This window comes from Flavobacterium notoginsengisoli, assembly GCF_042686225.1.
GTDB lineage: Bacteria > Bacteroidota > Bacteroidia > Flavobacteriales > Flavobacteriaceae > Flavobacterium > Flavobacterium notoginsengisoli.
Genome location: NZ_JBHUOT010000006.1, coordinates 115,343 through 173,013 on the forward strand (window position 1 = coordinate 115,343; position 57,671 = coordinate 173,013).

The window sequence follows — 57,671 nt, forward strand, 5'->3', positions numbered from 1 at the left end:
GTTCCTGCTTCTCTTACCACTAACGGAGTGGCTGTCAACGAAATGAGCGATTTATCAATAACAGACATTATATCCATAAATAAATGGTACCCCTTTCCTGTTAGATCTGTTATAGAATCCGGAGAAAGAATAGATTTTGTTCCCTGGACACAAGCTATAAAATCTTCTAATGAATTGTTCGTTTTAGAGTTCGATTTTGGAATGCTCTCCATAAAAGATTTAGCCAATAATAGAATAATCTGGCAGGAAGGAAATTCAAGATACAGTAATCGATCTTCTTGTTATTTACAATTAGACGGGAATTTGGTTATCAAAGGTCATACTTCCGGTTTTACTGCGCCTGAACAAATAACCTGGACCTCTGATACTCCCGGATTTCCGGGTGCAACCTTACATCTGCAAGATGATGGAGATCTTCAATTGATTTACAATGGAGTTGTAAAATGGTCTTCTAAAAAAGGGAAAATATAATACTAAAATAATACCTTTTTATTCACAAATAAAGTTCAAATTCAAGTAAGATCAAAAAAAATCCCCAATCAGCTTTTAACTAATTGGGGATTGTTTTTATTTAAAAACTAAATTAGTAAGCAATTTCTAATTTGTATGAATCTTGTGCATCACCAGCAAATATCTCAGTAGCGTAATTACTATTGTTGTATTTATACTTAGTCTCTACAGTTGCAGTTTGAGTAACTGCACCATTACTGCTATAAGTTACTGTAACATTTTTTACTGTATTATTTGCTGAATAAAAGTCAAATCCAGTATTAAAATCTAAATCTAATAAAGCTTTTACTCCAGTAATGTTAATAAACGGGCTTTTTTTAGTATCAAAAGTACTTGTTATTTTTTCTACCAATACTCCATCAATCAGCTCAGAAGAAATTATATTTCCATTTGTAAGAGTGTAAAGAGTAGTTGTATCATATTTAATTTCTTGTCTGTCGATGATTTGAGATTGGTTCACATTAACTGTTCCGTTTGCGTTATAAACAAAAGTTAATTTATCCTGAATACTTTTATTAGCTTCTCTTGTAGTAATTTTAGAAACAAGCTTTTCACCATCATAAGCGTAAACTTCTGTAGCGTATAAAACTCCTGATCTAAACAATTCAACTTTAGTAATCTGATTCCCTGTATAAGTATAAGCAGATCTTGAAGCATCTGAAAGAGAGATTTCTTTCAATTTGTTTCCGTCATAAGACAAAGTGTAAGTAAGACTTCCAGATTGTCCATCTTCTACAGTTGTTTCAGTAATTTTTTTCGGTAATAATACTGCATCTGCAGATTCTGATGAAGAATCATCACTTGAACAAGATGTTAAAACTAGTGCTAAAGCACCAAAAAGGCATAAAATTTTTTTCATTTTGATTTGGTTAAATTTGTTTTTATTATTCGTGACAAACCTAACACAACCCCAAAGCAAAACCTTACGGGATTCCACATCAAATAGTATAATATAATTTACACATTTCTTAATGCTCTAATGGCTAGCAAAATAAAAAGAAAATTATTAATAATAAATTTTACTTTTTTTAGAAATATACCCTTATTTAAATTTTTTATTAAATAAAAACGCCAAATCAATTGTTGGTCAATCGGAATTTATAAATGACTTTCTAAAACATTTACTGTGCATTTAGTAGCTATATTCACTAATTTCACCAATACTGCCGTCTTTTAAAATAGTCGTTTTTTTAGATGGATATCCGTCGTCGTTATATTCATATTCTACTTTATAAAGACTCTTACCTGACACACCAAAATTATCTTTGAAGGTATAAGTATTCGTAATCAAATTGTTTGAAGTGTACTCTATATTCATTAATAAATCAAAACCCGTGACATTTTTAAAAGGATTATTGTGATCATCAAATTCATTTTCATAAACATTATTTAAGTCTATCAAATCCTCTAATTTGGCCAGATTACCATTTACAAAAGTCATTTTATAGCTTGTACGGATTTTTATGGTATATCCTTCCGGAATAGTCTCAGCTTTACTATTTTCTTCGCTTTTTACAGTTCCATCTGCATTATAGGTATAAACAGTCTCTCTTGTACTTTTATATCTATCGTTTTCTGTCTGCACAAATGATGAAATCATTTTTTTACCAGAATACTTATAAGTTGTCTCCACTATTTTTGTTGTTGTCGGCCCTGCTACAACATAAGATACTTCCTTTATAATCTTATCTCCGTCATATACGAATTTTGTCATTTTATTGTTTTCAGAAATACTCACCAGTTTTTTTCCTTGATAGGAATATGTCATTACTGAATTTTCTGAAGGGTTTTTAGGGTTTGTTATTTTGATACTTTTCGGTAAAATCGCATTGGTTTCCTCTAATGCATCTTCACTAGAACAGGAAGACATTAGAACTAGAATTAAAAATAAAGAACTAAGAAAGAATACTGTTTTTTTCACTTTTTGACTGGATTATAATGTAACACAAACATAGTCCAACTAAATTTTAAAATAGTATAAAAAATGATCTAATTTTAAACGAACCACTAAGATACCGCAACCTAAACTAATATAAATGATGAAAAAAGTAGCAAATCAATTTCTCGCCATTAAGTTTTTTATGCTGCGAAGTATTAATCCTAAAATTTACATTTTTAATAACAAAAATGAACTTCACAAACTAAAACAATTCCTTACTTTTGCATCTTCCATTTTTTTAAATCACTTATGAAATTATTATATACTTACATCATCAAACATAAAATGCTTCTGTTTTTTGCTTTGATAATGGCTACTATTAACATTTGTTTCAGTTTATCAGACTCCGTAATTACAGGAAAACTAATGCAGGACTGCGGTGTCGGAATTACAAAATACAAAGGAAACGAAATCGGATTTATTAAATCTTTAGCCTTTTGGCTTGGTCTTTCGCTTGGTGCTGCGATGATTTCCAGAATTACCAAAAACTTTCAGGATTATTTTACGAATGTTGTCATCCAGAGAACCGGTGCTCAAATGTACACCGATGGAATCAAAAAATCGCTTGATCTTCCTTATGCTGAATTTGAAGATCAACGAAGCGGTGAAACTTTAAGTAAGCTGACTAAAGTTAGAATCGACTCTGAAAAACTAATCACACTTTCTATTTCTTTAATTTTCCAAACTATTATAGGTTTCATTTTCGTTATTGTTTATGTTGCACGAATTGATCTTCGTATTTCAATAATCTTCCTAATTACAGCTCCAATTATCGCTTTGGTAAGTTTGTATTTAGGAAAAAAGATCAAAATTGTTTCCAGGAAAATTGTCAATCAAACCAACGCTCTTGCAGGTTCTACAACAGAAAGTTTACGAAATATCGAATTGGTAAAAAGCCTTGGTTTAACCTATCAGGAAGAAAAACGTTTAAATCTGAATACTTTTAAAATCCTTCAGTTGGAATTGGAAAAAATTCGTTTTATCAGAAGTTTGAGTTTTATTCAGGGAACAACCGTACATTTTTTAAGAACTTGTGTTGTTTTTGCTTTGTATTATTTCTTATTTGGAGGAAAAATTATCGTTGGAGATTTATTGACAATGGTCTTTTTTACTTTCTTTATTTTTGGTCCTTTACAGGAATTGGGAAATTTTATTATTGCTTTGAATGAGACAAAAGTTTCTATGGAGAATTTTAAACACTTATTAAATGCTCCAAAAGAGTTTCGTCCAACTAATCCAAAACATGTTGGTGCAATTCAGAAATTACTTTTCTCTAATGTAAGTTTTCAGCACAGAACTGCTAAATTTAAAGCGGTTGAAAACATCAATTTCGAAATAAAACAAGGACAAACCGTTGCTTTTGTTGGTCCGTCAGGTTCCGGTAAAACTACTTTGGTAAAATTGCTGGTTGGATTGTATACTCCAGCAGAAGGAGAAATTCTATATAACGACATCGATTCTACAGACATTGATTTATTAGACCTGAGAAAACAATTAGGTTTTGTTACTCAGGACGCACAATTATTCTCCGGAACGATCCGCGAAAACTTGTTATTTGTCAAACCAAATGCAACAGATGAAGATTTATACGACGCTTTAAAACGTGCAAGCTGCGATAAATTACTAAAACGTGCCGAAGACGGGCTAAACACCACAATCGGAGAAGGCGGAATCAAAGTTTCCGGTGGTGAAAAACAACGTTTGTCTATCGCCAGAGCAATTCTTAGAAATCCAAATTTATTGATTTTTGATGAAGCTACTTCTGCTTTGGATTCGATTACTGAAGAAGAAATTAATGCTACAATCAGAAATATTTCAGATAAAAACAGAATCACAGTTTTAATTGCACACCGTTTGTCTACTGTTATGCACGCTGACAGAATCTTTGTTTTGGAACAAGGTAAAATTATTGAGCAAGGCAAACACGAGGATTTAATTGTGGAGAAAGGATTGTACTATGCTATGTGGCGCCAGCAGATTGGTGAGCGAAAATAATTTTAAGACTCTAAGGTTCTAAGAGACTAAGATTCTGAGTTATCTATAAAATTGCCTCCAGCTTTAGCTTGGATGGATAATAATATAAAGTTGAAGGGCTTTAGCCAAACGTGATAGTTTGGCTAAAGCTCTTTTCTAATAATTCTTATCTTTTTCATCCAACTAAAGCTGGACGCAATTAAGTATAACTTAAAGATTGATTTTTTACTAAAATTACAATCCCTATAGAGTTTAAAAATGTTTTATTAAAAAATGATAAAAGTTTTTTTGGCTTCTTAATTTATTTATAGCTGTATTCTATAATTTTATTAGGTAAAATTAAATTAGAAGTCATTTTTACAGGATACCCCTGATTGTTATAAATATATTCTGTCTTGTAATTCCTAGTATTTAAAACACTTCCTTTAAATATATCTGTACTAGTTACTTCTACAATATTGTTGATAAAGATACTATAACTACCATGCATTAATAATTTATATCCCAAAACATTCTTAAAAGGATTACTTTTTGTATCATATTCAAATTTAAGCTCTCCCATACTATCCTGATTATGATTGTATGTAACTTTTATCAAATTTCCATTTACAAAAGTATATTCCTCCTTTTCTTCTCTTTCTTGTCCATTAGAATAAAATGAATTTATTTTAACGTCAACCGTACCATTATCATTATAAGTAAAAAGTCTAGTCTGTTTATGACTCCCTTCTATGTGAGTTTCTAAGAATAATTTATCATTCTTATAACTATAGGAATACTCATCATTTTTTACATCTTTTCCTTCCTTTTTAAAATATCTGGTTTGTTTAATTATAAAATCTCCTTCATATTCAAATTCAATTCTTCCTCCTTCACCAATTAAACTTTTTATTTTATTTCCATCATAAGAAACCTTTACTAAACTATCAGTAGAAGTTTTTATGTCAATATAATTTATTGTCTGAGGCAAAATTAAATCAGAATTCTTTTCTTCTGAAGAGCAAGAGCTCAATGTAATTAGTAAGGCTAATAAAAAATAAAACAAACTTTTTATCATAATCATTTAAGTTAAAAATTATTCGGTAAAAGAAAAGATATTCGTTTTGGTTTAATTACTTTAAAAGTTATTAAATCATCACTTTAAGACAATTTAGAATTATATATACAAAGCCCGACAGGTTTTAAAAACCTGTCGGGCTTACTTTTATAAAAACTTAGCCTCTTAGAAGCTTAGTGTCTTAGAATTTTATTTAACAAAATCCACTGCTTTAGCAAGAGCCTCAGCAATTCCATCAACATTTTTACCTCCTGCAGTTGCGAAGAAAGGCTGACCTCCACCTCCACCCTGGATGTATTTCCCTAATTCGCGAACCACTTGTCCTGCGTTTAGGTTTTTGGCTGCTACGATTTCTTTAGAGATGTAACAAGTTAGCATTGGTTTTCCTTCATGAGCAGTAGCAAAAACTACAAATAAGTTGTTATAAGAACCACCCAATTCATAAGCTAAATCTTTTGCTCCTTCCGGATTTAAATCTACTTGTTTTGCTAAGAACTGAACTCCGTTGATTTCTTGCAATTCTTTAGCTAAATCAGCTTTCATATTTTTAGCTTTATCTTTTAATAAAGCTTCTAATTGTTTTTTCAACTGTGCATTTTCATCTTGTAAAGCTAGAATAGATTTTACAGGATCCTGAGCATTTTTAAGTGCTTCTTTTATTTCAGCTAAAGAAACAGCTTGTGACTCAAAATATTCTTTTGCTGCTTCACTAGTGATTGCTTCTATCCTTCTAATTCCAGCTGCAACAGCTCCTTCAGAAACAATTTTGAAGTGCCAGATATCAGATGTATTCGCAACGTGGGTTCCTCCGCATAATTCGACAGAATCACCAAATTTAATGGTACGAACTAAATCTCCGTATTTCTCTCCAAATAAAGCAATTGCTCCATCTTCAAGCGCTTGCTCTTTCGGAATTGCTCTTTTTTCGATTAATGGCAAACTCTCACGGATTCTAGCGTTTACAAAGTTTTCTACTTCTAACAATTCTTCATCAGAAACTTTAGAGAAGTGAGAAAAGTCAAAACGTAATGAAGCATTACGAACCATCGATCCTTTTTGCTCAATGTGAGTTCCTAAAATTTTACGCAAACCTTGGTGCAATAAATGCGTAGCCGAGTGGTTTGACGAAGTTTTTGCTCTTTGATTTGCATCAACAACAGCATTAAATGTTGCTGTAATATTTTCTGGCAACGATTGTGTTAAATGAATCGTTTGATTGTTTTCTTTCTTTGTATCAATGATATAAATAATATCTCCGTTTTGAGATTCCAAATATCCTTTATCTCCTGTTTGCCCTCCGCTTTCTCCGTAAAATGGAGTTGCATTGAAAACCAATTGGAAAATTTCACCATCTTTTACACTTTCTACTCTACGGTATTTCGTGATTTTTACTTGCTGAGATAATCTGTCGTATCCAACAAATTCCTGAATATCATCTTCAACAATTACATTCCAGTCTCCAGCTGTTACTTTTGATGCTGCACGAGATCTTTCTTTTTGTAATTGTAATTGTTCCTGAAATCCTTTTTCGTCTAATTTCAATCCTTTTTCAGAAAGAATTAAAGCGGTTAAATCGATTGGAAAACCGTATGTATCATACAATTCGAAAGCTTTTTTACCGTCGATTGTGTCTCCTGCACTATTTAAAATTACAGCATCTAAGAGAATCAATCCCTGATCTAATGTTTTCAGGAATGAATTTTCTTCTTCACGAATTACGTTAGAACAAAGTGCTTTCTGCGTTCTGATTTCCGGGAAAGAATCTCCCATTTGTTCGCTTAAAGTTTCCACCAATTTAAAAATAAACGGTTCTTTTGTTCCTAAGAAAGTAAATCCGTAACGGATAGCACGACGCAAAATTCTACGAATTACATATCCTGCTCCCGTGTTAGATGGCAATTGTCCATCGGCAATCGCAAATGCTACAGCACGAATGTGATCTGCAACTACACGGATTGCAATATTCATTTTATTTTGTTCTTCACTAATGCCTGTTACATCATTAGTTGTATATTTTGCCCCTGTAATCGTTTCGATTTCTCTAATTAAAGGCATAAAAACATCAGTATCATAATTCGATGTTTTTCCTTGTAAAGCCATACACAAACGCTCAAATCCCATCCCGGTATCAACGTGCTGTGCTGGAAGTTTTTCCAAAGAACCATCCGCTTTACGATTGAATTCCATGAATACATTATTCCAGATTTCAACTACTTGCGGGTGATCATTGTTCACTAAACTTTTTCCGGAAACTAAAGCTTTTTCTTCTGCAGAACGTAAATCAACGTGAATTTCAGAACAAGGTCCGCATGGTCCCTGGTCTCCCATTTCCCAGAAATTATCTTTTTTGTTTCCAAGAATAATTCGGTCTTCATCGATTAATGTTTTCCAGATATCCCAAGCTTCTTGGTCAAACGGAACGTTATCTTCTTTACTTCCTTCAAAAACAGAAACATAAAGATTCTCTTTTGGAATTTTATACACTTCTGTCAATAATTCCCAAGCCCAGTTGATCGCTTCTTTTTTGAAGTAATCACCAAAAGACCAGTTTCCTAACATTTCAAACATAGTGTGGTGGTAGGTATCAATACCCACTTCTTCAAGATCATTATGTTTTCCTGAAACACGAAGACATTTTTGCGTATCGGCTATTCTTGGACTTTTTGGAGTTCCGTTTCCTAAGAAAAATTCTTTAAACTGGGCCATTCCCGAGTTATTGAACATTAAGGTTGGGTCGTCTTTAAGTACAATAGGAGCTGAAGGAACAATAGTGTGCCCTTTACTCTCAAAAAAATCTAAAAATTGTTTACGTACGTCTTGTGATTTCATATTTAAATTAGAAAAATGTGTCAATTTTAATGTGTCAATTTGAAAATTAGATCATTAGCAAACTTATTCATTTGATGATGCGTTAAGTTTTTTATAATGAATTCAAAAAACTTATATTATAAACAATAAATTGTCTATTTTGCGCATTATCTAATGATAAAATAGCCCCAATATCTAATCATTAATTCTTGTAAAAAAAGTGCCGAACTGCTGAAACATTTTACAGCTCTGTTCGTCTAACTTATTTTACAAGCTGCAAAAATAGCGTATTTTAAAATATGGCGAAAGTAAAATATTATTACGACTCAGAAAATCTGGCTTATACAAAAATTAAAACCAGAAAAAGAATAAAAATTGGTTACGCAATACTGTTTTTAGTAGCTTCGGCATTGTTTGGTTTTTTAGTTTTCGTTCTTTTAATTAATACGCCTTATTTTGAAACTCCGAAAGATCGTTTACAGGCACGTGAGATTGAAAATCTAAAACTTCAATATTCCATTTTAAATAAAAAATTAGATGAAATTGATGCGGTCGCAGATGCCTTGGAAGAACGAGACAATAATATTTACAGAATCTATTTTAATAAAGCTGAAATCCCGGATTCAATTAGAAAGGCTGGTTTTAGAAACCCGGAGAAATACAAAACTTTAGAAGGCTATAATAATTCACAACTGGTTTTAAATACAACAAAAAGAGTTGACAAAATTTCTAAACAACTGGCCATTCAGTCCAAATCTTTAGATGATATTTTAAAATTAGCAGGAGCTAAAGAAAGTTTATTATTAGCGATTCCTGCCATTCAGCCTGTTCAGAATGAAAACCTAAAACGAGTTGCTTCCGGTTTTGGATACAGAATCGATCCTTTCACAAAAGTAAGAAAAATGCACAACGGAATGGATTTTACTGCCAACACAGGAGCTCCAATTTATGCCACAGGCGATGGCGTGGTTGCTAGAGCAGATAATACTGCTTCCGGATATGGAAATCATGTCGTAATCAGGCACGGTTTTGGTTATGAGAGTTTATACGCCCATTTAAGCAAATACAATTGTAAACCCGGACAAAAAGTCAAAAGAGGCGATATCATTGGTTACGTAGGGAGCACAGGAAGATCTGAAGGACCGCACTGTCATTATGAAGTTCACAAAGATGGAAAAGTAGTAAACCCGCTTAATTTCTATTACGGAAATATTTCTGCTGTAGAATATGTGGCCATTTCACAAATGGCAAATCAAGAAAATCAATCATTAGATTAATATTGCGAAAAAATAGTATTTTTGAAGTAAAATAGTAAAAAACAAATCATGCATATTGAACTTTCTAAAGACAAAAGATATTACAGTATTGGCGAAGTAGCCAAAGCTTTTAATGTCAATGCCTCTTTGATACGATTTTGGGACAGCGAATTTGATATCCTGAAACCTAAAAAAAATGCAAAGGGAAACAGAATGTTCACACCCGAAGATATTACCAACCTGCAATTAATCTATCATCTTGTAAAAGAGAGAGGTTTCACACTTGAAGGCGCCAAAATACATTTAAAAGAAGGACAAAAGAAAACGTTAGATAAATTCGAAATAATACGTAAATTAGAGTCCATCAAAACACAGTTAAACGACATCAAAAACGAATTGTAATTAAAAATAGAAATAAACTTAAATCAAAACAAATATGAAAAAGTGGTTAATCCCTGTAGGAATTATTATAGCGCTTATTGCTATTATCGCATTTTGGTCGATTGGTATTAAAAATACTGCTTTGCAACACAGCCAGGCTGTAAACAAAGAATGGGGAAATGTTCAAACGGCTTACCAAAGACGTAATGATCTTATCGGGAATTTAGTAAACACTGTAAAAGGTGCTGCAGACTTTGAAAAAGGAACTTTGACAGCAGTAATCGAAGCACGTGCAAAAGCTACATCTGTAACAATTGACCCTAGCAATGTAACTCCAGAACAATTGGCAGCATTTAACCAGGCTCAAAGCGGTGTTTCTTCATCTTTATCAAGATTATTAGTTTCTGTTGAACAATATCCAACTTTGAAAGCTAACGAAAACTTCCTAAAATTACAGGATGAATTGGCAAGTACAGAAAACCAAATTTTGACTGCCAGAACTCGTTTCAACGAATCGGTACAAACGTACAACGGATATGTTTTAAAGATTCCTAACAACTGGTTCTTAAGCGAATACAAAGAAAAACCATACTTTGAAGCTTCTACAGGTGCAGACAAACCAGTTGAAGTAAAATTCTAAGAAGTTTTAGAAATAATCTAAAAGCAACAATCTTAACTCTAAAATCATTTCCATGTCAAAAGTAGAAGATTTTTTAACCAAAGAAGAAGAACACGAAATTGTTGAAGCTATTCGTATGGCTGAAAATAATACTTCTGGCGAAATTAGAGTACATATAGAAAAAACAACTTCTAAAGCTCATTACGATAGAGCTTTAGAAGTTTTTCATGAATTACGAATGGACGAAACTAAATTGCAGAATGGCGTATTACTCTATTTTGCGGTTGAAGATAAAAACTTTGTGATTTGTGGAGATAAAGGAATAAATGATTTAGTAGCAAATGACTTTTGGGATTGTACCAAAGACATTATGACCAATCATTTTAAATCTGGAAATTTTAAGCAGGGAATTGTTGATGGTATTTTGAATGCCGGAGAACAACTCAAAAAATATTTCCCATCTCAGGAAGATGATATCAATGAATTATCTAACGAAATCTCAAAAGGATAAATAATGAAAAATTCCAATAATAAAATCTTAAGTTCCAAAGGAATCTTTCAATTTACTCTTTTGTTTATCGCGTTTCTTTCCTGCAATACTATTTTTGCACAATTTGACATACCCAAAAAACCTGATTTTCAAACTTCTGTCTACGATTATGCTAATGTTTTAAGTGCTTCTGAAAAAACGCAATTAGAAGAAAAACTAGTTCGTTATTCCGATTCAACTTCTACCCAAATTGTAGTGATTACCATAGAGAGCTTAAAAGGAGAAGATATTGGAATTCTTACTCCAAAATGGGCCCAGGAATGGGGAATTGGACAAGCTAAAGAAGACAACGGAGTTTTGATTTTGTTAGCTAAACAGGAAAGACGAATCTGGATTTCTCCGGGTTATGGCTTAGAAGATCGTTTAACTGCTGGTATTGGTGGAGAAATTACAAGAAATATCATAATTCCGGAATTTAAAAAAGGAAGTTATTATAATGGTCTCGACAAAGGTGCAGATGCTCTTTTTGATGTTTTTAAAGGAAAATACAAAGGCGAGCGTAAAAAAGCCAAAGGACAAGATTTTCCTATTTTACCTTTTATTGTAATTGTTGTAATTGTATTAATTCTGCTTACCCGTAATAAAAAAGGTGGCGGAGGCAATTCTGGTAACAATGGCGGCGGCGGGCCCAGTCTTCTGGACGTAATCATTCTAAGTAATCTTGGAAGAAGTGGCGGCGGTGGATTTGGAGGCTTCGGAGGCGGATCATCCGGTGGTGGTTTCGGCGGAGGCGGAGGCTTCGGCGGTGGATTTGGAGGCGGAGGTTTCTCTGGAGGAGGTTCTGGTGGAAGCTGGTAATTTAGTTTGTTTCTAATTTTCTTTGTTTCAGGTTTCAAGTTTAGGTTTCAATCTTAAAATATCATACATTTACATTTTACAATTTATTAACAGATGTTATCACATAAAGCAAAATACGCCCTTAAGGCCTTACTTTATTTAGCAGAACAAGACGAAAATCACATTTCCAGAACAGTGGAGATTGCTGATGGCGCTAACATTCCTAAAAAGTTTTTAGAACAGATTCTTTTAGATCTAAAACGAGGACGTTTTGTGAGCAGTAAGCAGGGAAAATTTGGTGGATATTATCTAATTAAATCAAAAAATGACATCACTTTGGCAGAAATTCACCGATTATTTGACGGTGCAATTGCACTTTTGCCATGCGCTTCCTTAAATTTTTATGAGCCTTGCTCTGATTGTAAAACCGAGTCTGAATGCAGTCTGCGTCACGGTTTAATGCTGATTAGAGACAAAACTTTGAAGGCTATGGAAGGTATTACAATCGCTTCATTAGTAAATAAATAAAAAAATATTTTCTAATTCCTAGTAAATCGATAGAATTAATATTTATATTTGCACAAAATAATTAACTAACCATTTACAAAAGTTTTAACATGAAAGTACATTTTAGTCGATCAAGTGTATCCAAAATTTTGCAAAACAAGGAAGCAGGACTTTCTTCTTTAGTAATAAGAAATTCATCTATGATTTGTATGTGTTGATTTAAAAAAATTTTGTTTTAAATTCTACTAATCACATATACTTAATATAAAAATGAAAACATCTATAAAAAATATCTTCACTTTATTATTCTTTTTAATCTTCTCTATTTCATTTGGACAAAACATTGAAGGTGTAGTTACAACTAGCGAAAACACTCCTTTAGAAGCCGTAAACGTGGTAATCAAAGGAACCACTAACAGTGCTCTTACAGATAATAGCGGTAAATTTGTAATTGACTCTCAGGGAAGATTACCTTTGACTCTTTTAATTCAGTATGTAGGATATAAAACCACAGAAATTGAGTTGACTGCGATTCCTGCAAATCCAATTCAGGTTGCATTGAAAGAAGAAAATGAACTTGTTGAAGTTGTAGTTTCTTCAAGAAGAAGAATCGAAAAAGTTCAGGATGTGCCAATTGCTATTTCTGTTATTACAGGAAAACAAGCAGAACAAACCGGAGCATTTAACGTAAACCGCATTAAAGAATTGGTTCCTTCCGTTCAACTTTATTCTTCAAATCCAAGAAATACTGGTATCAATATTAGGAGTTTAGGTTCTCCATTCGGATTAACAAACGACGGAATTGACCCTGGTGTTGGATTCTATGTCGATGGCGTTTATTATGCACGTCCGGCCGCAACAACCCTTGATTTTATCGATGTAGAACAAATTGAGGTTTTACGTGGACCGCAAGGATCTTTATTTGGAAAGAATACTACTTCGGGAGCATTCAATATTACAACACGTAAACCAAGTTTTACTTCCGGAGCTGATTTTGAAGTGAGTTATGGAAACTATTCTTTCCTGCAAGCCAAAGCATCTGTTACAGGAGCTTTAGGAAATAAAGTTGCCGGTAGAATATCTTTTTCAGGTACATCACGCGATGGTTTAGTTGACAATGTCGCAACAGGAAGACCTACAAACACCTTAAACAATCAGGGAATCAGAGGACAATTACTTTGGACTCCAACTGTAAATACAAATGTTATTTTTGCTGCCGATATTACAACACAGCGTCCAGACGGATATGCGCAGGTTGTTGCCGGTGTTGCTCCAACGCAAAGAGCAGCTTACAGACAATTTAATGCTATTATTGCCGATTTAAATTATCAGCTTCCAAGCTTGAATGCTTTTGATCGTAAAATTGATCATGATACCCCTTGGCGTTCTAATCAGGACATGGGAGGTTTCTCTTTGAATGTAGATACTAAAATTGGAGGCGGAACACTTACTTCAACAACTGCATGGCGTTTCTGGAACTGGGATCCTTCAAATGACAGAGATTTTACAGGATTACAAGTATTAGCTAAATCTCAAAACCCAACAAGACAAACACAAATTACACAAGAGGTTCGTTACGCAGGTCAATTGACTTCTAAAATTAGTGGTGTTGCCGGAGTATTCTTTATCGATCAAACTTCTCAAACTGACGGAACTGAAGAATCTGGAAATGCGCAATGGAGATTTGCACAAAGCTCAACTAGTTCATTATGGAAAACTCCGGGACTTTTTGAAGGTTATGGAATCAAAACAGATGCAAGAATCAGAGCTTCCAGCGCTGCAGTATTTGGGCAAATTGACTGGGCTGTTACAGAACGTTTACACGTTTTACCTGGTTTAAGATATAACTTTGATAAAAAAGATGCACATTACAGTCGTACAACTTACGGAGGTCTTCAAACAACAGATCCTGCATTATTAGCTTTGAAAAAATCCGTTTACTCTGATCAGGCGTTTGACTCAGATACAGATAACACAGATTTTTCCGGAAATATAACGCTTACTTATAAAGCATCTGACAAGATTAACGTTTATGGTACATTCGCTAAAAGCTATAAACCTGTTGGAGTTAACGTAGCAGGACTTCCATCAAACTCTGCAGGACAACCAATGACTGAACTTGCAGTAATTAAACCTGAAAAAGTATATCACTATGAATTTGGTGTAAAAACTTCTCCATTTAAAAATTCAATATTCAACCTGACGTTCTTCAACACAGACATTAAAGATTTCCAAACCAATGTTCAGGCAGCTGAATTGGGTGTAAACCGTGGTTATCTGGCAAATGCTGATAAAGTACGTGTAAGAGGTGCAGAATTGGATGCAAGTTTTGTTTTCAGCAAACATTTAACAGTAAATGCAGCAGCTACTTACACTGATGGTAAATATGTTAAATTTACAAATGCACCACTTCCGTTAGAAGAAACAGGTCTAGTTGTGAATGGGGTTCAGGTAGCTTACAAAGATGTTTCAGGAACTGAATTGCCAGGTGCATCAAGATGGGCAGGATCTTTAGGAGGTGAACTTTCTGATAATGCAAGATTCTTTGGAAATGCAGGGAAAATTTTCCTAGCAGTTGATTCTTACGCTCGTTCAGAGTTTTCATCAAGCCCTTCTGCTTCAAAATATTTAGTAGTTCAGGGTTATGCTATTTTCAATGCTCGTTTAGGATTCCGTGCTTCACAAGGTTTATCTGTTTACTTCTGGGGACGTAACCTTTTAAATAAAGATTATTACGAGCAATTATTACCTGCTAGTGGTAACACAGGACAATATGCCGGAGTTTTGGGCGATCAGAGAACTTACGGGATTACATTGAAATACAATTTGTAAAATAAAATTTAAAAAGCTAAATCAGCGGGATACTTAATGTATCCCGCTTTTTTTTTAATAATAAAGCTGAAACTATCATTTTAAAAACTTATACCAGCCATCTATTTTGTTTTTAACAATGAAATTTACTGTCATTTTGAGTAAATGATTCTTCTTTTTACCTGAAGGTCTAAGTATTAATAAGAAAAAATCAAGTATTAAAATGCAGCACTATTATAATTTTACAGCATCAGAAACTCAGATTTCATATGACCCTTATTGGTATGAACAATCAAATATCATTTTAAATGCTACGATTGGCATTTTTATTTTGGTACTCGGATTCTCATTCTCAGATTTCAAAGAAGGAATTTTTATTTCCCTTATTCTGAGTGTCAGTATAATTTTTAATACTTATTACATCTCCAACATCAAAAATAAAACACGTTTTATTTTTGATAAAACGGAAGACGCTTTCTATAAAACTACCCCTTTTGGCAAAAAAAAAATCATTAAATTAAGTAACGCCACTGATATTTCTACAAAATCAGGATCAAACAGTTTTACTTATATTTTACACTTTAAAAAAAATACTATTATTCGAACGATTCGACTTACTGCCAGCATCAAAAACAAGAACCAGAGTAATCCGGAAGTTCGTTTTTTAGAAATGGAAATAATTCCGCAACTTGAATCTTTTTTAAATTTAAATAAAAAAAAACTGCTCTTTTTTGATTCCGAAACTTGTTCTTCTATTTAATACAAAACAAAAGAATCACAAAATCAAACCAAAAACACAATAAAAAATAAATCCGATCTCAGTTCCTGTATTCTTGTTTACCTATATTCGCAGCCTGAATTTATCAGTTTGATGAAATTTTTTAGACTACTATTTATTTTCGGCCTTATCAGCCCTGTTTTATCGGCACAAAATATAAAGAAAACAGATCAGCAAACGTTGACATGGATTCGCTATTATAATATCTTTCCTTTAAGTGAGAAATGGGCAATTCATTCTGAATTTGACAACCGAAGTTTTGTTAATCCTGTTCATGAAAATCTTTTTGTTATAAGAATGCAGGGACGTTATCGGGCCACCAACCTAATGGATTTCGGGGGTGGATTTGCTTATTTTAATGTCAATACTCAAAACCCAAATGTAGATCCTGATTATTCTGTTCCGGAATATCGGGCGCAACAAGACATAACACTTATTAATGATATAGCAAAAATTACCTTTCATAATCGTTTTCAACTAGAAGAACGTTTTATTCAAAAAGCAGATAAAAACGGACTTTTGAATGAGTTTTCATTTGCTTACCGATTTAGATATCGTTTACAATCCATGTTTACCATTTGGGAAAAAGAAAAACAAAGCATTAAAGCAACTATTTCCGATGAAGTTTTATTTAATTACGGAAAAGACAATCGAAAAAATACTTTTGACCAAAATCGATTGTATGTTGCATTACGTTATCATTTTACACCAAATCTTGGCTTAGAGTTAGGCTATCTTAAAAACTTCCAAAGACGTGCCAGCGGAGTAGATTTTTATGATCGGGATATTATCAGATTTACTGTTTATCACAGAATCAATCGGAAATTTTAGATTCTAATAAAAAACGGCAAATCAAAATTTGATTTGCCGTTTTTTATTATTCCCTGAGTCTGTGTCTCTTTGATTATCAAACCTTAAAAGTCTCTCTGTCTCCCTTTTCCTCCTTTTTTACTTTCTGCAAAATTACCAATTTTGTAAGCCAGTGAAAACATTACATAACGCTTTAAAACTGTATTTTCTTCATCACGAATCGAAGTTGCTGAAATGGTTCTCGTTGCACTTTGATTTTGGTTTAACAAATCGTAAACTTTTACTTTTGCATAAAGTTTTTTATCCAGAAACCCATAAGACAAACTGGTGTTCCAAAGAAAGAAATCTTTTTTAAATCCATCCGAAATGTTTGAATTATATGTATATCCAAAATCATTTCCAAAAACTAAATTCGCTGGCCAGTATGATGTTGTCTGCAAATTAATTCTGTGTACCACATTTGAAGTCTGCCCCAGTAAATAATTTTCATATTTGGACTGGCTGTATGATAAATTATACGATGGTGCAATTGTTAATACTTCTCCATAATCATAAGACATATATACTTTTGGAGTAATTCCGACCGATTTTGAATTATATAAAATATCATTGGTATATCCTTTATCAAAAGAATAGTTTCCACTTAAACCTACACCATATCTAAGTGTATGTGCATCTTTTTTGACTTGCTGATTCCAGTTTGCTCCCAAAGAAAGATTATAAACTCCTGAAATATTTGTATAAGTAGTTTCTTTCTGTCCACTCGCATTAAAGGTAGAAATAGAAACAATATCATTATTATAATAATCTCCTTTTAAATTAAAACTATAACCTGAACGAGATCTAAAATCATAATTTCTAAACTGGAAATTAACACTGTTTTTTTCAACTGGTTTTAAATCAGGATTTCCTGTAATTGTATTTAAAGGATTATTTAAATTCACAATCGGCATTAACTGATTTGCTGAAGGTAATGCATTTGAATAATCATATTTGAATGATAAATTTTTAGAACGATTAAATTTGTATCGCAATAAAGCAGTTGCAAAAGGTAATGCATATTTTTTACTTAAATCTGTTGCTTCATTTTGATAAAGCGAATAATTTTCAAAATTTACAATTGAAGTTCTGCTGTCCAGATTTACAGTAAACTTATTTTTTTGCAAAGTAATTCCGATTTTTGGCGTAACCGAATTTTGAATTGAACTTGTATAATTACTAAATTTTGAATCATAATCTGTATATTCCTGAGTATCTTCATTGAAGTTATACGTTTTTTGATCGTTGCTGGTACTTCTCCAATCTAAATCGGCACCAATTCTAATTCTTAACGAATCGGTTATGGGTTCTGTATATTCAATATCTGCAGAATAAGCATCACTTACAGCTCTCTTTTTTACATTCTGATTCCTTAAATCATTTGGGTTATCCCCTACAAAATAAATAGTCTCAGACATATTCAAAGCGTCAGAATCGCTGTCTGTATTATTGTTCGTAAAAACAAAACTTAAATTACGAGCTTTTCTATCAAAAGCTTTATTAAAGTTTATCGTGTTAGAGAAGTTTAAGTTAGTACCATCAGAAATTGAGCTTCCGTCACTTTTATTTAATTCATTTCCGTTTTCATCTTCAGTAGAACTCGAAGAGGACGAAATACCATTTGTTCTTGATTGACTTACTTTTGGCGCTACAACTATTCGCGTTTTAGGATCTAATCTATACTCCAGTTCAAAATTGGCGTTATTACCTGTGTTTTCATTTCTGGATTTAGATTCACTTTCTGTTATGTTATTTCCCGTTGGCTGAAAAACAACTTCATTTGACTTACTATCATTTTTATTGACTGTATTCGAAAAATTATAACTTCCCATAGCCAGCAATTTTTCAGTCCAGTCATCTGAATAATTTACCCCCACTAAATTGGATTGCGTAATTCCTCTTCCGCCTCCACCTGAACTTGTATTTCCGCCTCTTCCACTACTATTACGACCACCGCCCATATTATCAAAAACATCATCCATAGAAAAACCGGTTGAATTGATATTATTAGAAGATGCCAACAAGCTTATTTTTTGCTTATTATTAAAATAGTTAAGGTTTACATTGGCTTCATAACGATCATCAGTACCATAACCGCCCATGATTTTACCAAAATAACCTTTATTTTTCTTTTCGTCAATTGTAATATTGATACTCGAAAAATCTGACGTGGATTCTTGTTTTGAAAGCTCCTCTTTTTTAGTTTTAAAATCCGAAACCTGAACTTTTTTAATAATATCTGCAGGAAGATTTTTAATTGCAATAGCTCCGTCTTTGTCAAAAAACGTTTTTCCGTTTACCAATACCTGATTGACTTCTCTTCCATTTACTGTAATTTTTCCGTCATTATCGACATCAAAACCGGGAAGTTGTTTCAGCAATGTTTCGACATTAGAATCCGGACGGACTTTATAGGAAGCAGCATTAAATTCTAAAGTATCTTTTTTGATGGTTATGGGAGGCGCTTCCGTTTTGATAACAACATCGTTAAGAGCATTTACATTTTCTATTAAGTAAATTTTGCCAAAATCCTTACTTTCGGTAAGTCCTTTGTATTCTTCGTAATAAGTCTGATATCCCATGTAATTCACTTTTAAGAATACAGGTTTATCAAATTTTTTGATGTTCATTCTAAAAGCACCGTTTTTGTCTGTGGTAGCATATTCAATTACGGTAGAATCTTTTACAGTGGTAAAATAAACTGTCGCAAGTTCCAGTGGTAATTGCGTATTGACATCGAGGACTGTTCCTTTAACAGTAATATCGTTTTGAGCATTAGCTGCAGAAACGAAAAGAAATAAAAACAATAAAAATGAAATTAATCTGGTCATAAAATTAGGTTAGTTTGATCAGTAAGACTTAAAAAAATGCAAAAGGTTTAATTGTATTTTTCACATTTATTCAAATATAATGCCAATAAAAAATTGATCTTCTAATTTTGTAGACACCAAACATAAAAAAGTCCCCTATTTACGGGGACTTTCTTTTTTATTTTTCTCTAATATAAATATCAATTGGAACTCCTGCAAAATCCCAATTCTCTCTAATTTTATTTTCCAAATATCGTTTATAAGGCTCTTTAACGTATTGCGGCATATTAGCAAAAAAGACAAACTGAGGCGTTTGAGTTGGTAACTGCATGCAATATTTAATCTTTACATACTTTCCTTTTGTTGCCGGCGGTGGATATGCTTCAATTACTTTCAACATGTATTCATTGAATTTTGAAGTTGAAATTCTTTGTTTTCTATTTTCAAAAACCTGAACTGTTGCTTCTAATGCTTTTAACAAACGCTGTTTAGTTAATGCCGAAACGAATAAAATCGGCACATCTGTAAATGGCATTAGTTCTTTTTTGATTTTCTCTTCGTAATCACGAGTAGACATAGTATCTTTTTCTACCAAGTCCCATTTGTTTACTAAGATTACAACTCCTTTACGGTTTTTCTCAGCCAACCAGAAAATACTCTGATCCTGACCTTCGAATCCACGGGTTGCATCGATCACCAAAATACAAATATCGGCATGTTCGATTGCACGCACAGAACGCATTACAGAATAAAACTCTAAGTCTTCTTTTACTTTTGCTTTACGACGGATTCCCGCAGTATCAACCAAATTAAATTCGAAACCAAAACGGTCAAATTTAGTATCGATTGCATCACGGGTTGTTCCTGCAATATCAGTTACAATATAACGGTCTTTACCAATCAAAGCATTGATAAAACTGGATTTTCCAGCGTTTGGACGTCCTACAACTGCAAAACGAGGTAAATCTTCTTTAACCTCAACTTCTGGTTTCTCTGGAAATGCATCGATTAAAGCATCTAATAAATCTCCTGTTCCGCTTCCCGAGATACTTGCAAAAGTAAAATAATCTCCTAATCCAAGATTATAAAACTCAATCGCATCTTTTTCACGCATAGCGTTATCCACCTTATTTACAGCCAATAAAACCGGTTTTGTTACTTTACGCAACAATTTAGCAACGGTTTCGTCCATTGGCGTAATTCCTTCTTCAACATCAACCACAAAAATAATAACATCGGCTTCGTCGATAGCAAGCTCTACTTGTTTACGAATTTCACCTTCAAATACGTCATCAGATCCGCGAACGTATCCACCGGTATCAATTACAGAAAACTCTTTTCCGTTCCACTCGCTTTTACCATAGTTTCTATCACGGGTAACCCCAGATACTGAATCTACAATAGCTTCTCTTCTTTGTATCAGCCTATTAAAAAGGGTCGATTTCCCTACATTAGGTCTTCCTACTATCGCAACAATGTTATTATTCATTTTTTTGAATTTTAGATTTTAGACTTTAGATTTTAGACTCTGTTCCTGACAAAATCGTATAAACCTTTAATCCAAAATACTGTGTTTTAATTTTTTGCAAAGGTAGTTAAAAAAAGCTCCTAAGCTAATAAGTTTCTAAGTACCTAAGTTTTTTATTGTTATTCCTGTTATTTTCAGGAGCTAATCCAGCTATCCGCTATATCTTTTCCTGGCTAAAGGAGCCAGAAAAAGGATGTCGCTCCTATCTGGGCTAGGATTTAAGGTTTAAAGAACGTTTAATTATTTCTCTTTTCTTAGCCAACCCAAAAGTCTTTCATTTTTTATTTTATAATTTCCTTTTTCCTTTTCTAATTCAAATTTTTCTCTTGAATCACTAAATGGCCCTGGATTTTGCTGAATAATTTCGATTTCATTTTCAGAAACTTTAGATAGTATCGCAACATGTCCAAATCTATTTAATATTGATCCTGAAAAAACAACTAAATCTCCAACTTCAGGTTTCTCTTTACTTGGATTTGTATATTGAGTTAAATTTCGGTTCAAATTCAGCTCTCCATCTTTTACTCTTGGATCAAAAAAATCCTTTGCATGTCCGTAAGCATCAGGCATTTTATGCTTGTAATATTCGTAATAATATCGTTTTACAAATTCAACGCACTGATATTTAAGCCCTAAATTGTAATTATCTTTTGTAACGTTTCTCCCTGAGATATGATCTACGCCTCCGTTATAATAAACTTTTACTTCATTTAAGCTATCCAGCGCCTGACCTATTTTATAATGAGAGTTTAAGTTTATTTTCTTTACAACTTTTATTCCTGTATAGCCTAAAACTAAAACCGAAAATATGATGAGAGCAGTCTTTTTACCTTTCATTTATTTTCTTTATAAATCAATAGTTCTTTTGAGTTTTGTTTGCGTGAGGGATTGAGGCGATATCCTTTTGTGAAGTGAAACGGAGCAAAAGATAAAGCCGAAAGCCCGACCCGGAGGGACACGCCCAAAACATCTTATTGATTATAACCAAATCGTTTCAGCATATTGGCGTTGCTTCTCCAGTTTTTGTTCACTTTTACATACAGTTCGATATGAATTTGTTTTCCGAAGAATTTCTCTAAATCGGCACGGGCATCTGTTCCTACTTTCTTTAAAGCGGCACCTTTATGTCCGATAATAATTCCTTTCTGTGTATCGCGCTCCACCATAATTACAGAACGGATTCTGATAATTTTTTCGTCCTCAAAAAATTCTTCTGTTACGATTTCAACTGCATATGGGATTTCTTTAGCGTAATTCAGTAAGATTTTCTCACGGATGGTTTCGTTAACAAAGAAACGTTCCGGTTTATCTGTCAATTGATCTTTTGGATAATATGCCGGAGATTCTGGCAATAATTCTACAATTCTCCCGAAGACTTCCGGAACGTTAAAGTTCTGTAAAGCTGAAATTGGGAAAATTTCTGCATTTGGTACTTTTTCTTTCCAGAAAGAAACTTGTTGCTCTAATTGTTCCTGATTGGAATTATCGATTTTATTTAACAGCAATAAAACAGGAATTTTAGCGTGAATGATTTTCTTAAAGAAATCTTCGTCTTTTAAATCCTGCTCACCTATTTCGACCATGTAAATTAAAATATCAGCATCTTCAAAAGCCGATTTTACAAAGTTCATCATCGATTCCTGCATTTCATACGCAGGCTTGATGATTCCCGGAGTATCAGACAATACCAATTGGAAGTCTTCTCCGTTTACGATTCCAAGAATTCTATGACGTGTTGTTTGTGCTTTTGATGTAATAATTGATAATCGTTCTCCAACGAAAGCGTTCATCAATGTTGATTTTCCAACATTTGGATTTCCGATAATGTTTACAAAACCTGCTTTATGTGACATTTGCTTACTATTTTAAGGTGCAAAGGTAGTCATATCAACTCAATACAGAAAATAAAACATTTTTTAAAGTTTTCGTTGGATTTCTAAAAAATCGGCGTATCTTTGCACCCGAAACATCGCGGGATAGAGCAGTAGGCAGCTCGTCGGGCTCATAACCCGAAGGTCACAGGTTCGAGTCCTGTTCCCGCTACTAAGTAAAACACCACTTGAAAAAGCTGGTGTTTTTTTATTTTTAAAAGTTTTCGACCAGCTCGTCGGGCTCATATCCGCCACGGCGGACACAGGTTCGAGTCCTGTTCCCGCTACAGAGACAAAAGCTTCAGAGAAATCTGAAGCTTTTTTTGTTTTAACTATCTTTGTTAATATCATCGTTGCGTTCACTAGCGAGACGCTCGCGCCAGCAGGGGGATCAAAAATAAATTTAATTGATGATTGTGCACTAGAAGTCACAGATGTTCAAAATGAATGGTCAGAAATCCAACCTGTTGATTATATGGTTGGAAGTGAAAAATACAAAGGCATTAAGGGATGAATAAAATGGTGTGATAAGAACACTATTAAAGTTAGAATAATTGTGAAAATTATTGACTAAAAGTCTACAAAAAGCAGGTTTCGAATATTTAAAAGTAATTCATGAAAAAAATTATATATCTATTTTTCTTTCATCTAGCTATTCTGTCGTTTGCGCAGGACACAGGAACAAAAACCAAATTAATCAGAGGATTCGTTTTTGATAATTCCGAGTATGCAAGCATTCCTTTACCAGCTGCTGAGGTTCCAATTGAAATAATAGCAACGGAAAGAAAGACAAAAACAGACGATAATGGCAAATTTGAAATTAAAGCAAAAGAAGGTGATGTGTTAATTATTCAAGGAGACTTTATTAAAACCAAAAAAATTTTAATTACAGATAAAAACTGCTATGAAATTAATCTAGGTACAGTGACCGGTACTGGATTGATCTATTTTCAAAGTAAAAAGGCAGCTAGACAAAACAGTAGATTCTATCGTAAATTAGTAAAAAAGTTGATAAAAAAGATTGATAGTGGCTTTTATGACTGCATTGATTAAAGCGACAAAACTCATTGTTTCAACAATATAAAATGTAACTCATGAAAACAATATTTTTTATATTCTTAAGCGTTTTTTCAATCGCAAATGGTCAAAATAAAAAGACTAATAACGCAGTAAAAGATATTACTATAAAAATTCCTGAAGGCTATACCAAACGTATTTGGGTAGAGTCATATGCAATTTGCGGTACTGATGATTACATATATATTCCAAATGCCGAAAATTACGCTTCTGGCTTTTATAAAAAGAAAAATCAAATTTATTGCCAAGGCGTATTAACAAATATTGATGGCAGTAACTTTGAGAGAGTTGGGCCTAATTATTTTAAAAATAATACCAATGTTTATTATTATACGTGGAAATCGGGTTTGCAGAAAATTGAAGGCATTGATGTAGCTTCAACAAATTATTATAATTGGTTTATTGCCGACAAAAACTACTTATACATTAAAACTTCAAAAGTAATTAAGAGTACAGATCTAAAACTAATATCCGATTATGCAATTTACAGAGAAGGTTTATCTATAATAAATAATGAAAAGAATTGGCTTGAAGAGCATTATTACTTATTTAAAAATAATGAGGGATATTGGATCGTTAAATCTTCTGATATTGTGTCCTACAATTTTTTAGGAAAAACTTATAATCCCAAATGGGATATTGTTTATATGAAAGAAAGTCAATTAGATGACACAAATATATACAACACTGCAAGCATAGATGTTCTACCTAAATTTCCTGGTGGAATGAGTAAATTTTACAACTTTTTAGATAAAAAATTTAAAATCACCGAAAAAGACATAAGTGGAAAAATTTATGCGACTTTTATAATTGAAAAAAATGGAAGTCTATCTGACATAAAAATCCTAAAAGATCTCGGATATGGAACCGGAAAAGAGCTTATTCGAGTTTTAAAGCTTTCTCCTAAATGGAACCCAGGAACTAAAAATGAAAAAAAAGCAAGATGTTTATATTCGATACCTTATAGAGTAAATACATCACTTGATTGAAAATACATTTATCCTTTTCAAATCCTCATGAAAACGGTTCGAGAATTGTCCCGTTAGGGCTCGCATTAGCATTTTTTCTATTTATAACATTTTTTGATAATCAAGGAAATACAACCAACAGAAATATTTTTTTTTCTATCTTCCCAAAATAAAATTTTCTAAAATGAACCATTTGCTTTCAATAAAAAAATCATTTTTATTCAGTTTCATTGTACTAACAAGCTACTTTCTGGTTTCTTTCGACTTAAAAAAGACAGAACAAACCCCAGCTTATAAAACCAAAAAAGTGCTGATTTTTTCTAAAACTAACGGTTTTAGACACACAAGCATTCCTGCCGGAATTGCAGCGATAAAAAAACTGGGACAGGAAAATCATTTTATGGTTGATGCTACTGAAGATTCTCTGGTAATTAATTCAAAAAACTTAAAGCAATATCAAGCCGTTATATTTTTAAGTACCACAGGCAATGTTCTAGGTGAAAATCAAAAATTGGCTTTACAAAAATTCATCCAAAATGGAAATGGTTTTGTTGGCATTCATTCGGCTACAAACTGCGAACCAGACTGGTCCTGGTATACACAAATGATTGGTGGGATTTTTGAAGGACATCCTGAACCACAAAATGCTAAACTTATAATTGTAAATAAGGAACATCCTTCTACAAAACATCTTCCCCAAATTTGGGAACGAAAAGACGAGTGGTACAATTTTAAATATTTAAATTCAAATGTCAATGTGCTTATAAAAATTGATGAATCTTCATATAAAGGCGGTAAACATGGTGATAATCATCCTCTGGCTTGGTATCATCAATATGATGGAGGACGAACATTTTACACTGCTCTGGGACACAGTTCTGAAAGTTACAATGATCCTCTTTTTGTACAGCATTTACTTGGAGGAATTACTTATGCAATAGGCAGATAACCCCTTCCCTTTGGTTTTCAAATGTTTTATAAAAATTCTATTCTGTTAAACGGATAAAATATTCCGGATTTAGATATAATATCTGACAAAAGATATTGTTCTGTATATTTTTCTATCTTTGAAATTCAGTCTTTTTAATCAAAATGGTTTTATCTTTGAACCTTTAGAAAATCAATACTCATTATGGAACAGAAAATACATCAGGGAAGAAATGTAAAACGTTTTAGAGAAATGCTTAACATAAAACAGGAAGCACTTGCTTATGATCTGGGAGAAGACTGGAGCCAAAAAAAAATTTCTTTACTGGAGCAGAAAGATGTAATTGAAGACACTATACTTAAACAAATCTCTGCTGTATTGAAAATTCCTGTTGAAGCTTTTCAGAATTTTGATGAGGAACAGGCTGTAAATATTATTTCTAATACGTTTAATATTGAAAAAGATGCTTATATAGGAAACGCTAAGCCTGTATTCAATATCAATCCACTGGACGAATTAAAAAAACTTCACGAAGAAAAAATTGCCTTATATGAGCGTATGCTAAAAGAGAAAGATGAAATGATGACAAGGCTTGAAAAATTAATTAATAAATAATTTCAATATCATTTAAAATCATATTGCAAAGCAAAATGTCTCGCTGCTCAATACCGAAAGCTTTCGGTATTGAGCAGTTTTCTTTTAAGAAGATCGTTATTAAAACATCAAAAAAATCCAGTTTCTTTTGTCTTTTGTTGATTTGATAATTCTCTAGCTATTTCGATTAAAGATATTTCTTATATTCGTCATTCATAAATTTCAATTACAGATCAAATTGTTTGTTATTTAAAAACTCTTTTTAATTGTTTTTTACATAAGTCCAAAAATCAAATTAATATGGAAAAAAGGAGAATCCGTTTAGCTTTATTACTTTTTGTTTGTTTTGCCTCTTCAACATCATTTGCTCAATTATCGTCTGCAAAAATCGACTCTTTAATGCTAAATGGTCTGAAAAGATTCAAAATTGCCGGAGCATCAATTGCAGTAGTAAAAGACGGAAAAATAATTCACTCAAAAGGATATGGAGTTAGCTCTTTTGAAACAAAAAAAGCGGTAGACGAATACACCAATTTTCAAATTGCATCCAATACTAAAGCTTTTACAACCGCAGCTTTGTCAATTTTAGAAGACGAAGGCAAATTGAAATGGACAGATAAGGTTAAAGATTATTTGCCCGAATTTAAAATGTATAACGATTATGTTACCGAGAGTTTTAATATTCAAGATTTAGTAACGCATCGCAGTGGACTTGGATTAGGTGTTGGAGATTTGATGTTTTTTCCTGACGGATCTAACTTTACAATCCAAGATGTGACAAAAAGTTTTCAGCATTTCAAAGCTGTTTCTGCCTTCAGAACCAAGTTTGACTATGATAATTTACTTTATATCGTTGCCGGAGAAATAATCGCAAAAGTCAGCGGTATCCCTTATGAACAATTTGTGCAACAAAGAATTATAACTCCTCTGCAGATGAATCATACCTTTGTTGGAGGTTTACTAAATAACAAAACGAATCTTGCCCTGCCACATTCTTCAACCTCCGGAGCCATCAAAATAATTGAAGCTTATGATATAGGAATAGCAAGTGCGGCAGGAGGTATTTACTCCAACGTTGCTGACATGGCAAAATGGATGATTGTACGATTAAATAAGGGCAAATATGGAGAAGATCTAAAATCATCTCTTTTTTCTTTAAAAAATCATGACGAAATGTGGCGTCTGCATACCATTATGCCTGTAGACTCTGATCCAAGATACAATTCTCATTTTAATGGTTATGGTTTAGGATGGTTTTTATCAGATGCAAAAGGAAATCTTAAAGTAGAACACACAGGCGGTCTGCCGGGAATGTTATCAAAAGTAACGCTGTTTCCTGATCTGAACTTAGGAATTGTTATTTTGACGAATACTGAAAATGGCGGTGGCGGTCTTTTTACGGCAGTATCAAATACTATAGAAGACAGTTATTTAGGCATGGATGATTTTAGCTGGACAGATAAAGTTGACCAATGGATGAATAAAGATAAAAATGAAAGTGATTTGGTGACCAAAAATGTATGGAAAAAAGTAGCTTCTGCAAAAAATACTAAAATACAAAATGAAGATTATATAGGTATCTATGAAGACAGCTGGTTTGGCAAAGCAGAAGTTTTTTTGAAAAATAAACAATTATGGATCAAATGTCTTCGTTCACCAAAATTAAATGGACCACTGGCTTTTTATAATGCCAATACATTTGCAGTAAAATGGGAATACCAGGCGATGAATTGTGATGCTCTTGTTCTGTTTTCTCTCAACGAAACGGGTAAAGCACAGGGTATTAAAATGAAAGGTATTTCTCCAAACATGGATTTTAGTTTTGATTTTCAGGATTTAGACTTCAAAAGAATAGAGAAATAAGAACTTCTTTTTTATCACTCTTAAAATTCAGTTTGAGAGAAAGCCTCAACTTTTTTATCTTTTTTCTTATCTCAAACTAATTTCAATTTTTGATATATAATCTGCATTTACATCCAGCACATGTTCTTTTAATTTTAAAACATCTTCTAAAAAAGCTTCCGTCCTATTAAGATAGAATTCAACGACAGTGTCGATTTGTTTATTGGCTACTAATTTTAAAGGATCAATTGTTAAAACTTTTTTTCTGAAACTTCCTGAAACAATTTCTCTTTCATACAAAGATTTACTCAAAACCTTATCCAAATTCAATTGTTCGAAATCATTTGAGCGAAAGAAAAATGGTTTCGACACTTCATTTCTATTGTTATAGTTTACGTTACTAAAAAAATCAGATTCTACTTTCGCAATCGCAATTTTCTTATTGTGAACGTTAAATTTTGAAATCAAAGTCAAATTAACATCTGTAAAAATATGCTCCAAATCTAAAATCAGAACTGCATACAAGTTAAAAGTATCAAATGTTTTGAAAAAGGATGTTATGTAATCTGTATCAAATATTTCAATAAAGACATTGTATTCTTTGTTGCTGTTATTGTTGGTTTTGATAAAAGGAATATCCTTATATCCTGCAACAATCTTCTGGGATATTATGTTGTATTTCAATCTTTTCATGTGATTTATTTTTTTTAAAATTCAAAATAGTACACAAACATCAAATTTAAATTAAACAGAGTATTTAATATGTTATCATACTTATAAAACATTGAAACAAAACTTAACATTGTTTTCTTACGAACTCGCTTTATATTGGTAAATGTTTTTTATAAATTTGCAATCCTGTAATGAAACCTGTTATTTTCAGCACAAAATTGTGACTTTCACATCAATACCACAAAAACACTATATAATTTTTTAAAAACAAATCATATTATAATTACTAATTCAACACAATGCTTAAAAAAAACAAACCCCAAGTTCTATTTTTTATTCTCTTCAATCTATTTTTTACCTTCAATTCATTTGCTCAAAAAAGCATTTATGCCGGAATTGAAATTGGAAGAAGAGCAATCAAAGTTTCTGTTATTGATGTAAATAATATCAAGAAAGCCGATTATAAAATACTTTCTTTCTGGACAGAAAGAATCCCGTTTGCTGATCATATTGGTACTAATGGGCAACTTACAACCGAAGACATTAATAAAACCAGTGTTACGGTTGTTGATCAATTAAAAAAAATCAGAACAGAGTACAAAATGCTTGATGAAAATATCTTTATCGTTGCTGCTCCGGTTTTTGCCTCTGCACGCAACGTTGATGTTTTAAAGACTAAAATTTCTTCTCTTACCGGTAAAGAACTTGAAATACTTGAGGTTAACGAAGAAGCAAAAACTTTAGTTAAAGGAGCTATTCCTCCTGTTGATTATGCTAATGCATTTCTTCTTGATATTGGTGCTCAAACTACTAAAGGTGGTTACATCGATGAACTTAAAGACAATAAATTAGAATTTATTCCATTAGAACTTAGTTTCGGTACAATGACACTTACAGATGCTGTAGAAAAAACAGTAGTAAACAAAAGTCAGGCAAATGATATGTCTGCCTATCAGGAAAAATCATTTGACTATAATACTATCTTACGTAAAAAAACACAAGAATTATTTGATGCCAACCCACTTTTGATGAAGAAAGATAAATTGTATTTATCAGGTGGAGCAGTTTGGGCTTTTTCTACTCTTTTTTATGATGAAAATGTTAAAGATCACTACATTTCTTTGACACTTCAAGACGCTATTGATTATGACGCTATCTTAAAAAATAATTTCGGAAAGTTTACCAACCTTGCTAAAACTAATAAAGAAGCAGCAAGGGTTTTAAGCACATATGACCAAAAATATCTTATTTCGGCAAATAACATTTTAGTGGCATGTCTGGAAAGTATTCCAAACTTATCGAGCAAGAAAGTCTATTTCGTAAAAGAAGGACAGGTAACATGGCTGATTTCTTATATCGCAGAACGTTCTAAAAAAATTAATACTAATTTCTAAAAAAGTTTTTTTACAAATTATTAAAGCTTCAGAGAAATCTGGAGCTTTTTTTATAGACCAAAATCCACAAAGCTTTTCATTTTTGAAATTTTTTTGATTTATAAAGTCATATATTAGCGATTGTAATCGATTACATAAAACTAAAATCCATCAAATTATGAGAATTCAATTGTTTACAATCAGCTTACTTGGTCTTTTCTTAACTTCTGTTTACAGTCAAAAGCCAGTGCCAGTAAAACCAAGAATCCTTATCAGTACTGATATTGGAGGAACAGATCCAGACGACAATCAGTCCATGACCCATTTGTTAATGTACAGCGACAAATTTGAAATTGAAGGATTAATTTCGTCTCCTTCTTATGGAAATGGAAGCAAGCAGGAAATAATTCGAATGATTGATTTGTATGAAAAAGATCTTCCGAAACTTCAAAAACACCAATCCGGATTTGCATCTCCTGATTATCTTCGTTCCATAACCAAACAAGGATACCACGGAAATGTTTCGTTTATTGGTTATTCTAAAGCAACTGAAGGCTCTAACTGGATTGTAAAATCGGCTCAAAAAAAAAGCTCTCAACCCTTATGGATATTATGTTGGGGAGGTTTAGAAGACTTGGCGCAAGCTTTACACGATGCTCCCGATATTCAAAACAAAATTAAAGTGTATTGGATCGGTGGGCCAAATAAAAAATGGAGCGCTAATAGTTACGCTTATATTGTTGCCAATTTTCCAAATTTATGGTTTATCGAAAACAATTCATCTTATTATGGTTTATTCTCTAAAAGTGATGAGCCGGATAGCGTAGTGATTTCAAATTATTATACAAATCATATTAAAGACAAAAGTTTTTTAGGAAAAGATTTTATCAATTATTACAAAGGAGAAGTCAAAATGGGAGATACGCCTTCCCTGCTCTACATGATGGACGGCGATCCCAATGATCCAACACGCGAAAGCTGGGGATGCAGTTTCGAAAAATTCAATTACAGTCCGCGAACTGTACTCGATCGTACGACAACTATTAACGACACGATTGCCTATTGTTCGATTATGGAAATGCGATTTACTGTACCTAAAACAAAAGCTAAAAAAGAATCTATTGGCTTTTGGATGGAAGTCCCTTATGGAAAAACAATTCAGAAATGGCCGGGTTATTATATAGGAAATGACATTTATGCCATACGATATATTCCGAAGAAAGCAGAGGTTTTAAATTATAAATTGTCTTCGGATATTCCGGAAGTTAATGGCAAAACCGGTGCATTGGTGGCGACGAACTTATGGCCTGGAAAAAAGAGCCAGACGGATTATCAATTAGGCAGTAATTGGTTTACTGATAAATCAGACAAAGAACTTTATTTTGGTAAAATTCAGGGAGGAAAAACCATTTCAAAATGGAGAGATGAAATATTATTGGACTGGAGCAAAAGATGGGAATGGCTTAATGAATAAACTACTTCTATAAAAGAGCTATTCAATTTTGATTTTCAAGAATAAAAATGGTTGCAACTTATAATTTGCAACCATTTTTGCTATGTAAAAAAGTAAAAATTTTCTTTTAAAATCTAATTTTAAATCTGGAAATAATCTCATGTGAAATCAAAATACCTGAATTATGAAAAATTTTACTGCTTTTTTATTCGTGTGCTTTTTAGCGTTAACCGCTTGCAAAAAAGATCAATCAAAAGAGAAACAAGACATCTCAGACAAAACCCCATCTGCCGATTCAATAACTGCAATAGCCAAAGAGGCATGGATTTATGGATATCCTATATTTTATAACTACAAAACCATTTATGCCAATGCACTAGATAAAAAACATGCCGCTTATGCCGGTTTTAATAAATTTAAAAGTTTTGCATCAAGTGCAACACCTGCAGACACTTTGGTTATAACCATAAATAATGATACTCCATACTCGATGGCGGCTCTTGATGTTTCGAGCGAACCTGTTGTTTTGGAAGTTCCTAAAATTGAAAACGACAGATATTATGTAATGCAGTTTGTTGACCTTTACACCTTTAATTACGAATATATTGGAACTCGTGCCACTGGAAATAATCCTGGTAAATATCTTATTGCTGGCCCGGACTGGAAGGGCGAAACCCCGCAAGGAATCAATAAAGTTTTACATTCTGAAACCAATTTAATATTTCTCGTTGGCCGCACGCAGCTTCGCGATCCTTCAGATGTGGCTAATCTCAAAAAAATACAGGCACAATATAAAATAATTCCTTTACACGAATTTACAAAACAGGCCGCTCCACCAGTTAAAAAATACAATCTGCCACTTCCTGTCTGGAAAGAAAGCGATTATAGTTCGCCTGAATTTATTAATGTATTAAATTCTCTGTTGCAATATGCAAACGAGGACAGCAGTGAAAAAGAACTGAGAGCACGTTTTGCGAAAATTGGAATCGTACCTGGCGTTGCTTTTGACAGCTCTAAATATCCTCCGGAAACTATTAAGGCAATTGAAAAAGGAATTGAAGAAGGAAAACAAGAGTTGGAATCTAATTTAGCTTCTCTAAAAGACTTCGGAAATCTTTTTGGTACCCGAGCCGAACTTAAAAATAATTACCTCAACCGTGCCGTTGCCGCCGCTGCCGGAATTTACGGAAATACAACAATAGAAGCCGTTTACACAGGAAGCACCAATGATAAAGACAAACAGCCGCTTTTAGGAAACAATAAGTATATTTTAAAATTCAGCAAAAAAGACTTACCCGAAGCAAAATATTTTTGGAGTATTACCATGTACAACCTGCCGAAACGTTTTCTTGTTCCGAATCCAATAAACAGATATTCTATTGGAAATAAAACTAAGGGTTTAAAATTTGAGCCAAACGGAGACTTGAATATTTATTTGCAAAGCACTTCGCCTGGAAAAGACAAAGAAAGCAACTGGCTGCCTACTCCTAGAGAAGGAAACTTCATGTTTGTTACCAGAATTTACGGCCCACAACCAGATGTAATTAATAATGTCTGGAAAATGCCTTTACCGGAAATTATAAAATGATAATGTATTAATTCACAAAAGCTTCAGAGAAATCTGGAGCTTTTTTATGCCGAAACAGCACATTTTTATTAAAAGATTAACCTTCCAAAAAAACTTAATTAATTTTATGGAATAGAAACTTTTATATTGAAAGAGTTTTTAGAATCTAGTTCAACAAGCGTATTGGTTTGTTTCTCTTTTTTATAAATAACTAAACAGTCTTTAAGTTCTTCTTTATCAATATTATCTTTACCATCTGATCCTGTTTTTGCAAAAATATTTAAGAAAACAACTTCCGAAGTTCTTTTATCTGCTATTAAAAGCATTCTAAAGCCCGAACTTTTACCTTTACCTTGTTCTGAATTTGCTATCCTTACTTTCAAAATTTTTACAACACCGGAATCTTTTAAAACATATTTTTTTGAGAATATTTCTTCAAAAGATAAATCTGTAAATTCTTGTGTTATATCTAACTTAATGGTTTTATAGTTAGTGGAAAGCTTCTTTAATGATTCTTGAAATGTGGAAGTAGATTGAAACTTTAACATATCAAAAATTATTCTTCATTAAAAAAATCATCAGAAATAAACTCATCGTCATTTAACACAAAATTGTTTATATCATTAATGTATTCTACAATTTGAGAAATTTCAGTTTCTAATTGCGTAATTGATTCTTTATATGAATTATTCGAAGCTTTTATTTTGCTCAAAAACAAATCTAAAGAGCTGTGAAGAGAGTGTAATGCCAGTTTTATATCTTCGGCTTCTTCTTTATTGGACGGAAAATTCTTTTCTACAAGATCATTTACCAAAGATAATATCCCTATCAGCCGATTAAAAATCTTTGTATTCTTAGAAACCAAATCCAAATGTTCATCTGTTCCAAGTGCAATTTTGCTCTTAGACTCTTTATTGAACTTTTCACTCAAATCATAAGCATACTTTACATTTTCGCTTAAGCTTCTTTGATCAAGTTTTATCATGACTGTATAATTTTAAAAAACAAATGTAACTCAAAAATACAACTTCTAAATAAATTAGACTTTTAATTAACACTAATCATAACTCTATCAGCACTAATAGAGTACCTGATTAAATCTAAAAAGTAATCCTCTCAAAACAAAACTTTTAGTTACTGTTTTCATACGATTCTTGAACCAACATTTCCTGAACCAAATCCAGCAATTCCATTTCATCTGTTGGATATAAATGAAGCGCTTGTTCCAAAATTAATCCAACATCAATCGCTTGGTTTTTACCATTATCCTGTTCCAATGCTAAAATACAAAGCTTTAGCATGTTGGTAATAACACAGCCAAGCTCTGAATAGTTCAATATTTTGATTTCGGCACTAGAAGACTTTCCCTCTTTTGGCTTTAGTGTATTTAAATATTGAATTGCTATTTTTTTGATGTATTCTAAGTTTTTCAATTGCTCCGTTTCCATGATCTTAATCTGATTAATTCTCCATTAACCAAATTTCCATAATCGTTTTCATAAAACGGTTATCTTATATGATAACTCAGAATAAAGTGCTAAAAATGCAATTTAGTAGACTGCTTAATATAACTCATTACAAAAGAACTCTGCACTTTGCTAATATTCGGAATGTTGGATAGTTTTCGAATAAAATCATTAAAAGCTTCGGGATCTTTTACTACGACTTTCAAAACATAATCAAAGATTCCGCCCGTTACATAACCTTCCACTACCTCATCGAGTGCTGAGACTTGCCTTGAAAATTCTTCAACCAACTCTAAACGCTGGCTTGTTAGGGAAAGATTTATAATTACAGTGAAATTCAATCCTACTTTTTTCGGGTCAATTATCGCGACGTAATCTTTGATGTAACCTTCGTTTTCCAGTTTTTTTATTCGGTCGTAAACAGAAGTTCGCGACATGTTCAATCTTTCGGTTAAGTCCGTAATATCAAATCTGGCATTTTGCTGAAGGATTCGAAGTAGCTCTATTTCTTGTTTGCTTAATTCTTGCATCGGATTTTTTCCAGTTAAAGTATGAAAAACAATTTAATTTCGGACAAAAATCATAAAATTTTCTGATTTAAAGAATTAAATACATATTTAATTCAAAAATTTCGTTCATAATTCTACAATAAATACTTTTGAGGGTACAAAACATATTTTAAGAATATAAAATGAACAAATATATTATTATTGTTGCATTAGGCGCTTTGAGTTTCGGAATGCTGTCTTCATTCGCTAAAATCGCTTACGGAGAAGGTTACAGTCCAGCTGAAATTACGTTGACGCAAGCCCTTGTGGGAACTTTGATTTTATGGTCGATCGCTCTTTTCAAGAAATTTAAAAATGGTAATAAATTAGTTTTAGACTGGAAATTACTTTTGGCAGGAACTACAATGGGTTCTTCTGCTTATACTTATTATTTATCTGTTGCTTATATTCCAGCTTCACTAGCAATTGTTTTGTTAATGCAAATTACATGGCTCAGTATTTTGGTCGAATGGATCGTTTTTAAGAAAAAGCCAAGTGCCGTTGAAATCGGTTCTTCCCTATTTATCATTTTAGGAACTGTATTGGCTGGCAATCTTTTAGATTTAAATAATGCTACTATTTCTTTTACAGGAATTCTTTTAAGTTTATTATCAGCAATACTTTACACTTTGTATATCGTTTTTACGAGCAAAATCGGGAAAGAAACCCCAATGTTCGAAAAAAGCGCTTTAATGACCAGCGGTTCTGCTATGATAATATTTTTAATCAACTGCGAGGCTATCACATCAAGCACACATTTGGATTTTGGTTTACTGCAGTGGGGAACTTTTTTAGCGATTTTTGGAACTGTGATTCCACCAATTTGTTTTACTGTGGGAATGCCTAAAATTGGTGCTGGATTAAGTTCGGTTCTGCTGACTTTAGAATTGCCTGCAGCAGTTTTCTGTGCTCATATCATTTTGGGAGAAAAAGTAACTTTACTACAGCTATTAGGAATTGCCATAATGCTTGGCTCCATTATCTATCTTAATATTTCGAAAGCCAAAAAAGAAAAAGTAATTCAAAACGAAACAGCGGTATGTTAATCAATTGCAATGGAAATAATCTCTATGCTGAATATCACAATGTTTTTGAAAATAGACCAACCATAGTTTTTCTGCACGATTCTTTAGGCTGTGTTGAGCTTTGGAGAGATTTCCCTAAAAGAATTGCTATTGCCTGCCAATGTAATTTATTGGTTTACGATCGTTTAGGTTATGGAAAATCGGTTCCGATGAAAACCTTTGTAAGACCGGTAAATTATTTAGAATTGGAAGCTGAGGTTCTAGATGATATTTTAGAAAAACTAAACATAGAAAACGCTATTCTCTACGGTCATAGTGATGGCGGTTCTATTGCCTTAATTGCAGCTGCAAAACATCAAAACCGAATTAAATTGGTTATTGCCGAAGCGGCACATATTTTTGTAGAGAAAATTACGCTCGAAGGAATTCGCAAAGCGGTTCAGGCTTACGAAACAACGAATCTTCCTTTAAAACTACAGAAATATCATGCCGAAAAAACAGAAACCGTTTTTAAAGCATGGACAGAAACGTGGCTTCGAGACAATTTCAGAAATTGGAATATTGAAGATTTACTTCCAAAAATTAAGTCTCCGCTCCTTTTCATTCAAGGCGAAAATGACGAATATGGCACTTTAGCACAAGTTGAAAAAACAGTAAACTTAGTAAATGGAAAATCCGAAAAGTATATAATTGCAAAAACGGGGCACACACCTCACAAAGAAATGCCTGAAGTAGTTTTAGAAAAAGTTATAGCCTTTATAAATTGTCATTTTTAGGCAGCTTTCTTTTCCCGTCGTTTTTTCTTCTCTAATAATTGTAGATGATTCTCGGCACACAGGATATTTTCTGTTGTACCATTTTTTTGAATTTCAATCAAATAATGAAAATCTCTTTGGTTTGAAGTAGATTTTATTATCAGCCCTTTTTTGAAATCCATTTTTCTTTCTATCACTTTTGCCTCATAAGACCTCCCACTCAATGCCGTGTAGGAGACATCTTGTCCTTTTACAAATTTCATCGTTTTAGCTATTCGGTTTATAAAATATTCGCTAATACTAGTAAGTCTTTCTAAAGACAAAAATCAATTGTTAAGGGGGATAACGGATTTTTTTCTTACTGAGTCGCAATATAAAAAGTTTGCAAAACCTGAAACCCCGTATTTATACCTGTTTTTAAATCTGGAAAAGTTAATTTTTTGAGTCTCTATTTTGAACTAAATCAAATTTGATACAATTTAGAACAGTCGTTTTCAGATCATTTTTGGCTCAATTGAGTAGTTTTGAAGGAATGAATTTTCATTTCCAAAACAAAAATTAAGATCAAAATGGTACACGAAAGAGTAATGGAGAAATTGGCGATCTTAGCTGATGCAGCCAAATATGATGTTTCTTGTTCTTCCAGTCAAAGCACCCGAAAGAACCAAAACAAAGGATTGGGCGATACCGGAAACGGAATTTGTCACGCTTATACCGAAGACGGACGCTGTGTTTCTCTCCTAAAAATTTTACTGACCAACCATTGCATTTTTGACTGTGCTTATTGTGTGAGCCGAAAAAGCAACGACATTAAACGTGCTGCTTTTACAGTTCAGGAAGTTGTCGATCTTACCATAGGTTTTTATAGAAGAAATTATATAGAAGGATTATTTTTAAGTTCCGGCATTTTTGATAATGCCGATTTTACTATGGAACGTCTGGTTCGAATTGTCAAGAAATTACGATTAGAAGAAAACTTCAATGGTTATATTCATTTAAAAGCCATTCCAGGCGCGAGTGAAGAACTTTTAAAAGAGGCAGGATTATATGCCGACCGTTTGAGTGTTAATGTCGAAATGCCGACAGAAAAAAGTCTAAAACTGCTTGCACCGGACAAAAATCACAAAGACGTGATTCAACCAATGGAATATCTTAAAAATGAAATTGTCGGTTACAAAGAAGAAAAGAAATCCAACTACAAAGCACCGCTATTTGCTCCAGCAGGACAAAGTACGCAAATGGTTATTGGCGCCACTCAGGAAAATGATCTTGAAATTCTGGGAATGGCCAATTATTTCTACGACACCATGCAGATGAAACGCGTTTATTATTCGGGTTATGTACCAATAAGTTACGACAACAGATTGCCTGCAATTGGAACTCCGGTTCCCATGATTCGGGAAAATCGTTTGTATCAGGCCGATTGGTTAATTCGTTTTTACGGATTTAATGTCAACGAAATTGTCGGTTTTGACCAACCGAATCTGGATTTAGATATTGACCCTAAATTAGGATGGGCATTACGAAATCTGCATCAATTTCCGGTTGATATCAATACTGCCGATTTAGAACTGATTTTGCGAATTCCGGGAATCGGAGTTTTGAGTGCCAAAAAAATTGTTGCGGCCAGAAAGTTTAAAAAATTACAGGCAGAGGATTTACAAAAATTAGGAATTGCTTACAGCAGATCCAAATATTTTCTGGCTTTTGCTTCTCCTTTTCAGTTGCAAAAAGATCTGACTTCGGCTCAGATAAAAGAGTATATTTTGAATTTTCAAAAAAGCAAATATCAAAATAATTTCTCCAATCAGCTGGCTTTATTTTAATCAAAATGACACAAATAATTTACGACGGAAGTTATGAAGGCTGGCTTACGGCTGTTTTTGAAATCTATGAATACAAATTCAAAGATGTTGCTTTCGAGAAAGACGAAAATTCAAATGCTTTGCTTTTTGCCAATACACATTTTGTAGCTACAGATAATGCAAAAGCAGACCGGGTTTTGAATGGCCTTCAAAAACGTCTTTCCAACAGCGGATTTTCGAATTTGTATTATGCTTTTTTATCTGAAATGAATCAGATTGAAGAAATTCTGCTTCAATATGTACAATATATTTTAGCAAGTCCAATCAATATCGAACAGGATTTCAGCAATAATAATGTTTTAAATGTGCAAAAAGCAACGCATTTAACAGGCAGAGAAAGCCACAGAATGAAAGCTTTTGTTCGTTTCAAACTCACTAAAGACAACTTATATTATGCCATTGTAGAACCAGATTGCAACGTGCTTCCGTTGATAGAAAATCATTTTAAAAACCGTTACGCCGACCAGCGCTGGCTGATTTATGATGCCAAACGCAAATACGGAATTTATTATGATCTCGAAAATGTATCAACAGTCGAAATACAGTTTGATGCTAATTCTTCTTCCTCCAAATTTCTGGCAGAAATAAGCGATGATAACGAAGAGTTTTTTCAGAATTTATGGCGTAATTATTTTAAAAGTGTCAATATTGAATCCCGTAAAAACACAAAACTCCACATCCAGCACATGCCCAAAAGATATTGGAAGAATCTGACTGAAAAAATTCCTGATTTAAAAAACAGAAAATGATTATTTCTTTTTAAACAATTTTTTCAGATTGATCTTAGCAAAAATCCATCTAATCAGACGCGGATGATACAGATTCGCTAACGCGAAGACGCGGATTAAAATGGATTTTTTATTAATCTGTCTAAAATTTAATAAATAAAAAATCTGTTTTAATCCGCGTTTTTACGAAGTAAATCCGTTTTATCCGCGTTACCAATATGCTTTATACTGAATTATTAATTTGTTCAGCGGATAGTCCTATTATTTTAAACACATAGAGACATAGTTTTTTAGAGATTAAAAAAAAGGCGTTTCACTAATTTAAATGCACATAGTTTAGCTATGCGTGGAAACTTGTTTCTTCTAATTTCTTTTTCAACACAATCCTAATCTATGTTTCTATGTGTTTAAATATTTTTTTGAAATTTGCCCCAGCTAATTGCTATTTACTTTTTCGAAGCGCATCCAACAATTCGGCTAAATCAACTACCCCATAAGTCGAGCAATAATCCGAAACAGCATAAGGCAGAATTAGACTTTTATTATGGATAATTGCACCACAGGAATACACTACGTTTGGTACATAACCTTCGCGTTCATCTTCCAATGGAGCAAGCAAAGGTTCTGTAAGTCTTCCGATTTCTTTAGAAGGATCTTCCAAATCAAATAAAGAAGCTCCAATGCAGTAACGTCTCATTGTCCCCACTCCATGTGTAATAACAAGCCAGCCTTCTTCTGTCCAAAGCGGTGAACCACAATTCCCAATCTGTGTTAATTCCCATGTAAAGCGAGGTTCCTGCAGCAGAATCGGCGTATTCCATTGTGTTGCTCTGTCAGAATACATAATGTAGTTATTCACGCCGTCTATTCGGGCTAACATGGCATATTTCCCTTTAATTTTTCGTGGAAACAAAGCCAGATTTTTGTTCTGTGCTCCCTCTCCATGAAGCGGCATTACCCTGAAACTATAAAAATCTTCCGTTGAAATAAGTTTTGGTAATATGGTATGTCCGTTGTAAGCCGTATAAGTAGCCATTACACGAACTGATTCATCATCGTCTACAAAACGCACAAAACGCGCATCTTCGATTCCACGACTTTCAGAATCAGAAATTGGAAAAATGACACGTTCTGTAATATCCGAATCGTGTTTGAATTGCAAATCGTAAAATGAATTGGCCAGCCACAAAATTTCCTGCAATGCCGTTTTTCTCTCTTCCCGGATAGACGGATCACGCAAAGCATCTGTCAACAAATTTTTAAGAACTGCAAATTCAAATTCATCGGGAAGATCATGCATAATTTGTTCGATATATTTATCTGTAGTATGCATTTCTGCCAATTTCGTTAGAAATCGTTCTTTATTAAATAAAGTCTTATGTTCGATTTCGGCTTTATCAATATGATTTCCAATTTTCATGATATGCAGGTTATTGTCTCTGTCCAGAATCCCTCTTCTGAAAACAATCGACGAAATATGTCCTTCACCAGTTGCCCTAAAAGAAATTACAACGCGTTTTTCTCCCGCTTCCAATCCTGTCTGATCAAAATCCTCTACAATCGACGGATTAAAAATCGCAGCCGATTCGATTGCATATTCCATTGTACAGTAGGAACCAATAAGCATTTTACGGTCAAGAGACATGTTTTCATAATCAATCTGCATTTCTTCGATTATGGGTCTTATTCTTTCGCAGTGCCTAAAAAAAACTGCCGAAATATTTCGATGACGTCTGGCAAATTCGCGAAGTGTCTGCTCCAAAGTTTGTAGTACTTGTTTTTCGTCCAGCATCATAATCCGAAGTACCATTTGTTGGGTTCGTTCATTCCCATTCATAAAATATCGGGCAACAACTCTTCTGGAATCTGGTGTAAATTTTATGTTTTTTCGAACTACTGATACGCGCATAGTGGTATTTTTTAGGATATTTAGTATCTGTGAATCATTTATTCTACAACAAGTTAATCATTTTGTTAAAGAAAAAGGCTTAATTTTTATTAAACTTTAACTTTTGAGATGCTATTTATAAAGATTGTATTCTGTTAAATATACCCTGAAGAGTACTTAAAATAGTTTCACGCAGATTTAAAAAGATTTGAGCAGATAAAAGCAGATTATCGTAAACCTAATGGGTTTAATTAATAGAAAATTAAACACATAGAAACATAGTTATTTGTTTCCCTAAAAAGGCGAAAAAAAGAAACTAGTTTCTAACACACATATTTTACTATGTGTATTGATGCAATGAAATGACTTTCAGCTATTGCATAACTATATTTCTATGTGTTTAAAATAATTAAGCCCAACATTAAATCTGCCTAAATCTGTAAAATCTTCGTGAAATAATTTAAGAACAAACGATAAAAAACTTTTTTATATTTTCGTCTTCAAACTGTCAATCCTAAAACATGAAGAATAACGTAAAAATTTTGAGAGAAACCCAAAATATGACTCAAAATGAACTCGCCGAAAAATCCGGACTTTCGTTAAGAACAATTCAGAGAATTGAAGCTGGTAGTATGCTAAAAGGATTTACACTTAAAACTCTTGCGCAATCTCTGGAAACTGAACCGGAAAACCTGACCATTGGCAAGAATGAAAAAAGCGAAGTTGAAAGAGCCAAAATCATTAATCTTTCTGCTTTATCGGGACTTATCATTCCGTTTGGGAGCATCGTTTTTCCTTTAATTTTAACTTATAAAACCAAAGATTATAAAAATCGTGAATTAGGAAAACAAATCATTACCATTCAAATTTTCCTAAGTCTTATCCTTTCCTTTTTATTAATTTTAAATCCGTTTGTTCAAAACGCTTTTTTGATAAAATTCCCTCTTTTTCTTATTCCATTACTTACAATTTTGTGTTTAAAATTGGTAATCGTTATTCTTAACGGCATTAGTTTGAATCAAAATCAAAACTTATCTATCAAATTAAAACACAACTTCTTATAACCCAATTCATAAAACTGACGTAAAAATGTCGCATTGTTTTTGCACGAAAATCGGAAATGAAATCCGAACGTTGCAAAAAAATCAGTCATGAAATTATTTAAGAAAGTTGCCCTTACTATTTTAACGATTATCCTTTTATCCTTATTGGGAGGTTATTTTTATTTCCAAAAGAAATTCACACCACCACAGAATTATCTGAATGTTTCTGGAAGAGCAGAAAATATCCCAATAAAATGGATTTCGGATAATGAAAATCAGCATGAAGCTTTACTTATTCCCATACAAATTAATGGAATCGATAAAACCTTTTATATGCAATTTGATTCAGGTTCGCCGATTACTGTTTTTTATAAAAAATCATTAGAATCAATCTCTGAAAAACTTTCCAATCAAATAAATATTGATTCCGAAAAAAATCAGATTTCGACAGGTTTTTCTATTGGGAATATGAAAGTCTATTCGAGTTTTTTTGAAATTTTAAATTATGGCAGTGTAATCGATTTTGACAATCCAGATGCAGCAAACATCATTGGTACCATTGGAACCGATTTACTGGAAAAACGAATAATTATGTTAGATTTTAAAAACAGTAAATGTTCCTTTCTTGAACAAATACACGAAAAGGATTTTACCACTTTTGAATTCAAAAAACGCAAAATATTAATTCCTTCAAAAATTGAAAATGAAAATTTGAAATTGCTCTACGATTCCGGAACAAGTGGTTACGAATTGATTATACAGAAAGAAATCTGGGGAAAATATAAAGTCAAAAATAGTCCGATAAAAGTCGAAAAAGGAAATTCCTGGGGAAATACACTCGATGTTTATTCCGCTTCCGCAAAAAAGAAAATACAATTTGGAAATACAGTCTTAAACCTTTCTGAAGTTACTTATATCGAAGGCACTTCGGAACTTCAAAAGTTTTTAATGAAACGTTCCGGAATGCAGGGAATGATTGGGAATAAACTATTTCTCCAACATAAACTGATTCTGGATTGTAAAAACGAAAAATATAAACTGGAATAAAGGTAGTTTTCTTTCTATAGAGTAACCATTTAAGAATTGATATCAATAATGCTCTTGACATTTTGTATAAAAGTTTCGGTGTCTTTGATTTCCTTTTTGATAGACAAATGATGATCTTCCAAATTATATTGATCCAGCATGTCTTTTTTCAAATATTTAATCATCGATTCGAGACTTCGGGTATCATTTTCACCTTGTCTATTCAGTTCACGCTGTTTACTTTGCAAATAATCTAAAGTCTCTTTTAATCTTTGAACGTTTAATTTTCCTGTCATTTATTCTTCTTAATATTCATAAAAAATAGTAGCCAGAAATGCGGTAAGATTCAGTATGTTCCAAAAACTAATTATCATTCGAATTTACCTCATTCCTAACCACTATCTTCCCACACTTACGTTTAAATTGATTATTTGGTTTAAGGTGAACCTACTTTTTTTTATTTTTTTCAAATCATTAAAAACAAAGTATTGGCTTACAATTATTTAGGCAAAAAAAATATTTTCACTTTTCATCATTTTAAAAGAATGACAAAGATTACAAAGCTTTTATTAGTGATAAAAACACAACTTTCAGAATCTCAAAACGTTACAAAAAACAATCTTAAATTGTGAATATCTATTTCAATATTTAACTGTTTTTTTTGCTGTAAAATTTATCTTTGGCATCCTTAAAAATTAAAAGAGATGAGCGCAGTTTGGTACGAATGCAAAGTAAAATATAGAAAAACAGATGAAACAGGCGGACAAAAAGTTTTAACCGAACCGTATTTGGTTGACGCTTTGTCCTATACAGAAGCTGAAAAAAGAATAAACGAAGAAATGGCCGCTTATATTAGTGAAGAATTTAAAATCACGAATATCAAAGTGGCGAATTATGCCGAAATTCACCCGTTTGAAAATGCTGACAGATGGTTTAAATCTAAAATTTCTTTAATCGCCTATGATGAAGAAAGCGGAAAAGAAAGAAAAACAGGTATGTATATGCTGGTTCAGGCAAATGATGTTCGCGAAGCTTATGATAACACACTTCATATCATGAAAAATACAATGGGCGAATATTCAATTCCTGCTATTGCAGAATCGCCTATCATGGATGTTTTCCCTTATTTCAGTGGAGAAGAGGGCGAAACTGAAATGCTGGAAAGATTCAACGCTTTAAAAGCTTCAAAACCGGACAAACCGGAAGTTGAAATTATCGACCACATGGAATTTGAAACTGCAACAGAGGAATAAAAATTCAGCAAAAGCTTCGGAGAAATCTGAAGCTTTTTTATTTCAACAACTGCTGGTTTCAATTATTTTAAACTCATAGAGACATAGATATTACAATACTTTAAAAGGCGTTTCACTTCCATAAATACACATAGTATATATGTTAAATATTTTTCTGAACTAAACCTACGGATTTTCAAATAACAAACTTAGATTCTGCCTTTCAATCAAAATAAATTTTATATTCGTTATACTTTTAACTGAAACCAAACCATTTACGCTTAAACCAAAACTTCATGAACAAAAAAACACTGATTTTAATTGGGTTTATTCTTCTAAAATTTGTTTTACAGTACGTTTTAATTAGTCCCGAATACGATTTGCAGCGAGACGAATACCTGCATCTGGATCAGGCGCATCATTTGGCTTGGGGCTATTTATCGGTTCCGCCGGTTACTTCTTGGTTTTCCTGTCTTATTTTATTACTCGGAAATTCTGTTTTTTGGATCAGGTTCTTCCCTGCCCTGTTTGGCGCCATGACTCTTTTGATTGTTTGGAAGACGATAGAACTATTAAAAGGAAATCTCTACGCTTTGATTCTGGGGTCACTTGGCATTTTATTTTCCTGCTTATTGCGTCTTAATATGCTTTACCAACCCAATTCGCTTGATGTTTTGTGTTGGACTGCCTTTTATTATATTCTGATTCAATACATCGTTACAGAAAAAAATAATCTGCTTTATCTGGGAGCATTTGTTTTCGCATTCGGTTTTCTTAATAAATATAATATTTTGTTTTTACTACTCGGATTAATTCCGGCTATTTTACTTTCGAATCAAAGAAAAATACTGGCCAAAAAAGAGCTTTATTTTGCCCTGGTTATGGGATTCCTATTTATACTTCCTAATCTGGTATGGCAATACAGAAATCATTTTCCGATTGTACACCATATGAAAGAACTGGCAGAAACACAATTGGTAAATGTGGACCGAATTGGATTTTTAAAAGAACAAATCCTCTTTTTTATAGGTTCCTTTTTCGTAATTCTGAGCGCTCTTTATGCTTTTTTATTTTACAAACCTTTTAAAAAATATCAGTTCTTTTTTACCACATTTATTTTCACTCTTTTAATTTTTATCTATTTCAAAGCAAAAGCATATTATGCAATAGGTTTGTATCCAATTTATATTGGATTTGGAGCGGTTTATCTTTCCGAAATTTTAAATAGCGGATGGAAACGTTTTCTTAAACCTGTTTTTATTCTCATTCCTTTATTATTTTTTATTCCCATGTACAATATTGCTTTTCCAAATAAAAGCCCGGAATATATAGTAGCAAATCCTGAGAAATACAAAAAATTGGGAATGCTTCGCTGGGAAGACGGAAAAGAGCACCAATTACCCCAGGATTATGCGGATATGCTGGGCTGGAAAGTACTTGCCCATAAAACGGATTCAATTTATGCCTTATTTCCGAAATCAGAAAACACCTTGATCCTTTGTGACAATTATGGTCAGGCCGGAGCTATAAACTATTACACTAAAAAAGGAATTAGAGCTGTTTCTTTCAATGCCGATTATGTAAATTGGTTTAATTTGAATGTGTACTACAAAAACTTAATTCGGGTTAAAACTTTTGAAGAAAACAGTGGCGAATTTAAAACTACAAGTCCGTTTTTTGAAAAGGCTTTCATTGGTGGTCAGATTACCAATAAATACGCTCGCGAATATGGAACGACAATTTTTGTTTTTACAAATGCTAAAATCAATATCAACAAAAGATTAGAGCAGGAAATTGCCAAAGAAAAAAATTATAAGGATTAACAAAATGACTGATTTCAAGAATATAGCGTATTTAACAACAGGAAATCAAAAACAGCAATTGGCTTTTAAAGTTTTAACGAAACACAAAGTTTTAGAAACCTTAGCTGATTTTGATCCAATTTTAGTTGGCACAATTCCAATACATATTGATATTCAAAACAGTGATCTTGATATTGTTTGTTATTGGAAAAATAAACTGAACTTTATTGAGAGAATTAAACAGCTTTTTGAAAAAGAAACCAATTTCACAATCAGAGAAATTGTGATTGATGATAAAGAATCTGTCGTTGCGAACTTCTTTATTGACGCTTTTGAAATAGAAATATTTGGACAAAACATTCCAACTGAACTTCAAAATGGTTATAGACACATGATTATTGAAGATAAAATCCTACATTCCAGAGACGAAAACTTCCGATTAGAAATCGTCCAACTCAAAGAAAAAGGCATCAAAACAGAACCTGCATTCGGCTTATTACTAGGCTTAAAGGGGAATATTTATCAGGAATTACTGGATTTTAAAATCTAGGAAAAACAACACTTCTCAAGAAATATAAAAAATAAAGTACAAAAATTGTTTGCATAACCGTATTTAGTGTGTATCTTTGCACCCGAAACATCGCGGGATAGAGCAGTAGGCAGCTCGTCGGGCTCATAACCCGAAGGTCACAGGTTCGAGTCCTGTTCCCGCTACTAAGACAAAGCTTCAGAGAAATCTGGAGCTTTTTTTGTTTAAACCAATTATTTATCAATGGTTTTTGAACTGTCTAGAAGCTCATTCAAACCTACTTTATCAAATAAAATCCTTCCCACTTTAATATCAGACCATCCTTGTTTCAATTTATAGGTAAAAGTTGGTACGTTATTTACCAACTCACAATCTAAGTAAAATGTCGAAATATTACTGTTTGTGACATCTCTTAATTCCTGAATATGAGTGGAAATAAAAAAATAGGAATTACTAAATTTGCTAAGACCATGTATTGTTGTTCGGCAAATCTCGGTTGCATCTTCAACATTTGTACCGCTGAAAAGTTCGTCAAATACAGCAAAACATTTCTTTCCTCCTCCTGCTTTTACAACAACATCTTTGAGATTCATAACTTCTGTCATAAAATGACTGTATCCGCTTGAAATATCATCTCGTTTGTTAATTCCAATAGAAAAATCACTACAAACAGGAATAATCCCTTTTGATGCCGGAATCGCAAGTCCAAGATTCCCTAAATAAACACACAAACTAATAGATTTAAGAAAAGTAGACTTTCCCGACATATTAGGTCCATTTAGTATTATAACATTACCAAAAGTTCTAAAGTCGTTTTTAACCGGATTTTTAATTAAAGGATGATAGAAGTTATTCAGGTTTATTTCTTTTTCTTCAAAAGCCGGAAATGAAAATTTTCTATTTTTGATTGCCAGACTAATGGAGCAATAAGATTCGAACAAAAACAAATCTTCCCAAAATTTTTCTATTCTTTGTTCAGTTTTCAATTTCAGAATTTTATTGGCTAATTCTTTAAGATGTTTTCTTTTTAAACGTTTTTCCCTAATTATCAGCTCATAATGTCGTAATTCAAAAAAGGAAAGAAAAGACAGAATGCTATTTAAATCTTTTCTATAAACTTCAGGAAAATCTTTTATGTCAATCCTGGAAAAATAGACCGATTCTAGTCTGTAAAAAAACACCACCATTTGATGCAACTTGTTGTTTAGGAGAATTTCATCATCGTCCGGCCCTGAAAATAGAAACCCTTTGCTTTTTAAATTTACTTCCTTAAAATTATTTAGAAAAAAATGAACTTCATTTAAATAAAGAACCGTATAAGAATAATTCTCCAAAACGTTCATATTAGAACCGAAAGCCCTTAGAATATTTTGTCTTTCTATAATTCTGTCTTCATCTACTAAAGGCGTTTCTAACAAATACAGAATTTTATTTTTTGTAAAAGAATTTAAAGAATAATCAAATATGGGCAGTATTTCTTTTTTTATATTTAAATCTTGAAGATGGTTCATTTTCGAATTATTTTTTTATTGCTACTACAGCGGAAACGAAATTAACTTAATCTATTAAAGAATTCAAAAAAAACTAAAAGAATATTCTTTCAAAATAAAAAGTTATAATAAAAACTATAAAAAAAATTCTCTCCGACAAATTCTTAATTTTACTTACCATACAAAAAACAATAAATTAATAATCAAATAAATACATCTTATCTAACCCAATTTATTTGCGGCCAACTATCATTTGAAATAACATTTTCTAAATAATTTTAGAAAGTTTTTTTCAAAGTCTCTTGGATATATCAAAATTAGTTCTAATTTTGCACCCGCAATAGCAAAGCAGGTCCGTTCGTCTATCGGTTAGGACGCCAGGTTTTCATCCTGGTAAGGGGGGTTCGATTCCCCCACGGACTACTTAGCAAAACAAAAGCTTCAGAGAAATCTGGAGCTTTTTTTATTTTAAACTATAACAAAAAAAGACCACTTTTAGAAAGCGGTCCTTTTTCATCTTATTTTGAGAAAAATTATGCTCTGAATAAAGCATATTTATTATAGTTGTACAACACTTTATCATAAGGAACAAAAAGTGAAACAATCTTCTCTGTTGACTCATCAAATTGAATCCCGTTATGTTTTCTGAACAAATAGATTTCTTTTAAGCAATTAGAAAGACTTTGGTGAATCTCACTTGTAAAAGTCGGTAGTTTTTTGTCGCCTACTAAAAGATCAATCTGATAATTTGAACTACTTTTTGATAAGTTGTTTCCAATAATTCTAATGGTAAAAGTGGTCTTTTTTCCGTATTGCTCACCTTGATATTGCAGTGTCATAATTTCTGTTTATTAAAATTAATAATAGCTTTGTTTTACAAACTTTGCTTTTTTTGGATACTTGTATTAAAGTTATAAAATTTTAGACAAACATAAAAAATTCCTTTCTAAATTAAATGTTATTTTTTAAAGAACTGCTTCAGTCCAAAAACAAAAAAAACCGTAACGAATTACGGTTTCAGCAATTAACTAAATATATTTAATCAACTTTTTTAACGAGTGTAAAATTCATTCATAAGCACGATTAATTTTTGGTAAACATTGTAATTTATTTTTTGGTTTTGGTTCAAAATAAAAGCTTTTAATCTGATTTTGTATTGCAAGATTTTAGCTCTTAATTTATTTTACGAATTTATATATTTCATCGATAATATTCGCATAATATCGATAAACTGTTGATAAATTTCTTATTAACAAGACTTATAGCACTTTACAAAAAACCAAATTCAGTATTCGTTTTTTGACTACATTTGACTAACTAATTCTAAAAACCTCATATTATGAAAATTAACTTCTTTGCATTGCTTATCTCTGCAATTGTCACACTCGTTGTCGGTTTTATCTGGTACAGCCCAAAAGTATTCGGAACCATCTGGATGAAAGAAAACAACCTCACACAAGAAGAACTTAGAAAAGGCAGCATGCTTAAAATTTTCGGATTAACGTACATTTTTTCGTTAATGATTACCATGACTTTAATGTCGCTGACTATTCATCAATCTGGTGCCATCGGAATGGTTGGTGGTCCGCCTTTGATAGATAGTGCAAAACCTTCTTTTGCCGCTTTTATGGCCGATTACGGAATGGCATACAGAACTTTTAAACATGGCGCATTGCATGGATTTATGTCTGGTTTCTTTTTTGCGTTTCCGTTAATTGGAATTAATGGTTTGTTCGAAAGAAAATCCTGGAAATATATTTTTATTCATACTGGCTATTGGCTAATTACGCTTACTTTAATGGGCGGAATTGTCTGCGGTTTTGCATAAAAAACAAAATATCAAAAACCCGTTTGAAGCAAAACTCAAACGGGTTTTTCTTAATAATAACTTAAAGAAATTTAGTTATTCCAAATATTATCTAATTTTGACGAAATTAGTTCACACTCTTGAATACAACTTATTCTTTCCAGATTTACAAAAGCGCTTCCTTCCTGCCATTAGAATGGAATTCGCTTGCTACTGATAATATCTTTTTAACCCGCGAATATTTAGAAGTTCTGGAAAATTCCTCTCCAGTAAACATGACTTGTCATTTTATTGGACTTTTCGAAGAAGAAAAACTAATCGGTATTATTTTAACGCAGTTTCTTTTTGCAGAAAAACTGGAATCGTTTGGAGAGCGTGACAAATGCTTAAAAACTTCTGTTCGGAATTTTGCACTTAAAAACTTTGCTTCACATGTTTTATTCGTTGGTAATAATATGCTGACGGGACAAAACGCTTTTATTTTTGATAAAAATATTAAAGAAGCAAAAGCTATTAAAACCCTTCACAAAGCTATAAATCAGCTCAAAAAAGATTTAAAAGAAAGCGGAAAGAAAGTTCACATTACAAGCATAAAAGATTTTACTGCTGAAGAAATAAAACCACTGCAAGCCGAGTTTAAAAACAACTATACGTTTTCGACTCAGCCCAATATGGTTTTTGAAATCAGGGAAAACTGGAAAAACGAACAGGATTATATCGACGCTTTATCCAAAAAATATAGAGATCAATATAAAAGAGCACGAAAAAAATCAGAAGGAATCGTAAAACAGCAAATGTCATTAGCCGATATTAAGCAATATGAAGATGTTATTTACGATTTGTACTTTCATGTCGCTAAAAATGCTCCGTTTAATACTTTTTTCCTCGCTCGAAATCATTTCAGTTTTTTCAAAGAAATCATGGGAGATAACTTTTTGTTGTATGGTTATTTCATTGACGAAAAATTAATTGGATTTAATACACTCATCAAAAATGGCGACACCATGGATACGTATTTCCTTGGTTACGACGAAAGTATTCAGCGCGAGAAAATGCTGTATCTAAACATGCTTTATGACATGATTGCCTATTCTATCAAAAAAGGTTTTAAAGAAATTGTATTTGCCAGAACAGCACTCGAAATCAAAAGTTCTGTCGGCGCAAAACCGGTAAAAATGTATGGTTTAATTACGCACAGCAACGCTTTAATAAACCATAACATTTCGAGGTTTTTCAATTATCTGGAGCCTAAAACAGAATGGCAGGAACGTAATCCTTTTAAATAAGAGATTCAATTTCAATGGCAATGACAATATGCAATAAACGAATATTCATTTAAGGAACCGCAATTTTCATCTGCTTATGTAGAATATGAATTTCTAAAGAATTCTGCGCTCCGCAATATTCGCCGTCAATCTGAAAGTTAACAGGATAATCGGTTTTAATTTCAGCTTTTTCTGTTGAAATAATGACGATATCATCTGAATCAATTGGCATATTTCCAGTGATAATTTTTCCAATCAATAATAAGTCTAGACTCTTTAAAATTACCAATTCAAACTTCCCATCATTCATTGCTCCGTTCGGATTGATGACTACCCCTGTTCCGTATTTCTGCGAATTGGCAATTACAATCATTCTTGCGGTATGTTCCACTGTTTTATTATTTGCCGAAATCGTGGCTACAAAAGGATCTTCAGATTCTTTTAAAGTTGTAAAAGCCTGCAATGCATATCCCCAAAAACCACGCACATCACTTTGTTCGTAATTTTTAACCAAATTCGCATTCAATCCAAGGTCGCTTAAATGAATGCTTTTTTTACCATTGATACAAATCATATCCATTTCGATATAATGATGCAGAAAGGCTATTTTGAGGTTTTCCTCGATTCCGTCAGGAAGATTCAAATCTACCGAAAGTCCGTTTGCAGAACCTGCCGGTAAAATACCAATTATCACATCGTACTCCTCCATGGCTTCGGCAACCATTTTTATGGTTCCGTCACCGCCAGCCACAACAATTCGCTCTGGTTGATATTGCTTGTATATAGATTGTATTTCTTTTGGGTCATTTTTTCCAGTGGTTTCATACACTTCCAGATCAAAATGATTGGTCGCTGCAAACTCTTCTACAGCTTCGATTAAGTCTGATTTATCAAGATCTCCCGATATCGGATTTACAACAAATAGTATATTCTTTTTCAAAATTTTATTTTTAAAACCAATTTAAATTAAGTAAATTACAGTTACCTAAATATACGTAATTAATGAAACCAATTCTACAATTATATCGCGGTTATGCAAATGAGCAAGAATTAATTGTGATGGGGCACGTTTTAAAGAAAGAGCACAATTACGATTTTGAAAAAAGAAAATTAAAAAACGCCACTTCGATCCTAAAGTTATTCCGAATCAAAACAATCAAGAATTTTGATGTTTATCTTCATTATAACAATGAAATTATCCACACAAAAACTCTTGATGATGGTTATTTTAAGTTTTGCATTCCGCTCGAAAAAGAAACACATTTTGGATGGATGCCTTACGAAGTCAGTTTAAAATACAATAACAAAACTGTAATCTGCAAGGGCAGTTTTAATCGCCCGCACAAAGGCAAACTTGGAATTATATCTGACATTGATGATACTTTTTTGATTTCGCACACCAAAAATTTTTTCAAAAAACTTTATATTTTACTTTTTAAGAATGTAAATGATCGTAAGGTTTTCAGAGATGTCGTCGCTCATTATCAAGCCTTAAGTCAGGCAGGAAGAGATAAACCCGAAGAAGAAAATGCTTTTTTCTACATTTCCAGCAGTGAATGGAATTTATACCGTTTTATTGCAAAATTTACCAAAATCCACAAACTTCCAAAAGCCGTAATTCTCCTTAAAGACATTAGAAGAGGAATTACTGATTTCTTTATGAGCGGAAGAGGAAGCCACGATCATAAATTTGAAAAAATCAAACATGTTGTGGAGTTTTACCCAACTTTAAAATATGTTTTATTGGGCGATGATTCGCAGCACGATCCTATTTTATACGAACGTATCTGCAAAATATTTCCAGTTACCGTAATCGCTGTTTATATTAGACAAACGGGCAAATATCCGAAAAGCGAGGTTCAAAAGATTCTAAAAAACCTAGAAAGCCTCAATGTTTCTGTTTGTTATTTTAAAGAAAGCGGCAAGGCTATTGAACATTCAAAATCTATTGGGATTATTGAATAGTTTTTTTTGTTTCAGGTTTTGAACTAATGAATATTTAACCGCAAAGCACGCTAAGTTTTTTAAGCGAGAGGTTTTATAAAACACAAAGTTCGCAAAGCTATATTAATAAAGCTTTGCGAACTTTTTACATCTTAAAGGCAAACTATAAAAAAACTTAGCGTCCTTTGCGGTAAAATTTAGTTACCAGGATTACAACTTGAAACCTGAAACAGAATATTAAGCATTAAAACTATCAATCTCTTCCTGTACGATTTCCCAATCCATTAATAATTGTTCTAGATCTTCTTTCTTTTTATTGTAAGCCGTAAAGAACGAAGCATCTTCGATATGCTTATCGTAATTAGTTTCCAGCATTTTATCGTCATGCTGAATCTGTTTTTCTAATTGCTGAATCTGGCTTTCGATTTTACTTAATCTGTTTTGAAGTGATTTTCCTTTTTTCTGGTCTTCGTAAGATAATTTGCTTGTTTCTTTTTCTTTTGCAGCTGGTGCATTTTTTATCACATCTTTTTTCTCCACTTCGCGCATATTCTCCATATTACGCTGTTCCAAGAAAAAGTTGATATCACCTAAATATTCTCTGATTTTTTGGTCTTTGAATTCATAAACAATATTCGACATTCCTTGCAAGAAATCCCTGTCATGAGAAACCAACAACAAAGTTCCTCCAAATTTTTGAAGTGCAGCCTTTAAAACGTTCTTAGACTTAATATCTAAGTGGTTGGTAGGCTCATCCATCAGCAGAACATTAATTGGCTGTAATAACAGCTTACAAAGCGCCAAACGATTACGTTCTCCTCCCGAAAGTACTTTTACTTTTTTCTCTACATCGTCTCCGCGGAATAAAAAGGCTCCCAACATATCACGCACTTTCATACGATTGGTGTCGGTTGCGGCATCTTCCATAGTTTGAAGCAGTGTAATTTCTCCATCTAAATGTTCCGCCTGATTTTGGGCAAAATATCCTAATTGTACATTATGTCCTAATTTGATATTTCCTTTGTATTCAAATTCATTTACCAAAGCTTTGATAAAAGTCGATTTTCCTTGTCCGTTTTGACCAACAAAGGCAATTTTACTTCCTCTTTCGACTAATAAACTAATGTCTTTCAGAATCGTTTTATCGCCGTAGGCTTTGGTTACATCTTCAGCTTCGATTACTACTTTTCCTGGTTCTTTTGAAACTGGAAAAGAAATATTCATTACAGAATTGTCGTCTTCATCAACTTCAATTCTTTCTACTTTATCTAATTTTTTAATTAACGACTGCGCCATGGAAGCTTTTGAGGCTTTGGCACGGAACTTTTCGATTAATTTTTCTGTTTCTTCAATTTTCTTCTGCTGATTCTTTTGAGTCGCCAATTGTTTCTCGCGAATCTCATGACGCAATTCTAAATACTGAGAATACGGCTTATTGAAATCGTATGCTTTTCCTAAAGAAATTTCGATGGTTCTATTCGTAACATTATCCAAGAACATTTTATCGTGTGACACAATCACAACGACTCCAGGATAATTACGAAGGAAATTTTCTAACCAAATAATACTTTCGATATCCAAGTGGTTAGTTGGCTCATCCAGAAGTAATACATCGTTCGATTGCAACAGTAATTTTGCCAATTCGATACGCATTCTCCATCCACCAGAAAAAGTTTCGGTTTGGTTATTAAAAACTTCTCTTTTAAAACCTAAACCTAAAAGAATTTTTTCTGTATCTCCAACATAGTTATAACCACCCAAAAGTTCAAAACGGTGCGTATAATCAGAAAGATCTTCTATGATTTTTGCATATTCTTCACTTTCATAATCCGTTCTGGTAACCAATTGATGGTTGATTTCTTCCAGCTTCTTTTCTACAACTTTGATTTCAGTAAAAGCTTCATAAGCTTCTTCCAGTACGGTTCTTCCCTGTTCAAAATCAATATCCTGACGTAAGAAACCCATCTTGATATCTTTCTCTTGAGAAATAACTCCTGAATCTGGCTTAAAATCTCCTGCCAACATTTTTAGCATGGTAGATTTACCTGCTCCGTTTTTACCAACAAGACCTACTCGGTCTCCAGCTCCTAAACGGAAAGTTACTTCTTCAAATAAATAGGTTCCTCCAAAAGAAACGGAAAGATTGTGTATATTAAGCATAATTTATAACTATTGTTATCAGCAGTAAAGGTTGAAAAATCGTACCTTTGTTTAAATTTTTTGCAAATGTTAAAAAAAGGATCGAAACTAAATAGTATTTTAACAGGAAGTTGTCCAAAATGCCAAAATGAAAGCATGTATGAAGACAAAAATCCGCTTCATTTGAGTAAAGTTCTAAAAATGAATGAAAACTGCAGCCACTGCGGATTCAAATATCAAATTGAACCGTCGTTCTTTTACGGCGCTATGTATGTAAGCTACGGTTTGAATGTTGCTGTCGGAATTGCTGCTTTTATCATCTCTTTTGTATTTTTTGGAGCTAATATCGAGCAATCCTTTATCGCTATTATCGTGACTTTGGTCGTTTTATTTCCTTTTGTACTTCGTCTATCCAGAAACTTATACATTAATATGTTTGTTTCTTATGATCCTAACGCTGGCCGAAAGTAATCCCTTTTAAATATCTTTTATGGAATCGCTTAATATCGGCTTCTCGGTCTATAGGCGTTCCGTTTTCAATATGCTCGTACAACATTTTTGCTAATGCCGGCCCGAGCATCACACCTCGCGTTCCTAATCCGTTAAGAACATGAATAGAACGGTATGCTTCGTGAGTACCAACTAAAGGTCTTCTATCCGCAACTGTCGGTCTTACTCCAGCAAAATGCTTTATGATCTCAAAATCGCAGGTAATAATTTCTTTAATTCGATCTATAAGTTCTTGTTTTCCTTCTTCTGTTGGAAGATCCGTTTTATCATGCCAATTGTAAGTTGCACCAACTTTAAACAAATTACCTCCTATTGGTAAAATAAAGACACTTGTATTCACAATTAGGTCTAATTTTAAATCAGGTGCTTTTATCAGAAACAATTCTCCTTTCGTTCCATCCAAAGGAAGATAATTAAAATATGGATTTTTATGTAGTCCAAAACCTTCTGCAAATATGATATGGCGGGCTTTAATACTTTTATACTGAATTCCAGATTCAAGAATTTCTAAGAAAGAACTATGAAAAGATTCTTCCAGAAGCAAATTATTATTTTTTAAATAAGCTTTATAACTTTCTAACAATTGCCCCGTTTTAACATAACCTGTATGCAGCACTTCTCCATAATTATGAGGAGAATCAATACCTTGGTATTTTTTAGTAATTAGTTTGGTGGATAAAAATGGAGCTAAGTTTATTTTATCAGAAGCAGCAAACCAATTATTCTGCTCTTCAATTGAAAAAAACTTTCGAAGAATAGGCATTTTATAATTGAATTTTTCCTGCAGTTTCTCTTCAACTTGATCATAGAATTCATTCATTAAAACTAAATGTTCTTTGGCATTCCAAACTTCGCTGAAACGTTTCAGAATAACCGGATTATATAAACCTCCAGCAATTCTGGATGAATTTTGAGATTTATCATCTATAACTAAAATAGATTTATTGTTTTTAAGGGCAACTTCGGCAAAAGAAATTCCAGCCAATCCAGATCCGACGATTAAATAATCAAGCATTTGCAATGTAGATAAAATAAAAAAACTCTAACTACAAAGGTAGCAAGAGTTTCTCTTATAATTTGATTCATTACTTAGTAATTCCACATATCTTC

Annotated in this window: 54 protein-coding genes and 3 tRNA genes (2 of these 57 running past the window's edge); 35 read left to right on the forward strand and 22 right to left on the reverse strand. The window is 32.7% G+C overall.

The window, feature by feature from the left end; all coding sequences use genetic code 11:
* A protein-coding gene (locus tag ACFS3A_RS14755) for a matrixin family metalloprotease (RefSeq protein WP_379826348.1) crosses the window boundary here: on the forward strand, window positions 1-471 show its 3' portion. 546 nt of this gene lie to the left of the window's left edge; 471 of the gene's 1,017 nt are visible here — the last part of the coding sequence; its start codon lies beyond the left edge, outside the window; it ends in the stop codon at window positions 469-471.
* Window positions 472-583: 112 nt separating this feature from the next.
* Here ACFS3A_RS14755 and ACFS3A_RS14760 read toward each other — a convergent pair whose 3' ends face one another.
* Together ACFS3A_RS14760 and ACFS3A_RS14765 are read right to left on the reverse strand one after the other, a co-directional pair.
* On the reverse strand, window positions 584-1,369 hold the full coding sequence (locus ACFS3A_RS14760; RefSeq protein WP_379826349.1) for a hypothetical protein: 786 nt from the start codon (window positions 1,367-1,369) through the stop codon (window positions 584-586).
* Window positions 1,370-1,642: 273 nt separating this feature from the next.
* Window positions 1,643-2,380 carry a hypothetical protein gene (locus ACFS3A_RS14765; protein ID WP_379826350.1) on the reverse strand — a complete coding sequence of 246 codons (738 nt, stop codon included), beginning with the start codon at window positions 2,378-2,380 and terminating at the stop codon, window positions 1,643-1,645.
* A gap of 318 nt (window positions 2,381-2,698) precedes the next feature.
* Between ACFS3A_RS14765 and ACFS3A_RS14770 the strand changes: the two genes are divergently transcribed.
* A complete protein-coding gene (locus tag ACFS3A_RS14770) occupies window positions 2,699-4,444 on the forward strand; it encodes an ABC transporter ATP-binding protein (RefSeq protein WP_379826351.1) in 1,746 nt (581 codons plus the stop codon).
* A gap of 280 nt (window positions 4,445-4,724) precedes the next feature.
* Here ACFS3A_RS14770 and ACFS3A_RS14775 read toward each other — a convergent pair whose 3' ends face one another.
* Window positions 4,725-5,480 (reverse strand): hypothetical protein, encoded by a 756-nt coding sequence (locus tag ACFS3A_RS14775; protein WP_379826352.1) that lies wholly within the window; start codon window positions 5,478-5,480, stop codon window positions 4,725-4,727.
* A gap of 189 nt (window positions 5,481-5,669) precedes the next feature.
* On the reverse strand, window positions 5,670-8,309 hold the full coding sequence (gene alaS, locus ACFS3A_RS14780; RefSeq protein WP_379826353.1) for an alanine--tRNA ligase: 2,640 nt from the start codon (window positions 8,307-8,309) through the stop codon (window positions 5,670-5,672).
* A 278-nt stretch (window positions 8,310-8,587) separates the two neighbouring features.
* On the opposite strand from alaS, the gene ACFS3A_RS14785 reads away from it, so the two are divergent.
* From ACFS3A_RS14785 to ACFS3A_RS14825, 9 genes are all read left to right on the forward strand, one after another.
* Window positions 8,588-9,565, forward strand: a complete 978-nt coding sequence (locus ACFS3A_RS14785) for a peptidoglycan DD-metalloendopeptidase family protein (protein ID WP_379826354.1) — start codon at window positions 8,588-8,590, stop codon at window positions 9,563-9,565.
* A 48-nt stretch (window positions 9,566-9,613) separates the two neighbouring features.
* Window positions 9,614-9,946, forward strand: coding sequence for a MerR family transcriptional regulator (locus ACFS3A_RS14790; protein WP_091492704.1), 333 nt, complete (start codon window positions 9,614-9,616; stop codon window positions 9,944-9,946).
* A 34-nt stretch (window positions 9,947-9,980) separates the two neighbouring features.
* Window positions 9,981-10,565 carry a LemA family protein gene (locus tag ACFS3A_RS14795; RefSeq protein ID WP_091492703.1) on the forward strand — a complete coding sequence of 195 codons (585 nt, stop codon included), beginning with the start codon at window positions 9,981-9,983 and terminating at the stop codon, window positions 10,563-10,565.
* Between the two features lie 52 nt (window positions 10,566-10,617).
* Window positions 10,618-11,055 (forward strand): TPM domain-containing protein, encoded by a 438-nt coding sequence (locus ACFS3A_RS14800; RefSeq protein WP_379826355.1) that lies wholly within the window; start codon window positions 10,618-10,620, stop codon window positions 11,053-11,055.
* A gap of 3 nt (window positions 11,056-11,058) precedes the next feature.
* A complete protein-coding gene (locus ACFS3A_RS14805; RefSeq protein ID WP_379826356.1) occupies window positions 11,059-11,892 on the forward strand; it encodes a TPM domain-containing protein in 834 nt (277 codons plus the stop codon).
* Between the two features lie 93 nt (window positions 11,893-11,985).
* Complete coding sequence (locus ACFS3A_RS14810) at window positions 11,986-12,399, forward strand: RrF2 family transcriptional regulator (protein WP_057117104.1); 414 nt, start codon at window positions 11,986-11,988, stop codon at window positions 12,397-12,399.
* 249 nt (window positions 12,400-12,648) lie between these two features.
* A complete protein-coding gene (locus ACFS3A_RS14815) occupies window positions 12,649-15,210 on the forward strand; it encodes a TonB-dependent receptor (RefSeq protein WP_379826357.1) in 2,562 nt (853 codons plus the stop codon).
* A gap of 202 nt (window positions 15,211-15,412) precedes the next feature.
* A complete protein-coding gene (locus ACFS3A_RS14820; RefSeq protein ID WP_379826358.1) occupies window positions 15,413-15,949 on the forward strand; it encodes a hypothetical protein in 537 nt (178 codons plus the stop codon).
* Between the two features lie 111 nt (window positions 15,950-16,060).
* The gene (locus ACFS3A_RS14825) at window positions 16,061-16,798 is read left to right on the forward strand and encodes a DUF2490 domain-containing protein (RefSeq protein WP_379826359.1); all 738 of its coding nucleotides are present in this window, start codon (window positions 16,061-16,063) and stop codon (window positions 16,796-16,798) included.
* A gap of 83 nt (window positions 16,799-16,881) precedes the next feature.
* On the opposite strand, the gene ACFS3A_RS14830 is transcribed toward ACFS3A_RS14825, so the two are convergent.
* The 4 genes from ACFS3A_RS14830 to era all read right to left on the reverse strand — a co-directional run bounded on the left by ACFS3A_RS14830 (window position 16,882) and on the right by era (window position 23,007).
* A complete protein-coding gene (locus ACFS3A_RS14830; RefSeq protein ID WP_379826360.1) occupies window positions 16,882-19,647 on the reverse strand; it encodes an outer membrane beta-barrel protein in 2,766 nt (921 codons plus the stop codon).
* Window positions 19,648-19,804: 157 nt separating this feature from the next.
* Window positions 19,805-21,115 carry a ribosome biogenesis GTPase Der gene (gene der / locus ACFS3A_RS14835; protein WP_379826361.1) on the reverse strand — a complete coding sequence of 437 codons (1,311 nt, stop codon included), beginning with the start codon at window positions 21,113-21,115 and terminating at the stop codon, window positions 19,805-19,807.
* A 279-nt stretch (window positions 21,116-21,394) separates the two neighbouring features.
* Entirely contained in the window at window positions 21,395-21,991 is a 597-nt protein-coding gene (locus ACFS3A_RS14840) for a CHAP domain-containing protein (RefSeq protein WP_379826362.1), read from the reverse strand.
* Between the two features lie 134 nt (window positions 21,992-22,125).
* Window positions 22,126-23,007, reverse strand: a complete 882-nt coding sequence (era, locus tag ACFS3A_RS14845; RefSeq protein WP_179001194.1) for a GTPase Era — start codon at window positions 23,005-23,007, stop codon at window positions 22,126-22,128.
* A gap of 117 nt (window positions 23,008-23,124) precedes the next feature.
* On the opposite strand from era, the gene ACFS3A_RS14850 reads away from it, so the two are divergent.
* From ACFS3A_RS14850 to ACFS3A_RS14875, 6 genes are all read left to right on the forward strand, one after another.
* A tRNA-Met gene (locus ACFS3A_RS14850) sits at window positions 23,125-23,197 on the forward strand.
* 443 nt (window positions 23,198-23,640) lie between these two features.
* Window positions 23,641-24,078: a hypothetical protein gene (locus ACFS3A_RS14855; RefSeq protein ID WP_379826363.1), complete on the forward strand. Its 438-nt coding sequence runs from the start codon at window positions 23,641-23,643 to the stop codon at window positions 24,076-24,078.
* A 41-nt stretch (window positions 24,079-24,119) separates the two neighbouring features.
* Window positions 24,120-25,091 (forward strand): energy transducer TonB, encoded by a 972-nt coding sequence (locus ACFS3A_RS14860; protein ID WP_379826364.1) that lies wholly within the window; start codon window positions 24,120-24,122, stop codon window positions 25,089-25,091.
* A gap of 163 nt (window positions 25,092-25,254) precedes the next feature.
* On the forward strand, window positions 25,255-26,019 hold the full coding sequence (locus ACFS3A_RS14865) for a ThuA domain-containing protein (RefSeq protein ID WP_379826365.1): 765 nt from the start codon (window positions 25,255-25,257) through the stop codon (window positions 26,017-26,019).
* Between the two features lie 183 nt (window positions 26,020-26,202).
* Complete coding sequence (locus tag ACFS3A_RS14870) at window positions 26,203-26,613, forward strand: helix-turn-helix domain-containing protein (protein ID WP_379826366.1); 411 nt, start codon at window positions 26,203-26,205, stop codon at window positions 26,611-26,613.
* A gap of 279 nt (window positions 26,614-26,892) precedes the next feature.
* On the forward strand, window positions 26,893-28,455 hold the full coding sequence (locus ACFS3A_RS14875) for a serine hydrolase (protein WP_379826367.1): 1,563 nt from the start codon (window positions 26,893-26,895) through the stop codon (window positions 28,453-28,455).
* A 66-nt stretch (window positions 28,456-28,521) separates the two neighbouring features.
* Here ACFS3A_RS14875 and ACFS3A_RS14880 read toward each other — a convergent pair whose 3' ends face one another.
* Window positions 28,522-29,127 carry a hypothetical protein gene (locus ACFS3A_RS14880; protein ID WP_379826368.1) on the reverse strand — a complete coding sequence of 202 codons (606 nt, stop codon included), beginning with the start codon at window positions 29,125-29,127 and terminating at the stop codon, window positions 28,522-28,524.
* Window positions 29,128-29,405: 278 nt separating this feature from the next.
* Here ACFS3A_RS14880 and ACFS3A_RS14885 point away from each other — a divergent pair, with 278 nt between their 5' ends.
* The 3 genes from ACFS3A_RS14885 to ACFS3A_RS14895 all read left to right on the forward strand — a co-directional run bounded on the left by ACFS3A_RS14885 (window position 29,406) and on the right by ACFS3A_RS14895 (window position 33,520).
* Window positions 29,406-30,500, forward strand: coding sequence for a Ppx/GppA phosphatase family protein (locus ACFS3A_RS14885; protein WP_379826369.1), 1,095 nt, complete (start codon window positions 29,406-29,408; stop codon window positions 30,498-30,500).
* Between the two features lie 157 nt (window positions 30,501-30,657).
* Window positions 30,658-31,953, forward strand: coding sequence for a nucleoside hydrolase-like domain-containing protein (locus ACFS3A_RS14890; protein WP_379826370.1), 1,296 nt, complete (start codon window positions 30,658-30,660; stop codon window positions 31,951-31,953).
* A gap of 163 nt (window positions 31,954-32,116) precedes the next feature.
* Window positions 32,117-33,520 (forward strand): DUF1254 domain-containing protein, encoded by a 1,404-nt coding sequence (locus ACFS3A_RS14895; RefSeq protein ID WP_379826371.1) that lies wholly within the window; start codon window positions 32,117-32,119, stop codon window positions 33,518-33,520.
* A gap of 104 nt (window positions 33,521-33,624) precedes the next feature.
* On the opposite strand, the gene ACFS3A_RS14900 is transcribed toward ACFS3A_RS14895, so the two are convergent.
* The 4 genes from ACFS3A_RS14900 to ACFS3A_RS14915 all read right to left on the reverse strand — a co-directional run bounded on the left by ACFS3A_RS14900 (window position 33,625) and on the right by ACFS3A_RS14915 (window position 35,495).
* A complete protein-coding gene (locus tag ACFS3A_RS14900; RefSeq protein ID WP_379826372.1) occupies window positions 33,625-34,047 on the reverse strand; it encodes a hypothetical protein in 423 nt (140 codons plus the stop codon).
* 8 nt (window positions 34,048-34,055) lie between these two features.
* Window positions 34,056-34,484 carry a hypothetical protein gene (locus ACFS3A_RS14905; protein ID WP_379826373.1) on the reverse strand — a complete coding sequence of 143 codons (429 nt, stop codon included), beginning with the start codon at window positions 34,482-34,484 and terminating at the stop codon, window positions 34,056-34,058.
* A gap of 145 nt (window positions 34,485-34,629) precedes the next feature.
* Window positions 34,630-34,947 (reverse strand): hypothetical protein, encoded by a 318-nt coding sequence (locus ACFS3A_RS14910; protein WP_379826374.1) that lies wholly within the window; start codon window positions 34,945-34,947, stop codon window positions 34,630-34,632.
* Between the two features lie 89 nt (window positions 34,948-35,036).
* Complete coding sequence (locus ACFS3A_RS14915) at window positions 35,037-35,495, reverse strand: Lrp/AsnC family transcriptional regulator (protein WP_179001230.1); 459 nt, start codon at window positions 35,493-35,495, stop codon at window positions 35,037-35,039.
* Window positions 35,496-35,656: 161 nt separating this feature from the next.
* On the opposite strand from ACFS3A_RS14915, the gene ACFS3A_RS14920 reads away from it, so the two are divergent.
* Together ACFS3A_RS14920 and ACFS3A_RS14925 are read left to right on the forward strand one after the other, a co-directional pair.
* Window positions 35,657-36,559 carry an EamA family transporter gene (locus ACFS3A_RS14920; protein ID WP_379826375.1) on the forward strand — a complete coding sequence of 301 codons (903 nt, stop codon included), beginning with the start codon at window positions 35,657-35,659 and terminating at the stop codon, window positions 36,557-36,559.
* A complete protein-coding gene (locus ACFS3A_RS14925) occupies window positions 36,553-37,314 on the forward strand; it encodes an alpha/beta fold hydrolase (protein ID WP_379826376.1) in 762 nt (253 codons plus the stop codon). Before ACFS3A_RS14920 ends, ACFS3A_RS14925 begins: the two co-directional genes overlap by 7 nt.
* On the opposite strand, the gene ACFS3A_RS14930 is transcribed toward ACFS3A_RS14925, so the two are convergent.
* Entirely contained in the window at window positions 37,311-37,556 is a 246-nt protein-coding gene (locus ACFS3A_RS14930; RefSeq protein WP_379826377.1) for a hypothetical protein, read from the reverse strand. The two genes, ACFS3A_RS14925 and ACFS3A_RS14930, sit on opposite strands and share 4 nt — an antisense overlap.
* Before the next feature lie 306 nt (window positions 37,557-37,862).
* Here ACFS3A_RS14930 and ACFS3A_RS14935 point away from each other — a divergent pair, with 306 nt between their 5' ends.
* Both ACFS3A_RS14935 and ACFS3A_RS14940 read left to right on the forward strand, forming a co-directional pair.
* On the forward strand, window positions 37,863-39,119 hold the full coding sequence (locus ACFS3A_RS14935) for a putative DNA modification/repair radical SAM protein (protein WP_379826378.1): 1,257 nt from the start codon (window positions 37,863-37,865) through the stop codon (window positions 39,117-39,119).
* A gap of 5 nt (window positions 39,120-39,124) precedes the next feature.
* Window positions 39,125-39,907, forward strand: coding sequence for a TIGR03915 family putative DNA repair protein (locus tag ACFS3A_RS14940; RefSeq protein WP_379826379.1), 783 nt, complete (start codon window positions 39,125-39,127; stop codon window positions 39,905-39,907).
* A 421-nt stretch (window positions 39,908-40,328) separates the two neighbouring features.
* Here ACFS3A_RS14940 and ACFS3A_RS14945 read toward each other — a convergent pair whose 3' ends face one another.
* Window positions 40,329-41,795, reverse strand: a complete 1,467-nt coding sequence (locus ACFS3A_RS14945; RefSeq protein ID WP_379826380.1) for a glycoside hydrolase family 130 protein — start codon at window positions 41,793-41,795, stop codon at window positions 40,329-40,331.
* Between the two features lie 500 nt (window positions 41,796-42,295).
* On the opposite strand from ACFS3A_RS14945, the gene ACFS3A_RS14950 reads away from it, so the two are divergent.
* Window positions 42,296-42,838, forward strand: coding sequence for a helix-turn-helix domain-containing protein (locus tag ACFS3A_RS14950; RefSeq protein WP_379826381.1), 543 nt, complete (start codon window positions 42,296-42,298; stop codon window positions 42,836-42,838).
* 87 nt (window positions 42,839-42,925) lie between these two features.
* Window positions 42,926-43,864 carry a hypothetical protein gene (locus ACFS3A_RS14955; protein WP_379826382.1) on the forward strand — a complete coding sequence of 313 codons (939 nt, stop codon included), beginning with the start codon at window positions 42,926-42,928 and terminating at the stop codon, window positions 43,862-43,864.
* A gap of 29 nt (window positions 43,865-43,893) precedes the next feature.
* Here the strand turns inward: ACFS3A_RS14955 and ACFS3A_RS14960 are convergent, their stop codons facing one another.
* On the reverse strand, window positions 43,894-44,139 hold the full coding sequence (locus tag ACFS3A_RS14960; protein ID WP_379826383.1) for a hypothetical protein: 246 nt from the start codon (window positions 44,137-44,139) through the stop codon (window positions 43,894-43,896).
* A gap of 408 nt (window positions 44,140-44,547) precedes the next feature.
* Between ACFS3A_RS14960 and ACFS3A_RS14965 the strand changes: the two genes are divergently transcribed.
* The 4 genes from ACFS3A_RS14965 to ACFS3A_RS14980 all read left to right on the forward strand — a co-directional run bounded on the left by ACFS3A_RS14965 (window position 44,548) and on the right by ACFS3A_RS14980 (window position 47,591).
* Entirely contained in the window at window positions 44,548-45,096 is a 549-nt protein-coding gene (locus tag ACFS3A_RS14965) for a DUF4494 domain-containing protein (protein WP_379826384.1), read from the forward strand.
* Window positions 45,097-45,371: 275 nt separating this feature from the next.
* A complete protein-coding gene (locus tag ACFS3A_RS14970) occupies window positions 45,372-46,898 on the forward strand; it encodes an ArnT family glycosyltransferase (protein ID WP_379826385.1) in 1,527 nt (508 codons plus the stop codon).
* Between the two features lie 4 nt (window positions 46,899-46,902).
* Window positions 46,903-47,427, forward strand: a complete 525-nt coding sequence (locus tag ACFS3A_RS14975) for a DUF4269 domain-containing protein (protein WP_379826386.1) — start codon at window positions 46,903-46,905, stop codon at window positions 47,425-47,427.
* A 91-nt stretch (window positions 47,428-47,518) separates the two neighbouring features.
* A tRNA-Met gene (locus ACFS3A_RS14980) sits at window positions 47,519-47,591 on the forward strand.
* Between the two features lie 48 nt (window positions 47,592-47,639).
* Here the strand turns inward: ACFS3A_RS14980 and ACFS3A_RS14985 are convergent.
* Window positions 47,640-48,917: a MutS-related protein gene (locus ACFS3A_RS14985; RefSeq protein ID WP_379826387.1), complete on the reverse strand. Its 1,278-nt coding sequence runs from the start codon at window positions 48,915-48,917 to the stop codon at window positions 47,640-47,642.
* Between the two features lie 330 nt (window positions 48,918-49,247).
* Between ACFS3A_RS14985 and ACFS3A_RS14990 the strand changes: the two genes are divergently transcribed.
* Window positions 49,248-49,319: transfer RNA gene (locus tag ACFS3A_RS14990), tRNA-Glu, on the forward strand.
* Between the two features lie 110 nt (window positions 49,320-49,429).
* Here ACFS3A_RS14990 and ACFS3A_RS14995 read toward each other — a convergent pair.
* Window positions 49,430-49,735 (reverse strand): hypothetical protein, encoded by a 306-nt coding sequence (locus ACFS3A_RS14995; RefSeq protein ID WP_091492660.1) that lies wholly within the window; start codon window positions 49,733-49,735, stop codon window positions 49,430-49,432.
* Window positions 49,736-50,235: 500 nt separating this feature from the next.
* Between ACFS3A_RS14995 and ACFS3A_RS15000 the strand changes: the two genes are divergently transcribed.
* Both ACFS3A_RS15000 and ACFS3A_RS15005 read left to right on the forward strand, forming a co-directional pair.
* Entirely contained in the window at window positions 50,236-50,724 is a 489-nt protein-coding gene (locus tag ACFS3A_RS15000) for a DUF1761 domain-containing protein (RefSeq protein ID WP_379826388.1), read from the forward strand.
* 119 nt (window positions 50,725-50,843) lie between these two features.
* Window positions 50,844-51,989 carry a GNAT family N-acetyltransferase gene (locus ACFS3A_RS15005; protein ID WP_379826389.1) on the forward strand — a complete coding sequence of 382 codons (1,146 nt, stop codon included), beginning with the start codon at window positions 50,844-50,846 and terminating at the stop codon, window positions 51,987-51,989.
* A gap of 49 nt (window positions 51,990-52,038) precedes the next feature.
* Here the strand turns inward: ACFS3A_RS15005 and ACFS3A_RS15010 are convergent, their stop codons facing one another.
* Window positions 52,039-52,908 carry a diacylglycerol/lipid kinase family protein gene (locus ACFS3A_RS15010; RefSeq protein WP_379826390.1) on the reverse strand — a complete coding sequence of 290 codons (870 nt, stop codon included), beginning with the start codon at window positions 52,906-52,908 and terminating at the stop codon, window positions 52,039-52,041.
* Between the two features lie 62 nt (window positions 52,909-52,970).
* On the opposite strand from ACFS3A_RS15010, the gene ACFS3A_RS15015 reads away from it, so the two are divergent.
* The gene (locus ACFS3A_RS15015; protein WP_379826391.1) at window positions 52,971-53,933 is read left to right on the forward strand and encodes an App1 family protein; all 963 of its coding nucleotides are present in this window, start codon (window positions 52,971-52,973) and stop codon (window positions 53,931-53,933) included.
* A gap of 216 nt (window positions 53,934-54,149) precedes the next feature.
* Here the strand turns inward: ACFS3A_RS15015 and ACFS3A_RS15020 are convergent, their stop codons facing one another.
* Entirely contained in the window at window positions 54,150-56,072 is a 1,923-nt protein-coding gene (locus ACFS3A_RS15020) for an ABC-F family ATP-binding cassette domain-containing protein (protein ID WP_379826392.1), read from the reverse strand.
* A gap of 66 nt (window positions 56,073-56,138) precedes the next feature.
* Here ACFS3A_RS15020 and ACFS3A_RS15025 point away from each other — a divergent pair, with 66 nt between their 5' ends.
* The gene (locus tag ACFS3A_RS15025) at window positions 56,139-56,522 is read left to right on the forward strand and encodes a DUF983 domain-containing protein (protein ID WP_289665219.1); all 384 of its coding nucleotides are present in this window, start codon (window positions 56,139-56,141) and stop codon (window positions 56,520-56,522) included.
* On the opposite strand, the gene ACFS3A_RS15030 is transcribed toward ACFS3A_RS15025, so the two are convergent.
* Together ACFS3A_RS15030 and porN are read right to left on the reverse strand one after the other, a co-directional pair.
* Window positions 56,503-57,576 (reverse strand): NAD(P)/FAD-dependent oxidoreductase, encoded by a 1,074-nt coding sequence (locus ACFS3A_RS15030; RefSeq protein ID WP_379826393.1) that lies wholly within the window; start codon window positions 57,574-57,576, stop codon window positions 56,503-56,505. The two genes, ACFS3A_RS15025 and ACFS3A_RS15030, sit on opposite strands and share 20 nt — an antisense overlap.
* A 74-nt stretch (window positions 57,577-57,650) precedes the next feature.
* Window positions 57,651-57,671 carry the 3' portion of a type IX secretion system ring subunit PorN/GldN gene (gene porN / locus ACFS3A_RS15035; protein ID WP_379826582.1) on the reverse strand. Its footprint extends 969 nt past the window's final position, so 21 of the gene's 990 nt are visible here — the last part of the coding sequence; its start codon lies beyond the right edge, outside the window — the gene reads right to left on this strand; the stop codon is at window positions 57,651-57,653.

What these genes read in the sequence shown, in the direction of transcription:
- ACFS3A_RS14760 (WP_379826349.1), bottom strand. Translation starts at nt 1,369, where the DNA reads ATGAAAAAAATTTTATGCCTTTTTGGTGCTTTAGCACTAGTTTTAACA.
- ACFS3A_RS14765 (WP_379826350.1), bottom strand. Translation starts at nt 2,380, where the DNA reads ATGTCTTCCTGTTCTAGTGAAGATGCATTAGAGGAAACCAATGCGATT.
- ACFS3A_RS14770 (WP_379826351.1), top strand. Translation starts at nt 2,699, where the DNA reads ATGAAATTATTATATACTTACATCATCAAACATAAAATGCTTCTGTTT.
- ACFS3A_RS14775 (WP_379826352.1), bottom strand. Translation starts at nt 5,480, where the DNA reads ATGATAAAAAGTTTGTTTTATTTTTTATTAGCCTTACTAATTACATTG.
- alaS (WP_379826353.1), bottom strand. Translation starts at nt 8,309, where the DNA reads ATGAAATCACAAGACGTACGTAAACAATTTTTAGATTTTTTTGAGAGT.
- ACFS3A_RS14785 (WP_379826354.1), top strand. Translation starts at nt 8,588, where the DNA reads ATGGCGAAAGTAAAATATTATTACGACTCAGAAAATCTGGCTTATACA.
- ACFS3A_RS14790 (WP_091492704.1), top strand. Translation starts at nt 9,614, where the DNA reads ATGCATATTGAACTTTCTAAAGACAAAAGATATTACAGTATTGGCGAA.
- ACFS3A_RS14795 (WP_091492703.1), top strand. Translation starts at nt 9,981, where the DNA reads ATGAAAAAGTGGTTAATCCCTGTAGGAATTATTATAGCGCTTATTGCT.
- ACFS3A_RS14800 (WP_379826355.1), top strand. Translation starts at nt 10,618, where the DNA reads ATGTCAAAAGTAGAAGATTTTTTAACCAAAGAAGAAGAACACGAAATT.
- ACFS3A_RS14805 (WP_379826356.1), top strand. Translation starts at nt 11,059, where the DNA reads ATGAAAAATTCCAATAATAAAATCTTAAGTTCCAAAGGAATCTTTCAA.
- ACFS3A_RS14810 (WP_057117104.1), top strand. Translation starts at nt 11,986, where the DNA reads ATGTTATCACATAAAGCAAAATACGCCCTTAAGGCCTTACTTTATTTA.
- ACFS3A_RS14815 (WP_379826357.1), top strand. Translation starts at nt 12,649, where the DNA reads ATGAAAACATCTATAAAAAATATCTTCACTTTATTATTCTTTTTAATC.
- ACFS3A_RS14820 (WP_379826358.1), top strand. Translation starts at nt 15,413, where the DNA reads ATGCAGCACTATTATAATTTTACAGCATCAGAAACTCAGATTTCATAT.
- ACFS3A_RS14825 (WP_379826359.1), top strand. Translation starts at nt 16,061, where the DNA reads ATGAAATTTTTTAGACTACTATTTATTTTCGGCCTTATCAGCCCTGTT.
- ACFS3A_RS14830 (WP_379826360.1), bottom strand. Translation starts at nt 19,647, where the DNA reads ATGACCAGATTAATTTCATTTTTATTGTTTTTATTTCTTTTCGTTTCT.
- der (WP_379826361.1), bottom strand. Translation starts at nt 21,115, where the DNA reads ATGAATAATAACATTGTTGCGATAGTAGGAAGACCTAATGTAGGGAAA.
- ACFS3A_RS14840 (WP_379826362.1), bottom strand. Translation starts at nt 21,991, where the DNA reads ATGAAAGGTAAAAAGACTGCTCTCATCATATTTTCGGTTTTAGTTTTA.
- era (WP_179001194.1), bottom strand. Translation starts at nt 23,007, where the DNA reads ATGTCACATAAAGCAGGTTTTGTAAACATTATCGGAAATCCAAATGTT.
- ACFS3A_RS14855 (WP_379826363.1), top strand. Translation starts at nt 23,641, where the DNA reads ATGAAAAAAATTATATATCTATTTTTCTTTCATCTAGCTATTCTGTCG.
- ACFS3A_RS14860 (WP_379826364.1), top strand. Translation starts at nt 24,120, where the DNA reads ATGAAAACAATATTTTTTATATTCTTAAGCGTTTTTTCAATCGCAAAT.
- ACFS3A_RS14865 (WP_379826365.1), top strand. Translation starts at nt 25,255, where the DNA reads ATGAACCATTTGCTTTCAATAAAAAAATCATTTTTATTCAGTTTCATT.
- ACFS3A_RS14870 (WP_379826366.1), top strand. Translation starts at nt 26,203, where the DNA reads ATGGAACAGAAAATACATCAGGGAAGAAATGTAAAACGTTTTAGAGAA.
- ACFS3A_RS14875 (WP_379826367.1), top strand. Translation starts at nt 26,893, where the DNA reads ATGGAAAAAAGGAGAATCCGTTTAGCTTTATTACTTTTTGTTTGTTTT.
- ACFS3A_RS14880 (WP_379826368.1), bottom strand. Translation starts at nt 29,127, where the DNA reads ATGAAAAGATTGAAATACAACATAATATCCCAGAAGATTGTTGCAGGA.
- ACFS3A_RS14885 (WP_379826369.1), top strand. Translation starts at nt 29,406, where the DNA reads ATGCTTAAAAAAAACAAACCCCAAGTTCTATTTTTTATTCTCTTCAAT.
- ACFS3A_RS14890 (WP_379826370.1), top strand. Translation starts at nt 30,658, where the DNA reads ATGAGAATTCAATTGTTTACAATCAGCTTACTTGGTCTTTTCTTAACT.
- ACFS3A_RS14895 (WP_379826371.1), top strand. Translation starts at nt 32,117, where the DNA reads ATGAAAAATTTTACTGCTTTTTTATTCGTGTGCTTTTTAGCGTTAACC.
- ACFS3A_RS14900 (WP_379826372.1), bottom strand. Translation starts at nt 34,047, where the DNA reads ATGTTAAAGTTTCAATCTACTTCCACATTTCAAGAATCATTAAAGAAG.
- ACFS3A_RS14905 (WP_379826373.1), bottom strand. Translation starts at nt 34,484, where the DNA reads ATGATAAAACTTGATCAAAGAAGCTTAAGCGAAAATGTAAAGTATGCT.
- ACFS3A_RS14910 (WP_379826374.1), bottom strand. Translation starts at nt 34,947, where the DNA reads ATGGAAACGGAGCAATTGAAAAACTTAGAATACATCAAAAAAATAGCA.
- ACFS3A_RS14915 (WP_179001230.1), bottom strand. Translation starts at nt 35,495, where the DNA reads ATGCAAGAATTAAGCAAACAAGAAATAGAGCTACTTCGAATCCTTCAG.
- ACFS3A_RS14920 (WP_379826375.1), top strand. Translation starts at nt 35,657, where the DNA reads ATGAACAAATATATTATTATTGTTGCATTAGGCGCTTTGAGTTTCGGA.
- ACFS3A_RS14925 (WP_379826376.1), top strand. Translation starts at nt 36,553, where the DNA reads ATGTTAATCAATTGCAATGGAAATAATCTCTATGCTGAATATCACAAT.
- ACFS3A_RS14930 (WP_379826377.1), bottom strand. Translation starts at nt 37,556, where the DNA reads ATGAAATTTGTAAAAGGACAAGATGTCTCCTACACGGCATTGAGTGGG.
- ACFS3A_RS14935 (WP_379826378.1), top strand. Translation starts at nt 37,863, where the DNA reads ATGGTACACGAAAGAGTAATGGAGAAATTGGCGATCTTAGCTGATGCA.
- ACFS3A_RS14940 (WP_379826379.1), top strand. Translation starts at nt 39,125, where the DNA reads ATGACACAAATAATTTACGACGGAAGTTATGAAGGCTGGCTTACGGCT.
- ACFS3A_RS14945 (WP_379826380.1), bottom strand. Translation starts at nt 41,795, where the DNA reads ATGCGCGTATCAGTAGTTCGAAAAAACATAAAATTTACACCAGATTCC.
- ACFS3A_RS14950 (WP_379826381.1), top strand. Translation starts at nt 42,296, where the DNA reads ATGAAGAATAACGTAAAAATTTTGAGAGAAACCCAAAATATGACTCAA.
- ACFS3A_RS14955 (WP_379826382.1), top strand. Translation starts at nt 42,926, where the DNA reads ATGAAATTATTTAAGAAAGTTGCCCTTACTATTTTAACGATTATCCTT.
- ACFS3A_RS14960 (WP_379826383.1), bottom strand. Translation starts at nt 44,139, where the DNA reads ATGACAGGAAAATTAAACGTTCAAAGATTAAAAGAGACTTTAGATTAT.
- ACFS3A_RS14965 (WP_379826384.1), top strand. Translation starts at nt 44,548, where the DNA reads ATGAGCGCAGTTTGGTACGAATGCAAAGTAAAATATAGAAAAACAGAT.
- ACFS3A_RS14970 (WP_379826385.1), top strand. Translation starts at nt 45,372, where the DNA reads ATGAACAAAAAAACACTGATTTTAATTGGGTTTATTCTTCTAAAATTT.
- ACFS3A_RS14975 (WP_379826386.1), top strand. Translation starts at nt 46,903, where the DNA reads ATGACTGATTTCAAGAATATAGCGTATTTAACAACAGGAAATCAAAAA.
- ACFS3A_RS14985 (WP_379826387.1), bottom strand. Translation starts at nt 48,917, where the DNA reads ATGAACCATCTTCAAGATTTAAATATAAAAAAAGAAATACTGCCCATA.
- ACFS3A_RS14995 (WP_091492660.1), bottom strand. Translation starts at nt 49,735, where the DNA reads ATGACACTGCAATATCAAGGTGAGCAATACGGAAAAAAGACCACTTTT.
- ACFS3A_RS15000 (WP_379826388.1), top strand. Translation starts at nt 50,236, where the DNA reads ATGAAAATTAACTTCTTTGCATTGCTTATCTCTGCAATTGTCACACTC.
- ACFS3A_RS15015 (WP_379826391.1), top strand. Translation starts at nt 52,971, where the DNA reads ATGAAACCAATTCTACAATTATATCGCGGTTATGCAAATGAGCAAGAA.
- ACFS3A_RS15020 (WP_379826392.1), bottom strand. Translation starts at nt 56,072, where the DNA reads ATGCTTAATATACACAATCTTTCCGTTTCTTTTGGAGGAACCTATTTA.
- ACFS3A_RS15025 (WP_289665219.1), top strand. Translation starts at nt 56,139, where the DNA reads ATGTTAAAAAAAGGATCGAAACTAAATAGTATTTTAACAGGAAGTTGT.
- ACFS3A_RS15030 (WP_379826393.1), bottom strand. Translation starts at nt 57,576, where the DNA reads ATGCTTGATTATTTAATCGTCGGATCTGGATTGGCTGGAATTTCTTTT.